This is a genomic window from Asticcacaulis sp. DW145, from assembly GCF_037101385.1.
Lineage (GTDB): Bacteria > Pseudomonadota > Alphaproteobacteria > Caulobacterales > Caulobacteraceae > Asticcacaulis > Asticcacaulis currens.
The window spans coordinates 1-42,500 of sequence record NZ_AP029025.1; the positions used below are offsets into that span (position 1 = coordinate 1).

At 62.1% G+C, this 42,500-nt stretch carries 40 protein-coding genes (1 of these 40 running past the window's edge); 17 read left to right on the top strand and 23 right to left on the bottom strand.

From position 1 onward, the window contains the following. The 5 genes from AACH73_RS11290 (at position 1) to AACH73_RS11310 (ending at position 4,610) form a co-directional block, all read left to right on the top strand. A complete protein-coding gene (locus AACH73_RS11290) occupies positions 1–690 on the top strand; it encodes a ParA family protein (RefSeq protein WP_126423191.1) in 690 nt (229 codons plus the stop codon). A gap of 3 nt (positions 691–693) precedes the next feature. Then, entirely contained in the window at positions 694–1,029 is a 336-nt protein-coding gene (locus tag AACH73_RS11295) for a stability/partitioning determinant (RefSeq protein WP_338735974.1), read from the top strand. A 2-nt stretch (positions 1,030–1,031) separates the two neighbouring features. Beyond that, complete coding sequence (locus tag AACH73_RS11300; protein WP_126423195.1) at positions 1,032–1,961, top strand: replication initiator protein A; 930 nt, start codon at positions 1,032–1,034, stop codon at positions 1,959–1,961. Between the two features lie 892 nt (positions 1,962–2,853). Beyond that, positions 2,854–3,990 (top strand): M14-type cytosolic carboxypeptidase, encoded by a 1,137-nt coding sequence (locus AACH73_RS11305; RefSeq protein WP_338735975.1) that lies wholly within the window; start codon positions 2,854–2,856, stop codon positions 3,988–3,990. Between the two features lie 221 nt (positions 3,991–4,211). Continuing rightward, a complete protein-coding gene (locus AACH73_RS11310; protein ID WP_338735976.1) occupies positions 4,212–4,610 on the top strand; it encodes a YidB family protein in 399 nt (132 codons plus the stop codon). A gap of 128 nt (positions 4,611–4,738) precedes the next feature. Here AACH73_RS11310 and AACH73_RS11315 read toward each other — a convergent pair whose 3' ends face one another. The 3 genes from AACH73_RS11315 to AACH73_RS11325 all read right to left on the bottom strand — a co-directional run bounded on the left by AACH73_RS11315 (position 4,739) and on the right by AACH73_RS11325 (position 5,592). Beyond that, positions 4,739–4,927, bottom strand: a complete 189-nt coding sequence (locus tag AACH73_RS11315; protein ID WP_272742419.1) for a hypothetical protein — start codon at positions 4,925–4,927, stop codon at positions 4,739–4,741. A gap of 55 nt (positions 4,928–4,982) precedes the next feature. Further along, positions 4,983–5,192 (bottom strand): hypothetical protein, encoded by a 210-nt coding sequence (locus AACH73_RS11320; protein ID WP_338735977.1) that lies wholly within the window; start codon positions 5,190–5,192, stop codon positions 4,983–4,985. Between the two features lie 91 nt (positions 5,193–5,283). Further along, positions 5,284–5,592: a hypothetical protein gene (locus tag AACH73_RS11325; protein WP_338735978.1), complete on the bottom strand. Its 309-nt coding sequence runs from the start codon at positions 5,590–5,592 to the stop codon at positions 5,284–5,286. 168 nt (positions 5,593–5,760) lie between these two features. On the opposite strand from AACH73_RS11325, the gene AACH73_RS11330 reads away from it, so the two are divergent. The 5 genes from AACH73_RS11330 (at position 5,761) to AACH73_RS11350 (ending at position 11,966) form a co-directional block, all read left to right on the top strand. Then, positions 5,761–8,352, top strand: a complete 2,592-nt coding sequence (locus AACH73_RS11330) for a family 20 glycosylhydrolase (protein ID WP_338735979.1) — start codon at positions 5,761–5,763, stop codon at positions 8,350–8,352. A gap of 68 nt (positions 8,353–8,420) precedes the next feature. Beyond that, on the top strand, positions 8,421–8,579 hold the full coding sequence (locus AACH73_RS11335; protein WP_338735980.1) for a type II toxin-antitoxin system ParD family antitoxin: 159 nt from the start codon (positions 8,421–8,423) through the stop codon (positions 8,577–8,579). Between the two features lie 64 nt (positions 8,580–8,643). After that, a complete protein-coding gene (locus AACH73_RS11340) occupies positions 8,644–9,471 on the top strand; it encodes a glycoside hydrolase family 16 protein (RefSeq protein WP_338735981.1) in 828 nt (275 codons plus the stop codon). Between the two features lie 44 nt (positions 9,472–9,515). After that, positions 9,516–9,839 carry a hypothetical protein gene (locus tag AACH73_RS11345; protein ID WP_338735982.1) on the top strand — a complete coding sequence of 108 codons (324 nt, stop codon included), beginning with the start codon at positions 9,516–9,518 and terminating at the stop codon, positions 9,837–9,839. A gap of 222 nt (positions 9,840–10,061) precedes the next feature. Next, positions 10,062–11,966: a TonB-dependent receptor gene (locus tag AACH73_RS11350; protein ID WP_338735983.1), complete on the top strand. Its 1,905-nt coding sequence runs from the start codon at positions 10,062–10,064 to the stop codon at positions 11,964–11,966. Positions 11,967–11,984: 18 nt separating this feature from the next. On the opposite strand, the gene AACH73_RS11355 is transcribed toward AACH73_RS11350, so the two are convergent. The 4 genes from AACH73_RS11355 to AACH73_RS11370 form a co-directional block, all read right to left on the bottom strand. Then, positions 11,985–12,755, bottom strand: a complete 771-nt coding sequence (locus AACH73_RS11355; protein WP_338735984.1) for a ThuA domain-containing protein — start codon at positions 12,753–12,755, stop codon at positions 11,985–11,987. A 98-nt stretch (positions 12,756–12,853) separates the two neighbouring features. Continuing rightward, positions 12,854–14,545 carry a hypothetical protein gene (locus AACH73_RS11360; protein ID WP_338735985.1) on the bottom strand — a complete coding sequence of 564 codons (1,692 nt, stop codon included), beginning with the start codon at positions 14,543–14,545 and terminating at the stop codon, positions 12,854–12,856. Positions 14,546–14,719: 174 nt separating this feature from the next. Beyond that, positions 14,720–15,463, bottom strand: a complete 744-nt coding sequence (locus AACH73_RS11365; protein ID WP_338735986.1) for a hypothetical protein — start codon at positions 15,461–15,463, stop codon at positions 14,720–14,722. Between the two features lie 59 nt (positions 15,464–15,522). After that, a complete protein-coding gene (locus tag AACH73_RS11370; protein WP_338735987.1) occupies positions 15,523–16,542 on the bottom strand; it encodes a LacI family DNA-binding transcriptional regulator in 1,020 nt (339 codons plus the stop codon). A gap of 187 nt (positions 16,543–16,729) precedes the next feature. Between AACH73_RS11370 and AACH73_RS11375 the strand changes: the two genes are divergently transcribed. Continuing rightward, positions 16,730–18,085 (top strand): MFS transporter, encoded by a 1,356-nt coding sequence (locus AACH73_RS11375; protein ID WP_338735988.1) that lies wholly within the window; start codon positions 16,730–16,732, stop codon positions 18,083–18,085. On the opposite strand, the gene AACH73_RS11380 is transcribed toward AACH73_RS11375, so the two are convergent. The 4 genes from AACH73_RS11380 to AACH73_RS11395 all read right to left on the bottom strand — a co-directional run bounded on the left by AACH73_RS11380 (position 18,086) and on the right by AACH73_RS11395 (position 20,887). Continuing rightward, positions 18,086–18,706 carry a hypothetical protein gene (locus AACH73_RS11380; protein WP_338735989.1) on the bottom strand — a complete coding sequence of 207 codons (621 nt, stop codon included), beginning with the start codon at positions 18,704–18,706 and terminating at the stop codon, positions 18,086–18,088. A 40-nt stretch (positions 18,707–18,746) separates the two neighbouring features. Then, positions 18,747–18,956, bottom strand: a complete 210-nt coding sequence (locus AACH73_RS11385) for a hypothetical protein (protein ID WP_338735990.1) — start codon at positions 18,954–18,956, stop codon at positions 18,747–18,749. 227 nt (positions 18,957–19,183) lie between these two features. Next, on the bottom strand, positions 19,184–19,387 hold the full coding sequence (locus AACH73_RS11390; RefSeq protein WP_013480794.1) for a cold-shock protein: 204 nt from the start codon (positions 19,385–19,387) through the stop codon (positions 19,184–19,186). Positions 19,388–19,963: 576 nt separating this feature from the next. Continuing rightward, positions 19,964–20,887: a LysR family transcriptional regulator gene (locus AACH73_RS11395; protein ID WP_338735991.1), complete on the bottom strand. Its 924-nt coding sequence runs from the start codon at positions 20,885–20,887 to the stop codon at positions 19,964–19,966. A 74-nt stretch (positions 20,888–20,961) separates the two neighbouring features. On the opposite strand from AACH73_RS11395, the gene AACH73_RS11400 reads away from it, so the two are divergent. Continuing rightward, positions 20,962–21,915 carry an NAD-dependent epimerase/dehydratase family protein gene (locus AACH73_RS11400; protein WP_338735992.1) on the top strand — a complete coding sequence of 318 codons (954 nt, stop codon included), beginning with the start codon at positions 20,962–20,964 and terminating at the stop codon, positions 21,913–21,915. An 88-nt stretch (positions 21,916–22,003) separates the two neighbouring features. On the opposite strand, the gene AACH73_RS11405 is transcribed toward AACH73_RS11400, so the two are convergent. The 3 genes from AACH73_RS11405 to manD all read right to left on the bottom strand — a co-directional run bounded on the left by AACH73_RS11405 (position 22,004) and on the right by manD (position 27,147). After that, positions 22,004–23,446 carry a methyl-accepting chemotaxis protein gene (locus AACH73_RS11405; RefSeq protein WP_338735993.1) on the bottom strand — a complete coding sequence of 481 codons (1,443 nt, stop codon included), beginning with the start codon at positions 23,444–23,446 and terminating at the stop codon, positions 22,004–22,006. A gap of 169 nt (positions 23,447–23,615) precedes the next feature. Next, positions 23,616–25,709 carry an alpha-glucuronidase family glycosyl hydrolase gene (locus AACH73_RS11410; protein WP_338735994.1) on the bottom strand — a complete coding sequence of 698 codons (2,094 nt, stop codon included), beginning with the start codon at positions 25,707–25,709 and terminating at the stop codon, positions 23,616–23,618. 229 nt (positions 25,710–25,938) lie between these two features. Beyond that, positions 25,939–27,147, bottom strand: coding sequence for a D-mannonate dehydratase ManD (gene manD, locus AACH73_RS11415; protein WP_272742436.1), 1,209 nt, complete (start codon positions 27,145–27,147; stop codon positions 25,939–25,941). A 291-nt stretch (positions 27,148–27,438) separates the two neighbouring features. Between manD and AACH73_RS11420 the strand changes: the two genes are divergently transcribed. After that, entirely contained in the window at positions 27,439–28,185 is a 747-nt protein-coding gene (locus AACH73_RS11420) for a FadR/GntR family transcriptional regulator (RefSeq protein WP_272742437.1), read from the top strand. A 70-nt stretch (positions 28,186–28,255) separates the two neighbouring features. On the opposite strand, the gene AACH73_RS11425 is transcribed toward AACH73_RS11420, so the two are convergent. Both AACH73_RS11425 and AACH73_RS11430 read right to left on the bottom strand, forming a co-directional pair. Continuing rightward, on the bottom strand, positions 28,256–28,516 hold the full coding sequence (locus tag AACH73_RS11425) for a GlsB/YeaQ/YmgE family stress response membrane protein (protein WP_013480787.1): 261 nt from the start codon (positions 28,514–28,516) through the stop codon (positions 28,256–28,258). A gap of 177 nt (positions 28,517–28,693) precedes the next feature. Beyond that, a complete protein-coding gene (locus tag AACH73_RS11430) occupies positions 28,694–31,834 on the bottom strand; it encodes a TonB-dependent receptor (RefSeq protein WP_338735995.1) in 3,141 nt (1,046 codons plus the stop codon). Between the two features lie 746 nt (positions 31,835–32,580). Here AACH73_RS11430 and AACH73_RS11435 point away from each other — a divergent pair. From AACH73_RS11435 to AACH73_RS11445, 3 genes are read left to right on the top strand one after another with little or no spacing between them, the layout of a single operon-like run. Further along, entirely contained in the window at positions 32,581–33,600 is a 1,020-nt protein-coding gene (locus tag AACH73_RS11435) for an ATP-binding cassette domain-containing protein (protein WP_338735997.1), read from the top strand. Next, the gene (locus AACH73_RS11440; protein ID WP_338735998.1) at positions 33,597–34,268 is read left to right on the top strand and encodes a methionine ABC transporter permease; all 672 of its coding nucleotides are present in this window, start codon (positions 33,597–33,599) and stop codon (positions 34,266–34,268) included. The genes AACH73_RS11435 and AACH73_RS11440 overlap by 4 nt, the downstream gene beginning before the upstream one ends. Positions 34,269–34,279: 11 nt before the next feature. Continuing rightward, the gene (locus AACH73_RS11445) at positions 34,280–35,077 is read left to right on the top strand and encodes a MetQ/NlpA family ABC transporter substrate-binding protein (protein WP_338735999.1); all 798 of its coding nucleotides are present in this window, start codon (positions 34,280–34,282) and stop codon (positions 35,075–35,077) included. A gap of 98 nt (positions 35,078–35,175) precedes the next feature. Here AACH73_RS11445 and AACH73_RS11450 read toward each other — a convergent pair whose 3' ends face one another. Together AACH73_RS11450 and AACH73_RS11455 are read right to left on the bottom strand one after the other, a co-directional pair. After that, positions 35,176–35,673 carry a PIN domain-containing protein gene (locus AACH73_RS11450; RefSeq protein WP_290798246.1) on the bottom strand — a complete coding sequence of 166 codons (498 nt, stop codon included), beginning with the start codon at positions 35,671–35,673 and terminating at the stop codon, positions 35,176–35,178. Next, positions 35,673–35,921: a type II toxin-antitoxin system Phd/YefM family antitoxin gene (locus AACH73_RS11455; protein WP_338736001.1), complete on the bottom strand. Its 249-nt coding sequence runs from the start codon at positions 35,919–35,921 to the stop codon at positions 35,673–35,675. The genes AACH73_RS11450 and AACH73_RS11455 overlap by 1 nt, the downstream gene beginning before the upstream one ends. Before the next feature lie 212 nt (positions 35,922–36,133). On the opposite strand from AACH73_RS11455, the gene AACH73_RS11460 reads away from it, so the two are divergent. Further along, positions 36,134–37,495 (top strand): cation:proton antiporter, encoded by a 1,362-nt coding sequence (locus AACH73_RS11460; RefSeq protein WP_338736002.1) that lies wholly within the window; start codon positions 36,134–36,136, stop codon positions 37,493–37,495. A gap of 191 nt (positions 37,496–37,686) precedes the next feature. Here the strand turns inward: AACH73_RS11460 and AACH73_RS11465 are convergent, their stop codons facing one another. The 5 genes from AACH73_RS11465 to AACH73_RS11485 all read right to left on the bottom strand — a co-directional run. Beyond that, entirely contained in the window at positions 37,687–39,231 is a 1,545-nt protein-coding gene (locus AACH73_RS11465) for a tryptophan halogenase family protein (protein WP_338736003.1), read from the bottom strand. A gap of 273 nt (positions 39,232–39,504) precedes the next feature. Then, the gene (locus tag AACH73_RS11470; RefSeq protein ID WP_338736004.1) at positions 39,505–41,049 is read right to left on the bottom strand and encodes a methyl-accepting chemotaxis protein; all 1,545 of its coding nucleotides are present in this window, start codon (positions 41,047–41,049) and stop codon (positions 39,505–39,507) included. A gap of 180 nt (positions 41,050–41,229) precedes the next feature. After that, positions 41,230–41,691 (bottom strand): hypothetical protein, encoded by a 462-nt coding sequence (locus AACH73_RS11475; RefSeq protein WP_338736005.1) that lies wholly within the window; start codon positions 41,689–41,691, stop codon positions 41,230–41,232. Between the two features lie 253 nt (positions 41,692–41,944). After that, positions 41,945–42,367: a response regulator gene (locus AACH73_RS11480; protein ID WP_338736006.1), complete on the bottom strand. Its 423-nt coding sequence runs from the start codon at positions 42,365–42,367 to the stop codon at positions 41,945–41,947. A 104-nt stretch (positions 42,368–42,471) separates the two neighbouring features. Then, positions 42,472–42,500: the end of a hypothetical protein gene (locus AACH73_RS11485; protein WP_272742448.1), read on the bottom strand. The gene runs 178 nt beyond the window's last position; the window shows 29 of its 207 coding nt (coding positions 179–207); the start codon falls outside the window, past its right edge; its stop codon occupies positions 42,472–42,474.

The window sequence follows — 42,500 nt, forward strand, 5'->3', positions numbered from 1 at the left end:
ATGCCGGTCATCTCCTTCATTTCGCCCAAGGGCGGCGTGGGCAAGACCACGGCGGCAACGCTGATGGCCACGCAACTGGCGCGCAAGACGCAGGTCATTATTATAGACGCCGACCCCAACCGCCCGATCCTCGCCTGGTCGCAGTTAAACGGCTGCCCGGCCAATATCCGCATCGTGTCGGACGCCAATCAGGAAAACATCCTCGACAAGATCGAGGAGGCGGCCGCCGAAGCGCCGTTTGTGGTGGTGGATTGCGAAGGTACGGCGTCGCTGACGGTGGCCTATGCCATCGGGGCGTCCGATCTGGTGGTGGTGCCGACGCAGGGCTCGCAGCTTGATGCCAAGCAGGCGGCCAAGGCGCTCAGCCTGATCAAAAATACGGAGCGTCAGTCGCGCCGTCCGATCCCGCACGCCGTGCTGCTGACGCGCACCAATCCGATCATCAAGCCGCGCACCCTGTCGGCCATTCACGAGCAGTTACGCGCCCACGGCATCCGTTTGTTCGACACGCAGTTGCACGAGCGCGAAGCCTTCAAGGCCATGTTCTCGTTCGGCGGGGCGCTGGAAACACTGGACCCGTCGCAGGTCGCTAATATCGACAAGGCCGTGGCCAATGCCCGTGCTTTTGTTGCCGAAGCCATTGAATTGCTGAAAAATCCGGACGCGGTTCCGGCTCAGGAGGTCGCTTAATCCATGTCCGAACGCGCTTCGATCTTTGACGACGATCTTGACCTGTCGGCGTTTGACGCCCGGCCAAAACCCAAGCCGGACAAGGACTCTCTGCGCGCCGTGGCCGAGGCGAGGGGCTTCCCCAGCCGTGAAGCCGTGGCCGTGCCGGCGGCGCCTGAGCCGGTTCTGCAACGCCGTTACCGCACCGGGCGTAACCGTCAGCTCAATCTGAAGGTCACGGACGAGGCGCTGCGCCGCTTCTATGCCGTGGCCGACGCGCAGGGTCTGGTGCTGGGGCAGGTGTTCGAGCAGGCCGTCGAGGCGCTGGAGGCAAAACTGAAAGCCGAGGGCAGGATCTGATCATGGCCCGCCGCGCCGCCGAATCGCAGTTCGACCTGTTTATCCCGCTCGTCAGCGACATGTCGCTGAAGGACCAGCGCGAGCTGATGGAACGGCCGTTTTTCAGCCTCGCCAAGCGCAAGCGCCTGAAACCGATCGAATATACCAGCCCCGATGGCGACACCTGGGTGAAGGTCTCCGGCAATGCCGAATTCGGCATCGCCACCATCTGGGACGCCGATATCATGATCTGGGCGGCCTCGGTGCTCAATCGCCTGAAAGAGCAGGGAGTCAATGACTTGCCGCGGACTCTTAAGACGACGTCTTATGATCTGCTGCGTGCCATAAAACGCGATACGGGCGGCAAATCCTATCAGGAACTGAACGCCGCGCTGCAAAGGCTGGAATCGACGACCATCCAGACCTCACTGCGTGCGCCCAAACGCAAGGACAAGGCGCAATTCGGCTGGATCGACGCCTTTCAGTTGGAGGTGGACCCGGAAACCGAGGCGCCGCGCGGCATTTCGATCACCTTGTCCGACTGGGTTTATCAGGGGATCGTCACCGAACGCTCGCTGCTGACCATGCATCAGGACTACTTTCTGCTGACCGGCGGCATGGAGCGCGCCCTTTACCGCGTGGCGCGCAAGCACGCCGGCGATCAGGAGGGCGGCTGGACCTGCCGTATAGCGATTTTGCACGAGAAAACGGGCTCAGACAGCCCGCTGAAGCAGTTTACCTACCTCCTGAAGCGCATCGTGGCCAAGAACGCCCTGCCGGAATACGAGATGACGCTGACCAAGACCAATGACGGATCACCCGCCGTGCATTTCATCAAGCGCGACATGGAGGAGCGGGTGAGGGTGCGCGACGCGCTGAAAACCCTGGAACGGCAAACCGCCGAAGACCAGCGCGCGCTGGAAATCGACGGCCTTATGCACAAACGGTTCTAGAAAACGGTGTCGGGGGATCGGTGACTTTTTGAGGCCGATTCGTCGGGGGAACAGTGACCACCCTATCGGGGGATGGGTGACCGGATTGACGGGGGAAGAGTGACCAATTCGCTTGAGGTGAGTCGGGGGAACGGTGACCGGTGGGGGTTTTTCCGCGGTTTTGCCCTCAAAAGCTGCTTTTCGGGGGAATGGTGACCGGATTTGCCGCGAAAACACGGTTAAAAAGCTGCGGGCAAGCTGTGGAAAATACTCTGTTTTTCCCGGACCGCTTATCGGGGGAAGAGTGACCGCCTGCACGGGGGAACGAAGACCCATCGCGCGGGGGATCAGTGACAAAGTGACGGGGTATCAAAGATTAACAAAAGGTACCCTTATTGATTTTAAAAGGGAATTCCGGCTGTTTTTTCCCTTAACCTATTTAACTAGATTCACTAACAGACTCTCTTAACAGCGAGAGGGGCGCGCTATTAAGGTCCGTGCGCGGTCCGCCTTGTGCGACCTTTGAGGGGTCGCCCAGGCGGACATCTACGGGGAAAGACAGTTAACGCCCGATCGACAGAGTCACGGAACAGCACAATCACCGGGATTTGCGGTTCACCGCGTCCTGTTCGTTGACCTGAGCGCGTGGCTTTGCAGTGACCGTCTGCAATACCGCCGAGATATACACGACGGGCTCTGATTTCAGCCGTAAAGCCACGGTTTTGATGCTGAAAAACGACCTTAAAGGACTCGGAGTCGCTTGGAGTCCAAGGGATTGCGGCGAAAAGCGGCCGTCACTGATCCCCCGATAGCCTGCCGTCCCCTGAAAGAGGGTCCCCGAAATGACGTGACGGCCTGCGATTCGGTCGCTATGGAAACGATCAGTACATTCAACCCCTTGCGGAGACGCGACATGGCGGTCAGCATCCATTCCGGTTTCGATGGTGGCAATATCGAGGTGGTGCAGGCGCACGGGGGCGGACGTTTCGATCTGGCTATCCGCCCGGATCATCAGTCGCACTATTACCAATGGTTCTATTTCCGCGTGGACGGGGCCTCAGGCGTCGATCTGGAACTGCGCCTGACCAATGCCGGGGGATCGGCCTATACGGGCGGCTGGGAGGGCTACAAAGCCCGTATCAGCAGCGATGGGGCCCACTGGACGCAGGCCGACACCGCCTATGCCGACGGCGTGCTGACCATCCGTCACCGGCCGGCCTCTGAAACCCTGTGGGTGGCCTATTTCGCGCCCTATGACAGTGACCGTCACCGGGCGCTGGTCGAGCGGGTGAAGACCTTGCCGGGCATGAGTCACCGGGTTCTGGGCCAAACGCTCGATGGCCGCAATCTCGACCTGTTCAGCGTAGGGGAGGGGCCGCGCCTCGTGTGGCTCTATGCGCGTCAGCATCCGGGCGAGACCATGGCCGAATGGTGGATGGAGGGGGCCATTCCCTGGCTGTGCAGCGACGCGCCGGAGGCCGTGGCCCTGCGCGCGGCGGCGACCTTTTACATCGTGCTCAACTGTAACCCGGACGGCAGCGCGCGCGGGCACCTGCGCACCAATGCCGCCGGCACCGATCTGAACCGTCAGTGGGCCGCGCCCTCGGCCGAAAAGAGCCCGGAAGTGCTGGCCATCCGCAACGCCATGGACGATACCGGCGTCGATTTTGCCATCGACGTGCACGGCGACGAAGCCATCCCGCACGTCTTTATGGCCGGATTTGAGGGCATACCGTCGTGGACACCGCAGCGCGACGCCCTCTATCGCCGCTATCTGAGCGCCCTTTCGGCGCGCACGCCCGACTTCCAGACCACCTATGGCTATGCGGTCGATGCACCGGGGCAGGCCAATCTGACCGTTTCAACCAATGCCGTGGCCGAACGCTTCGGGGCCATCGCCATGACGCTGGAAATGCCGTTCAAGGACCATGACGACGCACCGGACGCCGTTGAGGGCTGGTCACCGGCCCGCTCTCAGGCGCTGGGGGTGGCGTGCCTGAAGGCGCTGTCGGACGTGGTCACGGAGATCCCGCTGCGCGCCCGCGGCTGAAAACATCTGCGTGAGGCAAAGGTTTGCGCGATTAGAGCGCATTTCGTTCAAATTGAATCGAAATCGCGCTCTAAATTTTTGGTTTAACGCGCTTTTTTTATCCGAAAAGTGTGCTGCACTTTTCGGAAAGCGCTTATCGGGGGATCGGTGACCGCCTCTCCTGACTCGACTCCGCCCGATTCGCCGCGCAAGGTAGAATGGGAACACACACGGAGCGGATCATGTTGAACGATATTCTCGGCGCCCTGGGCAGCAAGCTCGATCTGGGGAATCTCGACCTCGCCGGTCTGGCGGAGCAACTGGGTGGGCAGGGCCTGATCGGCGACGTGCTGGGTCAGTTGCAGCAGGGGGGTCTGTCTGAGGTGGTGCAGTCGTGGGTGTCGAATGGCGCCAACCTGCCGGTATCGCTGGAGCAGTTGCAATCGGCGCTGGGGCCGGACACCGTCAATCAACTGGCCGGGTCACTGGGCATTGATCCGGCGCAACTGGGCGACGTCCTGCCCGGTGTGGTCGATCAGTTGTCGCAAGGCGGACAATTGCCGCAGGCCATAGCCGAGGCGGCGCCGAACCTGCTGGGACAGGACGGACTTGGTAAGTTGCTGGGCGGTCTGTTCCGCTAGATCATTATGATAAACATAATGATCCAGCTTTTGTTTAGTCCCTCGCCGGGTGCGGTCTCCGCCACCTTGGCCGCCGCCTCAATGGCGGCTTGAGCGGACTGATTATAGAAATCATTCCGCTATAATTCTTACTCCATACCCTTAAGGGCGCGGGCCGAGCGCAGACCGTTGCGGCGCAAGGCCTGCACGGCGCGGCGCAGATCGGCCAGGGCTTGGGCCCGCGTGCGGCCGGACGCTTCATAGGCGGCAACGGTTTCGGCGATCAGTTCGGCTTCGGGCGGCCAGTTGTCGTTGGCAGCGGTCAGGGCAGGGGTCATGGCGCACAGAGTACAGCAGGGGAGGGGACTGTCTATAGCGGAAGGGGGTTAAAAATTACCCCGGCAGAAGGCCATTTTCACGCGCCGTTTCACGGTCGAGGATCATCTGAATGGCCGGACGACCCAAAAACCGGTCCACCGCGCGCCCATCTTCACCATAAAGACTGTCCGCCACGCGAAATATGCCCTTAAGACACTCAATAGCCGGCTGCGCCACCGCCTGACCGGCCACCAGCACCCACGCTCCATCATACAGTCGGCTCATCGCACCCTCCGTCAGTTCCTTTTTTGTTCTCATATCTGGGCGCGAATGTCAAGCGTCCGGCACGGGCGCTCGATATCTGGTAGCTACCGGATTAAAAGCCTGAAGATATCCATAATAGGATGGGTTCCAATCCGTCCATCGCCATAAACAGCAGACCGATAAGGAAGACCAGCACATGCAATCCTAGTAAAAGGGCAGCGTCTGCAAGGCGATGTCTCCGTCGGGCCCAGCTTGACAGACATACGTAATATACAGGGGCAATAATGAGTAAAATGATGACAGCAAGGGGCTGAACAATCGCCAGCATTACCAATGCGAAACAGAGAATTGACAGGGCGGCTGTGACACCTAACCACAGGCTTTCCAGAAATAAGATGAATACCCTGCGAATGACTGACATCCCCTGCCCCAACCATAGGTCCCCAACCCTATGATAGAGACTTGGAGGCAAAGGACAAAGTTAAATATGGGAAAATGGTTATAACCAATGCCGCTCCACCCTATAACTTTTGGGCTTGATTTCGCGGAAAATCCACCGTCACATAGGTGTCAAACAGGGGAGCCTCGCATGACCTTCGCCCATTCCGTCAGCCTGAGCACACTGGCCCTTGCGCTGTCCCTGACCGCCGGTTGCGCCAGCTTACCGCCGACCCCTGCGGCCCCGCCCGTCCTGCCGACGGTCGCCCCGCCCCTGCCATCGCTGGATCAGGCCACACTGGACCGTCTGGGGGATCAGCTCGGGTATCGCTGGGAGATCGTCGATAACCGTCAGACCTGTGAGAAGGCGGCTTGTTTCCTGTCGGCCCTGACCCTCACCCTGCCCGAAGGCAGCGACCTGCCCGGCGGCTGGACCCTCTATGTCTCCTATGTGGCGGGGCTTGTGCGCTCTGAAAGCGACGCCTTCAACCTGAAACAGGTCAATGGCGACCTCTACGCCCTGACGCCCAAGGCTGGCGTGACGCTGAAAGGTGGTGCCTCGCATACGGTTCGCCTCTGGGGGCAGGGGCATTTTTACGCGCGCGGTCTGGTCATGCCCAATGCCTATGTGGCGGCATCGGGCCTGACGGCGCGCACCGTGGCGGCGACGAAGGCGGTGATCGACCCCGAAAGCGGGCTGGAAACCCTGCCCTTTGTCGCCCCCATGACCGATGAGGCGAAGCTGGGCACCCAGAGCCCCACTGACAGCACGCAGTGGCTGACGCCGCAACGCGCCTATGAACGCAATGCGGTGCGCAACGTGGCCCTGACCCGTCCGGCCGTGGTGATCCTGCCCACCCCGGCCAGGGTGACCCTGCAAAAGGGCGCGCCGCTCGATCTCAGCAAGGGGTTTGACCTGCGCCTGAAGGGCCTGAGCCGCGACGCCATCGCCCCCGCTTTACAGGCGCTCATACAAGCCGGGGCTGGGGAGGGGCGGGGGCCGGTGCTCAGCGTCACCATCGACCCGAAACTGCGCCCCGAAGCCTATCGCCTGACGGTGGGCAAAAGCGTTACCATCCGCGCCGGATCGACGACGGGGGCCAACCACGCCCTGCGCTCTCTGGCCCAGCAAACGGCCTTTGATGGTGCTCAGGTGCGGCGTATGACCATCGAAGACGCGCCTCGCCTGCCCTTCCGCGGCCTGCATATCGACGTGGCGCGCAACTTCCACTCCAAAGCCTTTGTGCTCGAGACGCTGGAGCAGATGGCGGCCTATAAGCTCAACCGCCTGCACCTGCATCTGGGCGACGACGAAGCGTGGCGGCTGGAAATCGACGGCCTGCCCGAACTGACGCAGGTGGGGGCCTATCGCTGCCACGACCCGGCCGAAGAGACCTGCCTGCTGCCGCAACTGGGGGCCGGGCCGGAGCGTGACACGCCGGTCAATGGCTATTTCACGAAGGCCGACTATATCGACATTCTCAAGGCAGCGCAGGCGCGCGGCATCGAGGTCATCCCCTCCTTCGACATGCCGGGCCACAGTCGGGCAGCGATCAAATCCATGGAGGTCCGCTATCGCCGCCTGAGAGCCGCCGGCGACGTGAACGGAGCGGCGCAGTTTCGGCTGGTCGAACCGGAAGACACCACGGCCTACCGCTCGGTTCAGCATTACAACGACAATACGCTGAATGTCTGCCTGCCAGCCACCTATGCCTTTATCGACAAGGTGATCGACGAGACGATGAAGCTGCATCAGGCCGCCGGTGTGCCGCTGAAGCGCTACCATATCGGGGCGGATGAGACGGCGGGGGCGTGGACACAGTCACCCGCCTGTCAGGCCTTTATGGCGCAGAAAGGCCTGAAAGCGTCTCAGCTCACCCCCTATTTCATCGAGCGCGTCTCGGCCTATCTGGCCGAAAAGGGCATCGAGACGGCGGGCTGGAGCGACGGCATGGGCCACACGGACGCCGCGCGGATGCCAAAGATCGTGCAGTCGAACATCTGGAGTTCCACCCTCGGCACCGCAGCTACCGAGGCGCACGATCAGGCCAATCGCGGCTGGGAAGTCGTGCTGTCGGTGCCCGACATCACCTATTTTGACATGCCGCCCGCACCGGACCCGGACGAAATCGCCTATGACTGGGCGTCACGCGATACGGACATCTACAAGATTTTCAGCTTCCAGCCGGAAAACCTGCCGGCCAATGCCTCTTTGATGACCGATATCCGCGGACAGGGGACGACGGTAGCCGATAAAACGCCCTATGCGCCCGAGCGCGGCCTGACCGGTCTTCAGGGACAGTTGTGGTCCGAGGTGGTGCGCACGGACGACGCGGCCGAATACCGTCTCTTCCCGCGCCTTTTGCCGCTGGCGGAACGGGCCTGGCACCGGGCGGGCTGGGAAGCGCCGTACAAGGCGGGGGAAAGCTACACCTATGGCGACGGCAAGGTCGATCCCAAGGCGGTGCTGGGTGAGTGGCAGGGCTTCCGCGACCGGTTGGGCGTGCATCTGCGGCTTCTGGATCAGGCGGGTATCGCCTATCGCCTCGCGCCACCGGGGGCAAAGATCGAAGGCGGGCAGCTATTCGCCAATGCCGAAATCGCCGCTACGCCCATCGAATACCGCCTCGCAGGCGGCGAGTGGACACCCTATACCGGGCCGGTGGCGGTGAGCGGACCCGTCGAGATGCGCGTTACCTCTCCCGATGGTCGCCGCAAGAGCCGCATAGTGACGGTGAAGTAGGTAGACTGTTCTGAGCTATCACTTGGGTGTATAAACGCACCAATAGTGTGACTCTTATGAAGGCCGACATGGGAACGGTACGCAAGACGATTACCTCGATCCGGCGACAGCAGGCGAGCATGGCCGATATTGAGGCGGTGCGTGCGGCCCTTATCGAGGCCGAAGACAGCGGAGAGCCGAAGCCTTTCGACTCAGAGGCCTTCAAGCAGCGGATGCGTCAGGGCTGAATACCGTGACCACATGGACGCCACGAAGCATATCTAAAAATATATATAAAACAAAGGAAACGCCATGCTGAAATCCCTGATCCTGTCGGCGGTTGCGCTGACCGCCCTCTCGGTGGCCGCTGAGACGCGGGCGGCCGATGCGACCTCACCCGTTCCGGCGGGCTACACGCTCGACTGGGCCGAGGAGTTCAACACGCCCGGCCTGCCCGATGCGAAGACGTGGGTCTATGACACGCAGGCCAACCGCACCGGCTGGTACAATAACGAAAAGCAGTATTACGCCGCCGGGCGGCTGGAAAATTCCGAGGTGAAGGGCGGCACTCTGCGCATCACCGCGCGCAAGGAGAGGCTGAGCGACCGCGCCGATTATGGCGGGCAGGACTACAGCTCGGCACGCCTGATCACGCGCGGCAAGGTCAGCTTCCTCTATGGCTTCTATGAAATCCGCGCCAAGGTGCCCTGCGGTCAGGGCTCATGGCCGGCCATCTGGATGCTCGGCACCGACGGGCCGTGGCCGGACGGGGGCGAAATCGACATTATGGAGCACGTGGGCAAGACGCCCACCAAGATATTCGGCACGGTCCATAACCGCCACACCATCGACACGGTGGGCGGGTCCGGCAACGGCAATACGCTGAACGTTCCGGATGCCTGCACGGCCTTTCATAAGTATCAGCTTCTGTGGACGCCGGAAAAGCTCGACTTCTTCGTCGATGGGCAGCCCTACCACAGCTACGCCAAAACCGATCAGCCGGGTGCCTGGCCTTTCGACAAGCCACAGTTCCTGCTGCTCAATCTGGCCATTGGCGGCAATATGGCCGGTGAGGTGGATGACGGCATCTTCCCGCGCACCTTTGAGGTCGATTACGTAAGGGTGTGGAAAAAGCGCTAAAACCTCTGCTTGCGGTGGCGAGGTGCGGTGCCTATAAACACCCCATGCGCTCTGGCCTCTTCAAAGTGATGGTGATTGTGGCGGGACTGCTGGCCATGCTGTCGGGCCTGCACGCGCCCGAACGCGCGGGGTCTTGGGCGCATCACGAAGACACCCATGTGCACCTGCATGTCCGGTCGCCGGAAGGGCCGTGCTGTGCCGACAAAGGGGCCGCATCTCTGAAGGTTTGCGGTCAGCACTGCGCCGCCATCGCCACCGCCAGCTTCCTGTTTATGCATTTGCCGAGTGTGAAGGCGCTGGATTTCCAGTCGCGTCACCGCCACAGCGTCGGCCTGAGCTACCGCCCGCTGGCCCCGCCGCCGCGCTGAAACCCTGAAAAATGAACCGACGCGCCGCGCTTCGACGCGCCACGCCCTTGCTTGCTCATTTTTACGGGTTTTCCCATGTTTTACCCATACGGGGCCTTGCCCCTTCTGGAGCGGGATGATTTTAGATCGAAACGTCATCCCGCTCTAAATTTTTGTTTGGTCGCGCAATTTTTCCGAAAAGTGGTGCCCACTTTATCGGATTGCGCTCTGGCGGCGGCCGCCTTGCCTCTGCTTGCCTGCGTAACGTCCGCACAGGCCCAAACCCTCCCCCCTCAGCCGGAAGATGCCATTGAAGAGGTGGTGATTCAGGCCACCCGCGCCGGTCGCCGGCTTCAGGACGAGCCGATCCGCGTTGACGTCATCGGCCGCGAAGAGATCGACGAAAAGAGCCTGATGACCCCCGGCAATATCTCAACCCTCGTCAATGAGACGCCGGGCATCCGCGTTCAGATGACCGCGCCGTCGCTGGGGGCGGCCAATATCCGCATTCAGGGCATGGCCGGGCGCTACACCCTGCTGCTCACCGACGGCTTGCCGCTCTATGGCGGGCAGTCGCTCGGTCTGTTGCAGATTCCGCCGACCGATCTGGGGCAGGTGGAAGTGATCAAGGGCTCGGTCTCGGCGCTTTATGGGGCCTCGGCGCTGGGCGGGGTGATTAATCTCGTCTCGCGCCGCCCCAGCCCTGAGCCGGAAAGCGAAGTCCTGCTCAACCTGACCCACCGTGGCGGGCAGGACGTCACGGCCTATAGCTCTGCCCCGGCGACGCAGAGCCTCAGCTATTCGCTTACCGGCGGCTATCACCGTCAGGCGCGCAAGGATCTTGATGGCGATGGCTGGATCGACATGGCGGGTTTTGAGCGCTGGACGCTGCGCCCGCGCCTGTTCTGGTACGGCGACAACGGGGCGAAGGCACTGCTCACTCTGGGCACCATGCGCGAACAGCGAAAGGGCGGCACGCTCAGCGGTCGCACGGTCCCGGACGGCACGGCCTTTCCCGAAACGCAGGCCTCGCGCCGCGTCGATGCCGGGGTTACGGCGCAGTTTCCGCTTCAGGGGCTGGGTACGCTCAGCCTGCGCGCCTCGTCCATGACCCAGCGGCACGAACACCGCTTCGGCGAGGTCATCGACCGCGACTCGCACCTGACCGGCTTTGCCGAGGCGGCGCTGAAGGGCCAGACGGGGCCGACCGCCTGGGTGGGCGGGGTGGCCTTTCAGTCCGACCACTACCATTCCAAGGGGTTCAGCGGCTTCAACTATCACTTCAGCGTCCCCGGCCTGTTCGGGCAGGTGGAGCAGACGATGGGGGAGCGCCTGACGCTGGCGGCCAGTGCCCGCCTGGACGACCACAGCCGCTACGGCAGGCAGTTCAGTCCGCGCCTGTCTCTGCTCTATCGTCCGGGTCCCTGGACGGTGCGGGCCTCAGTGGGGCGCGGGTTTCATGCGCCCACGCCCTTTGTCGAGGCCATCGAGGCCACGGGCTTTGGCCGGCTGGAGCCGCTGGACGACCTGCGGCCCGAGGTGGCGCGCACGGCCTCGCTCGACCTGACCTATGCCAGAGGACCGATCGAGGCCAATATGACCCTGTTCGGCGCGGACATAGACGATGCGGTGCAGCTCCGCCCAACCGGTCCGGCATCGGTCAGGCTGGTCAATGCGGCGGGCGTGACGCGCACGCGCGGTTCGGAATGGCGTTTGCGCTACCGTCATGAGGCGCTGACCCTGACCGGTTCCTACGTCTATGTTGATGCCGCCGAGCCCGATCCGTCGGGCAGCGGCCGCCGCGCTCAGCCGACGACGCCGAAACACACCGGTGGCTTCGTCGCCATGTGGGAAGCACACGACATCGGGCGCATCGGCTTTGAGGCCTACTATACGGGGCGTCAGACGCTGGACGACAACCCGTACCGGAGCGAGAGCAAACCCTACTGGGAGCTGGGCCTGCTGGGCGAACGCGTGGTGGGTAAGGTGCGCCTGTTCCTCAATGCCGAGAACCTGCTCAATGTGCGCCAGACGCGGCACGATCCGCTGGTGCGGCGGCAAAGAGCCGCCGACGGACGCTGGACGGTCGAGGCCTGGGCCCCGACCGACGGGTTTGTGCTCAATGGCGGGGTGCGGATGCGCTTCTGATGCGGTTGCCGGGCGTGGTCAGCGCGTCTGACCACGCCCGGTCGCTGTCCAGTAGAGACCTCCCATAAGGTGCGTCAGATAGGTCGCGTCGCGGTACATTTCGACCGTATGGCCCAGCGTCGTGACAAAGACCCGGCCCTTTTGCGGGCGGTGGTACCAGGCGATCGGATGATCCCTGCCCATCGGCTCGGAGACCTGACCGGGCCAGATCTTGCGCGGGTCATAGCTGGTTTCATCGACGTTCAGCACGGGGTGGATCGGCACCTGATACGGGTTGGTCGTGGTGTAGAATTCGTCGCTCCAGATCCAGCGCTCCGGCAGGCCGAAGGTGGCGGGAAAGCCCTTGTCCACGACCGTCACAACGCCGGTTTGCAGCATGGGGTGCACCCCGACCGTGCGCCCGACCAGCCTTTCGTACCACGCCCAGCTTCCCACCGGCAGGGCGATGGCGGCGCGGTGCACGATCACCGCATTGCCCCCGCCGGCCATATAGGCCTCAAAGCCTGCGCGCGGGGCGGGGTTGAGGTCTTCGACCGGCGTATTGAGCAGCACAATGGCGGCGTAGGCGCTGAGGTCCTGCTCCAGCACCGAGGCCGCGTGCGTCCAGTTCAGGTCGAAGGCATGGAGCTTCGACAGGCGCTCAAAACTGTCGCGCGCCACGGGGATATATTCGTAATGGTACTTGCTGGGCATGGCCAGAACCAGCACGCGGTACTGACTGTCGGCGCGGCTGAGGGCGGGCGTCAGCAGGGACGCGGTGGCGGAGAGCAGAATTGTCCGGCGTTGCATGAGGCCTCCCGTGGCGACAACGTTGTCGGATCAATCTAAAACAGGTCGCTTCAAAGAGGAAACCCGTTTTCGCGGCCACACTGCGCAACGCAGACCGCTCAGTTGTGCGGGACCGCCACCGGTATCGCTCGGCTTTGAGGCAGGGCCAGCACCTCGGCGCAGGGAAGGAAGGCGCCCGGCTGGAAGATGCCGCTCAGATAGGCTTTCAGCGCCGGGTCCATGCGCGGACTGGCCTTGAGCGGGCCGCCGAACAGGGGCTGATCGGTGGGTATGGTAACGTTGAGATAGAGATCGAAACTTTCGCGGTCGGGGAAGGCGGCGAAATCGACAAAGCAGCGTCCGCTGGCCGCCTGTCGCACGCGGTTGACAAACGCGCCTGCGGTTTCCGGCACCGCATCGGGGGCCAGATCGGGCGAGATCAGTCGCGTCGTTCCGCCGTAATAGAACTGTCGGATATGATCGACGTTCCACAGGTCGGCGGGGGTAGCGGGCAGGGCGAAGCTGACCACCGTATCGGCGGGGGGGCCCTGGCGCTGAAAAGCCGACAGGGTGGCGGGGGCAAACCGGTAATGGCCGTCACGGAGCTGCGCCAGCCCCTGCGGGATCGAGTCTTCGTCGGCATAAAGGGGGCTGAACAGGGCCAGCCCCAGCACGGCCAGCACCGGCCACGCCTGGGGGCGACGCAGGTGAACGAAACGCGCGATCAGGCCGGCGACGACAAACACCACGCCGAAGCCCAGCGTGCGCTTGTCATAGGAGTCGTAATAGGTCGAGGCGCGCAAAACGAAACCCAGCAGCAGGAAGCCTGCCCCGGCCAGCAGCAGAAACAGGGCGGCTCTTGCGGGCGCATCGGGCGGGGCGGTCCGCTCAAAGCGGATCTGCCGCCACGACAGGCCGATGGCCAGCAGCAGCGGTATGACCAGCGTCCAGCCCAGTTCCGCCACCGCCCCCAGAAACATGCGCACCAGGAGCGTCGGGCTTTCCGGCGCGGGCAGGCGCGGCATCCCGGTCGGGTAGCCGGTCAGGTCGGTATTGACGTGCTGATAGGTCAGATAGACGAGGCCTGCCACCGCAAAGGCGGGCAGGACCCGTATCGCCAGACGGCGGCCATAGACCGCCCCGGCCACCAGAAACAGGATAAAGGCGAACGGACCGAAGAAATAGCGCGCGAAGCAGCCGACGATCAGGCTGCCCACCAGCAGCGCCATCCATTTGCGCGAGTTAGAGCGCAATCCGATAAAGGGCCATGAAATGGTCTTGGCACTTTTCGGAAAAATTGCGCGACCAAACAAAAACTTAGAGCTATTCGTCGGCTCAGCTGAGCCGACGAATGCTCTAGGGTCTTCGGCCAGCCGCGTCAGCGCCAGAAACGTTGCGCAGACGCACAACAGCAGCAGGTTCTCCGACCAGGTGTACATGAAGAGGTGCAGGGTAATCGGGTTCAGCACCACAAAGGCCGCCGCCAGACGGTGGCGCAGGGCGGCGGCCACGCAGGTCAGGCTCAGCCCCATCAGCAGCAGATTGGTGATCTTGGACGACACCATCATCACCGGCAGATCAGAGGTCGGGGCCGTCAGGGCCAGCAGGGCCGGATAACCGCACGGATAGGCCGACAGATAGTGCCCATAGAGGGCACAGCCGTGCCCTTCACGCAGGCCCTGCGCGATCAGAATATAGTACCACGAATCGGGCGACAGATAGCCAAAGACGATGGCAAAGCCCGTCGCCAGCCCCAGCCCCAGCGCCAGAGCGATGCAATAGCCGGTGCGTTCGGTCAGGGCGTTCATCATGCACGGCACACGGACAGCGGATTACCCGGTTCGCAATCGCGCGAACAGGCGTTAGAGCGATGTGCGGAAACGAAGTTCGGCGAAGCCAAAAGTGTGAGCGGTTTTCCGCAAAAAACATCGCGACAAAACAAAAATTTAGAGCGAAATGGCGATTCCTCTTAAAGTCATTTTGCTCTAGTCGGAATAGTTGGTGGTCTTGGTACAGACGCGGCGGGAGGGACGATAGCCGCCCCAGATGGGGTCGCCCATTGCGCTGTCATAACGGGCGCCTTCATAACGCACGCTGTCGCAGTCTTCGTCGCGGTCGCGGTCCTTGCTGCGGTCACTGAAGTCAAGCGAGATGGACAGGGATTTCGACGTACCGCCGCGCGCATAGCCATAGCCATAGCCACGACCATAGCCATAAGGGGCGTATCCGTAGGCGTCGTCGTAAGCTGACGCCCCATAGCGACCATAGCCCGGCCCGTAGCCATAGCCGTAAGGATCGGCATAGAGATAGCTGTTCTTTCCGTGATCGGTCTGGCTGTAGGCTAGGCCCAGCGTGCCGGTTTCACCCACCGGGATCAGGGTCGCCACATAGGCGCTCTTATAGCCGCCGGTGCCGATGGAGACGCCCGCTTCGCCGTGAATCTGACGCTTTTGCGGGCCTGAATCCGCATCGTCGCGGCCCCACGAGGTCGGCTGACGGCGCTCAGGGGGGCGCGTCCCGTCCAGAGTCGACAGCACCTGCGCCTGCGTGGCCTTGGCCGTGTCTTCGGCGGTCACCGGCGTGACGCTGCCCGCAGGGGCCGGGGTGCCAAGGGCCACCTTGGGGCGGTTGGTGGCCACGATCTCATCATCCGCCGCGCACACCGACACAGGCGTGACGACCAGCGTAGCAAGGATCAGACCGGAAAGGGCGAGGCGTTTCAGGGGCATGAGGGGACTGTGAGACGGCTATGCAGCCAAATTAAGGCCGGTCTGTTTCGGGTTGATATTTACGCTTTACGGGGCGCGGCGGCGGACCCGCGACGGACGATGAAATAGTCGAGTTGTTGCGCCGCCGGGACGTCGCGCCCGTTGATGCGCTCCAGAAGCAGGCGCGTCGCCTCTTCGGCCAGCCCCTTCATCGGCTGATGCACAGTCGAAAGCGGCGGCCACACGCTGCTGGTGCCCGGCGCATCGTCGAAGCCGACGATGGAGACGTCTTCAGGCACCGACAGTTTCAGCTTGGCCGCCGCGGCCATGGCCCCGAAGGCGATATAGTCGGCGGCGGCGAACAGGGCGGTCGGGCGGTCGGCCTGCGACAGCAGGGCTTCGGCCTCGTCAAAGCCGTTATTGACGCGCACATCGCCGCGCACCACCCAGTCGGGCCGCGCCGCCAGCCCGGCCTCGGACAAGGCGCGCAGATAGCCAGCCTTGCGGTCGGCATTGGAGCCGCGCCCGCGCAGGTTTTCGATAAAGGCGATGCGTGTGTGGCCCAGTTCGATCAGCCAGCGCGTCAGCTCATAGCCCGCCGCTACATCGTCCATAAACACATAGGGGCTGCGCTCGAACTGCTGGACCGGGGAGATGCGCACCACGGGCACGCCCAGCTCGTCAAACAGGTCGATCATGGCCGCATCATCGCACACCGGCGGGGCCAGCAGCACACCGTCAAAGCGCGAGGTGGCCAGTTGCGCCTTCATCTGGGCGCGCGGCAGGTGGCGCAGTTCCGCCACCCCTTCGATAATCAGATGGTAGCCGGCCCGGTGACAGGCATCGAGCGCCCCGATCTGAAGCTCGTGCTGGTAATAGTGGGTGACCGGGCGCTCAAAAATCAGCCCGATCATATAGCTGCGCGACCCCGACAGGGCGCGGGCGGCGGGATTGGGCTTGAACCCCGTCTCGGTGATCAGCTTTTCGATCTCGGCGCGCTTGTCCGGCCGCACGCCCGACTGCTTGTTCAGCACCCGCGACACGGTTTTGATGGAGACGCCCGACAGGCGGGCCAGATCGACGATGGTGATACGGGACACGGGCACGCGCGCAAAAAATATGATAAAACAGGCTTAACCGCGATGCGTGTCCCTGTCCATAGCGGTGCGCGGGTGTGACCTTTATGTCGCGCCACATGACAACGTTGACGTATCGGCGCTTGCAGAGCGGTCAACAGTGCCCTAGTCTGACGAAAACCGCAAAAAAGCGGCACCACAGGGGAACGAAATGGCCGCAACAGACCGTCTATCCTTGCGCGAAAAGATCGCTTATGGCGCAGGCGACCTGGGTTTTAACTTCTACTGGACGACCATTTCGGCCTTTGGGTTGATCTTCTTCACCGACGTCTTCGGCCTCGATCCGCTGGCGGCGGGGACCATGCTGCTGATCAGCCGCGTCCTCGATGCCTTTGCCGATCCCATCATGGGGGCCGTGGCCGACCGCACGCGCAGCCGCTGGGGCCGCTTTCGTCCATGGATTTTCGGGGCCGCCGCGCCCATGGCGGTGCTGGGGGTCCTGTGCTTCTTCACCCCGCCCTTCGATCATGACGGCAAGCTGGTCTATGCCTATCTGACCTATAATCTGCTGATGATCGTCTATTCGATCGCCAACATCCCCTACAGCGCCCTGTCCGGCGTGATGAGCGCCGACGGGCAGGACCGCACCACGCTCAATTCCTTCCGCTTTGTCGGCGGCTTTCTGGGCGGCACCATCGTCACCTACGCCACGCCGCTGCTGGTCAAAAGTTTTGGCGGGGCCAATCCGGCGCAAGGCTGGCCGATCGTTATGGCCATCTACGGCGTAGCGGTCGTGGCCATCATGGCGCTGGTCGTCCTCAATACGCGCGAGCGCATCAGCCCGCCGCCGCAGCAGGCCTCCAGCCCCTGGCGCGATATCCGCGACCTGTTCGGCAACAAGCCGTGGCTGGTGCTGTTTGCGCTGGCTCTTGTCATCATGGTGACCATCACCCTGCGCATGGCCACCTCGGCCTACTATATGCGCTATGTGGTGGGGCGTGAGGACCTGATCGGGCCGTTCCTGACCTCTTACGGCGTGGCGCTGGCCGCTGGTGCGCTCCTGACGCCCATGATGACGAAAGGGATCGACAAGCCGCGCCTGATGATGATCCTGATGGGCGTCGTCGCCGTCTTGTCGGCCAGCTTTTTCGTCATCCCGCCGGATCAGATCGGGCTGATGTTCGGGGTGCAAATACTGATCGGCCTGTGTCTGGGGCCGAAATCGCCGCTGGCCTACGCCATGTATGCCGACGCGGCGGACTATACCGAATATCGCTTCGGACGGCGCGCCACGGCCATGACCTATGCGGCGGCGACCTTTTCGCAGAAGCTGGGCGGGGCGCTGGCCTCCTACCTGATCGGCGCGGGTCTGAAGGCCGTCGATTACGTCGCTAATGGCCCGCAGACCGTCGAAACCAAGGGCATTATCACCGTTCTGATGTCGCTGGCCCCGGCAGTGGCGGCCCTGATCTCGGTCGGGGTGTTGCTGATGTATAAGCTCGACAAGGCCAGCATGAGCGCCGTCTCCGCTGAACTGGCGCGGCGACGGGCGGCCTTGGAAGAGTGATTAACGAATCTGGTGGCGAAGATCGTACACACCGCGCCGCGCGGCGAGTACGGCCCCCATCAGGTCGAGGCTGATGCCCGAAAGGTCGGGCTGAAAGCCGTCAATATCGGCCAGTCGGGCGGCGACGAAGTCCACCACCTGCCTCAGGTCGCTGGCGCGCGCCAGTTCCTCGACCGGATCAAAGATCAGGTTGATGACCTGACGCCGCAACTCCGGGCGGAAGTCCGTCGAGCCCGCGTACAGGCGGACCATGTAGTCGATAATGCGGCTGAGGCCCGCCATCTCGTTCAGCAAGGGCGGACTGAACAGAAAGCGCCTGAACTCCACCGGCTCCGAGCGCGACAGGGCGGCGGCCACGACGAACAGCGCCGCTGTCCACACGCGGTCGCGGCTGTGACGCAGCAGGGGCATGTGGCCGTTCATCAGGCGGTCAAAGGCGGGCGTGTCGAATTTCGACAGCGTAATGCCGTTGAGGATCAGGGGTGCCAGTTGCGCCCAAGCTTCGCGACGGCGACCGGTCACCTTCTGCGGCTCCCACGGCTCCACCAGCAGCGCATCGACCAGATCGGCGATGTCGGACAGGGCGTCGGTGGTGGTAGCCACAGCGGGCGAATAGGTCATGAGGAGAGCTTTCAAAAAACCATTTCAGACAACAGGTGGATCAGTCGTTGGCGGCGATCAGTCGCCACTGCGCCGACTTGCCGGCGGCAAACAGACGCTGCATGGCCTGACGCACGCCGCGAATAGCCTCGCTGCGCTCGCTATGATGCGCCACGGGCTCACGGTCCTTGAGCACCTGCCAGAGCTGACCGTCAAAGCGCACTTCGAAGCGGGCCGGCACATGGGCATTGACCAGCCCGGCCTCACCCACGGTCGGCCACAGGGAATCCCAGGTGTCGGCGGGGAACAGGAGGGGGTCATGTGCAGGCTCCTTAGAGCGATGTGCGGAAACGGAGTTCGGCGAAGCTAAAAGTGTGAGCGGTTTCTGCAAAACATCGCGACAAAACAAAAATTTAGAGCGGAATGACGATCCCACTCAAAGTCATTTCGCTCTAGATCAAATAAAAAAGCCCGGCGGGGTCGCCGGGCTTCGCAGAGTCAGGCGGCCTGAAGATTGACCGCTGCCGCCTTGCCGCGGTCGCTCTGGACCTCGTAGGCGATCTTCTGGCCTTCGACCAGCATCCGCCAGCCAGCGCGTTCGATGGCCGAAATGTGAACGAACACATCATTGCCGCCGTCATCCGGCTGAATAAAACCAAAACCCTTGTTCGGGTTGAACCACTTTACAATACCGACAGCCATGTTGGCCTCCGTTCGCATATAGACGTGCGCCGTCTGCCCCGAAAACCGGGGCGTTCGAAAAAAGAAATGCTTGGGAGAGGCCAATACAGGCAATCAGACAAAGCGGTCTGTGTTTCGAGATTTTACTATAGCACAGCTTGAAATAAGTTTCGCCCCAAAAGCGACAGGGGCCTATTTTATTTTCGTTTAGTCTATCATTTCAGCGACAAGGCGGCGCAATTCTTCCGGCGTAAACAGGGGCGGCGTGGGAATAGGGCGCTCAGAGCGCATTGCGGTACGTGTGCAACGGTTTTCGGGATCAAAGGCGCGGTGAAGAGGGGCCGCAATGCGACCGTGACGGCCGTTCGGAGCCGTGGGGGTAAGAGATGTGTACATGATGTTCCTGTCCGCTGAGGGGCGGACTTAAAGAGGGTTGGAGCGCACTCGGCGTGGAAGCGGGCGCAGCCAGAACGAGAAGGGGGGATAAGGGTCAGGGACGGCGCTTCGCCAGTCCGGACACAAATCACCGTAAGCGCTCATTGCGGTTTTTCGGTGTCTTCAACGGCCGGATGCGATCAGCATCTTCGGACGTTTGTATCAGGTGACCGAATAGACCTCCGCCGCCACGTCTCGCAGCCGTTCGCGGAACCAGATCAGGGCCGGGTCGCGGCCGCGCAGGCGGTCCCACACCAGCACCAGCCGCATGGGCTCCGGTGCCAGGGGTGTGGGGCGGCAGACGAGGCCGAAACTGTCGGCCATGCGCTGCGCCAGCGCTGCGGACAGGGTGGTGAGAAGGTTGCTGTGGCCGACTGTGGCCAGCGCCGCCATGAAATAGGGAGTGGTCAGGGCGATCTGGCGCGACAGGCCCCGCGCCGCCAGCGCCGCGTCCAGCTCGGACTGGCCATCGCCGAAAATGCTGATGGCGGCGTGCGGGAAGCGTTCATAATCCTCCGGGGTGAGGGGCCTGTCGGCCAGCGGATGCCCCCGTCGCATCACCAGCGCCAGCCGGTCTTCCCCCAGCGGCAGGCTTTCGGTCCCGACGGGCAGGGGCGTCGTCTCCAGCGCAAAGGCGAGATCGAGCCGTCCCTGCTGCATCCGGGTGACCGTATCCGGGCCATAGGCCGAGACCTGCACGTCGATGCCGGGGGCCTCGTGCGCCAGCCGCGCCATCAGCGGCGGCAACAGCAGCACCGCGTGCACGTCCGAGGCCACCAGCCGCACCGTGCGACTTTCCTGCGCCGGGTCGAAGCCCGCCTCACGAAACAGACCGCGCAAGCCCTCAAGCGCTGCCGCCACCTGCGGGGCCAGCCGCTCGGCCTTCGGCGTCAGGGTCAGGCCGCCGCCAGCGCGGATCAGCAGAGGATCGTCGAACAGGTCGCGCAACCGCGAAAGGGCGCGGCTGACGGCGGGCTGGCTGAGGCCCACCTCCTGCGCGGCGTGGGTGACGTTGCGCCGCCTTAGCAGGGCTTCTAGCACCGGCAGCAGGTCGAGATCGACGGCGGCTAAATTCTTATTCTGCATAATGCTTATATAAATAATGCATTTTTGATATAGTTCAACCGGCCTTATCTTGGGGACAGTCACAGGAGTGTGTCATGTCCGAGAAAATCGTCATCTTTGGTTACGGCCCCGGTGGCCACAGCCTCACCGAACGTCTGGTCGCCGAAGGCCGCCGCCCCCTCATCACCCAGCGCAAGCGCCCCAAAGACCTGCCGCCGGGTGTGGATTTCATGGCGTCGGACGTGCTCGATGCCGCTGCCGTGCAGGCGGTGACGCGCAGCGCGACCCACATCGTCATCACCATCGGCTTTGAATATTCGACCGCCGTGTGGCGGCAAAGCTGGCCCGTGGCCATGACGAACCTGCTCAAGGCGGCCCGCGAGACCGGCGCGAAAACGCTCTTCTTCGATAATCTCTATATGTACGGACCGCAAAACGCGCCGATTTCGGAAACGACGCCCTATGCCCGCTGGGGCGGCAAGCCGGCGGTGCGCCGCGCTATCTCCGAGCAGTGGCAGACGGCGGCGGCGAAGGGCGAGGTGGTAATGAGCGCCCTGCGCGTGCCGGATTTCTACGGTCCCGGCGTCAGCAACAGCCATCTGGGCGATCTGGTCTTCGGGCGGCTGGCGCAGGGTAAGCCCGCGCAACTGATCGCCCCGCCGGATACGCCGCACGATTTCGCCTACATACCGGATGTGGCGCGCGCCATGGCCCTCTTGCTCGACCTGCCGGCGGCCGAATATGGTCAGGTCTGGCATATGCCGAGCGCGCCGACGCGCACGCCGCGTCAGTTGATCGCGCTGGGGGCTGAGGCGCTGGGGAAGCCCGCGCGGATCCAAGCCATCCCGCAAAGCCTGCTGCCCGTGCTGGGGCTGGTCACGCCTTTTATGCGCGAATTGCACGACATGCGCTTCCTGTTTGACCGCCCCTACCATATCGACGGGCGCAAGCTGACGCAGCGCTTCGGCTTTGAGGTGACGCCGTTTGAGGTGGGTATCGCGCAAACGGCGCTCAGCTATGGCCGGGTGGCCGCGCCTGGAGCGGCATGATTTTCAATGCCAGCCTCATGCCGCTTTAAATTTTTGTTTTGTCGCGATATTTTTGTCGAAAACCGCTCACACTTTTCGACCTATCGCTCTATTCCTTCTTGACGAACTCCGCCAGACGGCTGCTCAGCTCCTGCGCCGTGGCGCGCACCGTGTCGGAAATGCCGGCCACCCGTTCGGCGGACTTGCCGGTGTTTTCGGCATATTCGGCGACGCGGCCCATGGTTTCGGAGACCGACTGCGCCACGGCCCGCTGCTCCTGCGTGGCCGAGGCCACCGAATTGACCAGCTGGGTGATCTGTCCGATGCCGTTGATGACGCCGGACACCGTATCGACCGTCTTGCGCGTTTCGGCCTGAATGGCCTCGATGCGCTTGCCGATCTCCGAAGTGGCCTTAGCTGTCTGTTCGGAGAGGGCCTTGACCTCAGAAGCCACGACCGCAAAGCCGGCACCGGCGGCCCCGGCGCGCGCCGCCTCGATCGTCGCGTTGAGCGCCAGCAGCTTGGTCTGTTCGGCGATGGAGGACACGGTGGACACCACGTCCGAAATGCTGCCGACCGCACCGGTCAGTCCTTCGAGCTGATGCTTGGTGCCGATACTGGCGGTTTCGACCGCCTCGGCCTCTCTGGCCACGTCGGTGGTGCGCATGGCGACTTCGTGGATGGCGGTGGCCTGTTCCGACACCGCATTGGCGACGGTGCCGGTCAGGGTCATGGTTTCGCGGACATAGCCCGACAGCTCACCGGCCTGCGAGGTGACGGCATCGCCGACGCGCGTCATTTCAGCGACGGTATCTTCCATCCCCTTGGCCATGGCCACCCGGTGCGTTACCACGTACCAGACGAGCAGGGGTCTTCCGGCGATGCGGTTGATCTTCAGCTCCAGATATTCCGGCCCGACCTTGATCGTCGTCTGATGGCCGTCACTGCCCATGGCCTTCAGCATCCGGTGCTGATGCTCCGGCACCTTGTGGAAGACGTCGATCTTGGAGCCGATGATCTCATCGGCCTTGACGTTGATATATTGCTGGATCTTGCCCAACATGCGGATCGAAGCCTCATTGGCGTAGTCGATGACGAAGGTCTGCGGATCGCAGGTCATGATCGGTACGGGCAGCTTGTCCAGCGTCTCCAGCAGGCGAGCGATGCGTTCCTGCTGCGCCTTGCGGCTTTCGACGACGGTGGCGATCTTGATGACGCCGGTGACGCGGCCGTTGGTTTCGATGGGCGAATAGGTGGCCTGAAGCGTGACGCGCTTGCCGCCCTTACCCAGCCGTTCAAATTCATCCGAGCGGAAGCGTCCGGCCTTCAGATCGGCCCAGAAGGCGCGATAGTCGTCGCTGGCCGCATAGGCCTGATCGACGAACAGGCTGTGGTGCCGCCCGATGATTTCGCTGCGATTATAGCCCATGGCCTCGCAAAAGCGGTCATTGGCGTCTTCGATGGTCCCATCGGGCGTGAAGCAGATGATGGCCTGGGTCCGCGACAGAGCCTCATAGCGCGGGCGGTGGTCGGTCTTCGATTTAACGAGCATGGCAAAACCTTACGCAACTTCTGACGTAGCATTGTTACGCCGTTGGTAAAGCGCGCGTTAAAATCGAACGCTGCTTTTATAAAAAACTTATAAAGTTCAATTATTTATTTTACAACAAAGGAATTATACGTGCCGGGATTTGAGCTGGATCACCTTTCGCCCATTTTTTTTAGTGATGCCCCGGCGCATAGGGGAAGGTCAGGGATTTATAATAGTCGAGTGACTTTTCCGGCGCCGCCACCCCGGCGGGCAGTGGACGGCCCGACTTCGACTGGAAATAGGCGATAGAGGCGTCGCGCCACCATTTGGCTTCGCGCGCCTGTATGCGCAGGGTGCTGGCGATGGCCTCGAAGCGCTCGGCATCGACATAGGGCTTCATCGCCGCCCATGTCTGTTGCATCGCGGCGGCGTCCTTCGCTCCCTTGTCATAGGTGAGGACCAGTTCCTCCCACAGCGGGCGTCCGGAGCGCGTCCGGTAGTCCCACGACAGGTGGTGGAACCACAGGAGATAGCGCTCATCCATCGTCTTCGGATCGGTCCACGCCTTCTGCGCCTGCGGGTCGTACTGGCTCAGGGCATCAGAGCCGGTTTTGGTGCGGTCAAAGCCGATGCCGTTGGCGTCCGCCTTATGGTAATAGACCGGGTTCCAGTCGGGCCGGCCCAGATTATCGACCCACGGGCCGGGGCCGTAGTGGTGGCCCGTGTCCATCAGGTGATGCAGCCCCAGCGGCGTCATATAGTCCGCCACCGTCTCGCGCGAGCGCATCATCAGGGCGACGACGGGCGTCACAAAGCGCGGGTCGGGGGTGAAGGTCATCTTCGCCCATTCGGTCGCGATGTCGCGCGCCGAGCCTTGCGGGTTCCACGCCAGCCGCCCGAAGGCGTACCAGTTGGCCTGATCGAAGTGCGAACCGGACCAGTTGCGATCCGTGCCAATATTGGCCACGCCCGCCATACCGCTGAGGGCGTGATGTTCGCCTTCCACGACGCGGGCGACGCTCCAGCCCTTCTGGCCGTTCTGAAAAGTGTCGGCGCGCAGCGTTTCCTCGTAATACTGACCCAGATAGGCGAGATGGGTGGCAAAGCCCAGATACTCCTTGGTGATCTGGAACTCGACCATCAGCGGCGTTTTGGGCATGGCCCCGAACAGCGGATGGAAGGGCTCCCGCGGCTGAAAGTCGATGGCACCGTTCTTCACCTGCACCAGCACAGTGGGGGCGAATTTTCCATCATGCGGTTTGAACTCGCTATAGGCCTGCTTGTGGCGGTCGTCGGCGACCTCGGCCTTATAGACAAAGGCCCGCCACATCACGACACCGCGGTCCCCCAGCGCTTCGGCCAGCATATTGGCCCCGTCCTCGTGCGTGCGGCCGTAGTCCTGCGGGCCGGGCTGGCCTTCGGAATTGGCCTTGACGAGGAAGCCACCGAAGTCGGGGATTTTGGCGTAGATTTCATCCGCCTTGGCCTTCCACCAGGCGCGCACGGCGGGGTCGAGCGGATCGGCGGTCTTTAGACCCCCCAGTTCGATGGGGGCCGAAAAGCGCGCCGACAGATAGACGCGGATGCCGTAGGGGCGGAAGGTGTCGGCCAGCACCGCCGCCTTGTCGAGATAGGGCGCGGTCAGCGACGCCGCTTTGGCATTGACGTTATTCAGCACCGTGCCGTTGATGCCGATGGAGGCATTGGCGCGGGCATAGTCGGTGTAGCGCGGGTCCTTCAGGTCCGGCAGCCGCCACCAGTCCCATAGAGACGCGCCGGCATAGCCGCGCTCGACCGTACCGTCGAGATTGTCCCAGTGGTTGAGCAGGCGGAGTTTGACCTTGGGCACGTCGGTGGTGTCGGCGGTGGCCCCGGTCTGGACGTGCCGCAGATAAGCGAAAGCCCCGTACAGCAGGCCAATATCGCTGTTGGCGCGGATGCGCACGATCGGCTGGCCGTTCTGACGGCCGTTACGGATCGCATAGCCTTCGCGGCCCAGCGCCGCATCGGGCGTCGCATTCCGCGTCAGAACGACCGAGGGAGCGCTAACATTTCGGGCCACGGAAACCGTGTGCCCGGACAGGCCGGACAGGCCCCGTTGCAGCTCGGCCACCGCCGCGCTGACCGTGGGCGAGGGGGTGCCTTGAGCAACAATAGCACGAGGGAGGGTGTGGGCGCTGGCCACCGGCTTGTAGCGCAGCCACAGATCGTAACCGTCCTCGGCAAAGGCCGGGGCCGCCAGCAGACAGACAAGCGCGCACAGCGCGTGGATAAGCCTACGCATCTTCCCTCCTGTGGTGCCCCGCTTTGCGGGTGCGGTTTTTAAGTTCCTCCCCTGAAACGCCAGTTCGGCGAAGCCAAATCAGGGGGGGATGCCGCCGGAATCGACGGAGGTGGGGTAAAGCCTTGTCAGATTATCTGCATGATATCTGAAATGCCCCCACCACCACATCTCGCTCGCTTTGCGATCTCGTGCGGTCCCCCTCCCCAGCAAGCTGGGGAGGTATGATCTTTTACCAGTTAAACAGCGTGCCGTCCTGCAGACGATTCACCGGCAGGTAGGCGCGCTTATAGGGATACTTCGCCGCCAGGTCTTCGTCGATATCGACGCCGAGGCCCGGCGTTTCGGAGACCATCAGGTCGCCCTTGTCGAAATAATAGCCGTGCGGGAAGACCTCATCGGTTTCCGGCGTGTGGCGCATATATTCCTGAATGCCGAAGTTCGGGATCGAGACGTCGAAGTGCAGGGCCGCCGCCATGCACACCGGCGACAGGTCGGTCGCGCCGTGGCAGCCGGTGCGGACGTTGTACAGCTCGGCAAACGAAGCGATCTTTTTCAGGTGCGAAATGCCGCCCGCGTGGACGACGGTGGCGCGGATATAGTCGATCAGCTGGTTCTGGATCAGGTCCTTGGCGTCCCAGATCGAGGAGAAGATTTCCCCGACGGCCAGAGGCGTCGTGGTGTGCTGACGGATCAGTTTGAAATTGTCCTGATTTTCCGCCACGACCGAATCCTCCATCCAGAAGGGACGATAGGGTTCAAGGTCGCGCCCCAGACGCCCGGCTTCGATCGGCGTTAGGCGGTGGTGGACGTCGTGCAGCAGGTGGACCTCTTCGCCCAGGGCTTCACGCGCGGCGGCAAACAGCTTGGGCACCACGCGCATATAGGCCTCGGTGGACCAGACGTTTTCGGTCGGCAGGTCGGCATCGGCGGGCTCATAGAACATCTTGTCCTTCGACACGCCGTAGGTGGAGGCCAGCCCCGGCACGCCGCATTGCAGGCGGATGGCCTTATAGCCCATGGCCTTGTATTCCTGCGCCACCTCGATGGTGTTCTCGATAGTGGTGCCGTTGGCGTGACCATAGACCATGACGCCGGTGCGCGACCGGCCGCCCAGAAGCTGATAGACGGGCAGGCCGGCGATCTTGCCCTTGATGTCCCACAGGGCCATATCGACGGCGGAAATGGCCGACATGGTCACCGGACCGCGACGCCAGTAGGCCCCGCGATAGAGATATTGCCAGATGTCCTCGATCTGCTGCGGGTCGCGCCCGATCAGGCAGGGAATCACATGGTCTTCGAGATAGGAGACGACCGACAGCTCACGCCCGTTCAGCGTGGCGTCACCAATGCCATAGACGCCTTCGTCCGTCAGGATCTTGAGGGTGACGAAATTCCGGCCGGGGCAGGTGACAATGACTTTTGCCGATACGATCTTCATGAGACGGACGCCTTAAATTGGTATGACCTATTCAGTCCTTATTGCCGCTTTGCACGCCCGATGGCAAGCACAAACTGCGTGGGATCAAGCAGGTTTTCGATCTGAAGACAGGCTTAAACACCCGAAACTTCGTTACAAAAGCCATTAAAATTGTGATGTGCAGAGCTTTGCCCCACTTGGTTAAACTCGACTGTCTTATTGGTCAGGCCAAAAAGCGGCGCGACCTCCTGTCTTTTCCGTTTCAAAACGGCGGCTGATGGGGCATAGTCGGGCGAATCTGATAACGGTCCCATGTCTGATACTCGCAAACGCTATAAACGCATCGCCGACTCCATCGCCGAAGAAATCCGCTCCGGCGTCTATACGGCGGGCGACCGCCTGCCGACCGAGCGCGAGTTGGCGGTGCAGTTCAAGGTGAGCCGCCCGACCCTGCGTGAGGCCATGATCGCGCTGGAAATCCTGGGCTATATTGAAGCGCGCCAAGGCCATGGCATCGTGGTCAAGGCCGTGTCGCCCGATCCCCTGCCCATGTCCGATTCCGAGATCGGCGCTTTTGAGCTGATCGAGGCGCGCCGCCTGTTCGAAAGCGAGGTGGCGGCGCTGGCGGCCACCCTGATCAGCGATGAACAACTGGATGAGCTGAAAAAGCTGGCCCGGCGCATGGAAGACCCGTCTCCGGCCATTTCCGAACGCGCCGACCGCGAATTTCATATGCTGATCGCTCAGGTTACGGGCAACGGCGCCATTGTGTCCTCGGTCGAAAACCTGTGGGACTGGCGCTACCGTTCGCCACTGGCGCGCAATATTCTGGCGCGGACGGCCAATCTGGGCATGAAGGCGCGCGTCGCCGAACACAGCCAGATTATCGAGGCGCTGGAACAACGCTCCCCCGAGGCCGCACGTCAGGCCATGCGTGAGCATATGGACCGCGTGATCGAACACCTGCTGGCGACCACCGAACTGGTCGAGGTGGAAAAGGCCCGTGCCGCCGGTGAGGCGCGGCGCAAGGCGCTGGCCAAGCGGTTTCTCAAAGCCTGAAAACCGTAAGATCTGAAAAAAGCCTGCCCCTCGCGGAGCAGGCTTTTTTCAGGTCAACGCGTTGAGCGCCTTACGCCCGGCGACCGCGCAACATGCGGCTGAGCCCAATCAGCAGACAGGCCCCGATGACACCGGCGATCAGATAACCGATCACCCCGCCGAACGAGATGCCGAGGATGGCCAGAAGCCCGTTCGCCACGGCGGCCCCGATAACACCCAGCAGGATGTTCATGAACAGACCCTGTTCGGACTTCATCAGTTGCTCGGCGATCCAGCCGGCAAAGGCACCGACGATCAGGGCTGTCAGCCAGCCAATGGAATTTTCGTTCATAATCAGGCTCCTCGGTCTTTGGGGACAGGACGCCCCCTGTACTGAGCCCTACCCTCTCATTCGTCCGATAAGGCGGAAATGCCGCCGTGACGCCGGGGCATAAAAACCGTGCAAACACAAAAAACCGCCGCCTGCGGGGGGCAGGCGGCGGGTGACAGGTCAGGGAGGAAACGGACTTTAATTCTTGTATGTGAAGCCAAAGAAGACGCGACGGCCGGAATAGCCGGTACTGATCAGTCGGATATCACCTGCCCAGGTGGACTCGTCCTCTTCGGTCAGGTTTTTCCCTTCGATAAAGAGGCTGAGACCCTTGGGGCCCGGCTTCCAGGTGACCTTGCCATCCAGATAACCTGTCGGGTCTTTGAACACCGGATTGAGCGAGGTGTCGGCCGCCGTCACCAGATATTTTGAGCGGTAATTATAGGCCAGACGCGCATTGATCTGGCCCTTATCGTACCACAGGGTGACGTTGTAGCTGTCTGAAGACAGGCCGGGATATGGCAGTTCGGAGCCGTCGAGCTGGCTGTAAACGCCTACATCCTTGGCCTCCTGATAGGTATAGTTGGCGTCGGCACCAAAGCCCGACAGCCAGCCCGGCAGGAAGGTGAAGGCGGTCTTGGCGGTCAGTTCAAGACCCGAAATCTTGGCACCCTGACCGTTGATATAGCTGTTGTAGTAATAAAGCGTGCCGTCGCCGAACACATCCTGTTGCCCCAGATTGGTGCGCGAGGCGATGTAGAAGGATTTGATGTTCTTGTAGAAGAAGCCTGCCGAAAGCTGCGTGTCGCGGTTCGGATACCATTCCACCGAAATATCGGACTGATCGGCGCGATAAGGCTTCAGACCCGGATTACCGGCATTGCAGCTATCGGGGCCGTCTTCCGACGTCCCATCATTGGTGTAGTTGATGGTGCAGTCGATGCTGGGCTGAAGATAATTGACAAGCGGACGCGCCATCAGCTTGGCAAAGCCGGCGCGGATGTTCAGTTGCGACGGGATAATCCAAGTGTTGATGTTATAGCTCGGCAACCACACCGTATAGTCCTTGGTCATCGTCGTCTGGGTGTTGGACACGATGGCCGTGGTCGCGACGCCATTGACCAGACGCGTTTCACGACGCGTGTTCTGACCGCTGGCCGTCGTTTCGGTATGAACGCGACGCACCCCGAAATTACCTTCGAACTCCAGACCGAAGGCTGGGAAGCCGTAGTCGAAGCGGGCATACTGCGCGTCCGTGACTTCCTTCACATTGTAGGGAATCTGGCTGTAGGTTTTTCCGTCGCTGCCGACGGTGGTGTAGAGATTGTCCAGATTGAAGTGTGATGTATCGAGATACTGCGCGACCTGATTAAAGGTCGGGTAGAGCCAGCTAGACGGCAGGTTGCTGGTACCGCCGTAATAGAAGTTTGACGGCAGGGGCGTCATCGCATTGGCAAAGACCTGATTGGAGAAGGCCCGTGACCAGGTCTCCGTCGTATTCCAGTAGCTGGTCTGGTACGGGTTGCCATAGGCCGGCGCGGTCTGATCCACAGTGGCGCTATTGCTGACCGTCGCCGTCGAATTGACCGAGTTGGCATAGATGACCGTATTGTCCAGCTCGCTGGCCAGATCGGACCCGGCATTGACGATGAAGCCGCCATAGCCATAGCCGGACGTCACGGTATCGGTGTAACGGCCACCGAACTTCACCCCCTTGAGGAAGGGCAGGTCGGTATCATGGGTAAAGTCGAGCTTGTACTGATCTTCGGAATTGGCCGATTGCGACGGACGATACTGGATCTGGTACTGGCTCACCGCTGACGCATCGGCGGGGCTATAGCCCTGAGCGAAGGTAAAGATCGGGGCGGAGGTGTTGGGGTCGATCGTGACCTTCAGACCGGGCGTATTGTAGCTGACGCTGACATTGTTGGTCTGGCTCAGCGTTTCCGTCTCGGCGTTCGATCCGGCAAATTCGACGCGCCAGCGCTCACCGCGATAGTTCAGCCCATATTGCAGGTATTTTGAGGTCGAGGTGTAGCTGAAGTCGCGTGACGAGACGCTGAACGCGTTGTTGCCGCCACGGTTGGCGGTGGTGACGCAGTCCCCGATGACGAATTCCGTGACATTGTGGTTGGCATCGACCTTGATGCCCGGCGTTTTGGCGGCGGTGGCCGCCGTCACGCGGGCACAGTTGGCCCCGTTGGCCGAATAGTTCAGCGCGTCGAGCGAAGTAAAGCCCGTGCCGTAATTGATGTCGTTCAGGGTTTGCGAGCGGCGATTATGCTGATAGCCCGCCCACACATCCATGCGGTCGCTGATCTTGTACTGAACCTGAAACTCTGCCGAGACGCGCTCATCGTCGCGGGTCCATACGCGGTAGCGGGGCACGCGCGGGCTATAGTCGTACCATTGGGTTTCGCAGGCCGTGCGCGCCTGAGCCGTCGTCAGCTTGCTGGCGTCCGGCGTGGTCAGGGTGGCACAGGCGGCCTTGGTCGTGACGGCGGCTATGGCATCGCTGACGGACTGACCGTAGCCCTGATTATAATAGCTGGCGGTCTTTTCGGCGGAATTGTCAAAGTCCGCCAGTCGGGCCCACGAATTGCCGTCGTAATAGTCGCCGCGGGTATTGACGCGGTCATAGGTGACATTGGCCATCACCCCCAGACGGTCATCGAGGAACTTCGTCGCTCCGAACAGGTTGGCACGCGGCGTCCAGCCATCAACCGTATCCAGATTCTGATAGGAGGCGGTCACGGAGAAGGTCGGTTTGCGGAAATCGAGCGGACGGTTGGTGGTTACGGCGACGGTGCCGCCGATGCCGCCTTCGGTCATGTCAGCGGTAAAGCCCTTGAACACATCAATCGACTTGACGATTTCGGACGGCAGTTCGCGGAAGTCGTTAGAACGGCCACCCCCACCATAGACGTTGAGATTGCCGGCGGTGGACATGACGCTCATGCCATTGATTTCCACGCGGTTGAGATCAGGCTCAACCCCGCGGATGGACACCTGATTGCCTTCGCCCATGTCGCGCGACAACTGCACGCCGGTCACGCGGCCCAGCGCTTCGCCGACATTCTTGTCCGGGAACTGACCGATATCTTCGGCGACGATGGAGTCCGATACGGTGGCGGCGCGCTTCTTGCGCGTGATGGCCGAGGCCAGCGAGGCGCGTGTGCCGGTGACCACAACGGTTTCAATCTCTTCCTGTGCCGGGGCAGCGGGGGCGGCCTCCTGCGCAAAGGCGACACCGGACAGGCCCAGCAGGGCGACTGCGGTCAGGGCGGAGGCGCTTTTCAGGCGCGAGGAAAGGAAGCGGGGGGAGGGGCGACGGATCATACCTTTGGGGCTCCTGAGCAATCTGCGGGACGGTGGCCCGGCCTTCACGTCCGGGGAGGGGGACGACCGGGCACGACACCGGCGGACACATCGAAACGGGAGACAGGCCGGAGCGCCGCCGTCCGCAGGCCATCGGTGTGCAGGGACGCAGGACCGGAGCGGGGAAGGCGGTGGAGCCACACAAACGGCTCCTGAAGGGGGCGAGTCTCCCTCATCGTTTGCCCGTGGGGTGTCGCGGGCGTGCCCTTGGGTTGGTACCCTCGTGGCGCGATGATCAATTTATCAGCGCTGCGAACATTTACGATCAAAAACGATCAGTCAAGTCCTGCGCCTTAAATAGCGCGGCTATTTTTATGAAAATGTCAAATATCGACGTTTCACAGGCAAAAATGCCACACAATATGTCAAACGCTGACGAAATGGGGCGACAATGTGTCGTCAATGCGGGGTAAATAAACTGTAATTCACTCCGATAATCGTTTTTTAATACATATAAAAGTGGGACGGTTTTACCGGTAATCTGTATATACTTGGTATGCAGAAGAAAGTGCTTGATTCCCTCAAAGTCACTGCCTCAAAATTGACGCCGTGCGCAATTTTCACATTTGAAATATTCAAATTATGTCAAAAACGATCACTATTTTGAGACGCCGCGCTCTCGCTGTGTCCGCCAGTTTAGTAAGCGTCATTCGTGGGCGCAGAAAAACACGCTTCACAGGCCGGAACAGGCGCTTTAAGACCGCCTGATGGTTTCAGATGTGCACAATCCGGCTTCGGTGATCGCGCTGCGTGGCGTGACCCGGCGCTTCGTGTCCAAGAGCGGCGTGCAGGCGGCGCTGGATGGCGTCGATCTCGATATCGCGCGCGGTGAGGTGTTTGGCATTATCGGCCCGTCGGGGTCCGGCAAATCGACCCTGATCCGCCTGCTCAACCGGTTGGAAACGCCCAGCGAAGGCCGGGTGGAGGTCAATGGCGTCGATCTCAGCGGTCTGGATGCGCGCGCCCTGTCGGCCCTGCGGCACAAGATGGGCATGATCTTTCAGTCCTTTGGCCTGTTGTCGAGCAAGACAGCGCTGCACAACGTCGCCTATGCGCTGGAGCTGGCCGGGACGGGCACGTCCGGCACCCGCCGCCAGCGGGCGCTTGATCTGCTCGACCGCGTCGGTCTCAGCGCCCACGCGCAGAAATACCCGGCGCAGCTTTCGGGTGGCCAGAAGCAGCGCGTGGCCATTGCCCGTGCCCTGGCCAATGCGCCGGACATCCTGCTGTGTGACGAAGCGACCTCGGCGCTCGATCCGGAGGCGACGCAGGGCATACTGACGCTGCTGGCCGAACTGAACCGCGAACTGGGCCTGACCATCGTGCTGGTGACGCATGAGATGGAGGTGGTGCGTCAGGTGTGCGACCGCGTGGCCGTGCTCGATCACGGGCGGCTGGCCGAGGTCGGCACGGTGGAACAGGTGCTGTTCGCCCCGGTGAGCGCCGCCGGTCGCGCCCTGTCGAAGCACATCCTGCCGCCGCCGCCCGACGGCGTGGGCGAAGGCGCGGTCACCCTGACCTATTTCGGCGAGGTGGTCTATTCCGACGCCCTGTCGGCGGCCGTGCAGGGGCTTCAGGCGCGCTTCAGCGTCTTGTCCGGGCAGGTGTCGCACCTCAAATCCGGCCCCTATGGCCATATGATTGTCGATATGTCCGGGCCTGACCGCGCCGAGGCGCTGGCGCGTCTGCGGGCGCGCGGCGTCAGCGTGACGGAGGCGGTCCAATGATGGGGCCTGAGTTTTTTGCCAATATCGACCCGGCGGAAATCGCCCGCGCCAGCGGTGAGACGCTCGGCATGGTGGGTGCCTCCCTGTTGCTCAGCCTCGCGCTGGGCCTGCCTCTGGGGGTGTGGCTGTCGGTCACCAGCCGTCAGGGCTTAAGCCCCCATCCGCTCCTCTATGGCCTGCTGAGTTTTGCGGTCAATGTGCTGCGCTCCATCCCCTTTGTGATCCTGTTCATCCTGCTGATCCCGGTCACTCTGGCGCTGGTCGGCACGTCTTTGGGCGTGAAGGGCGCCATTCCGCCTCTGGTTCTGGGGGCCGCGCCATTTCTCGCGCGGCTGGTCGAAAACGCCCTGCGCGAAGTCGATCGCTCGGTCATCGAGGCCACGCAGGCGCTGGGAGCCTCAAAGCGTCAGATCATCCTGCACACCCTTCTGCCCGAAGCCCTGCCGGGCCTGATTGCGGCGGCGACGGTGACGGCCATCGCGCTCGTCTCCTATACGGCCATGGCCGGTGTGGTGGGGGCGGGCGGCCTCGGCGATCTGGCCGTGCGCTATGGCTATCAACGCTTCCAGACCGATGTCATGGTGGTGACGGTGGTGCTGATTATTGCCCTGGTTCAGGGGCTGCAAATGCTGGGCGATGCGCTGGTGGCGCGCGTCTCGAAGAAATAAGGAAGATACTCATGCTGTCTCGTCGTCATCTGATCCTGACCGGTGTTGCCGCCTCTGCTCTGGCCGCCTGCGACAAGCCGACCGCCAAGGGCAATGTCCTCAGCGTCGCGGCCACCGCCGTGCCGCACGCCGAAATCCTCAAGGTCATCACCCCCGATCTGGCGGCCAAGGGCATCACGCTCGATATCAAGGTCTTTAACGACTATGTGCAGCCGAACCTTCAGGTCGATCAGGGCCTGATCGACGCCAACTATTTCCAGACCCTGCCCTATCTCGACTCGTTCAATAAGGAACGCGGCACGAAGCTGGTCACCGTGGTCGGCGTGCATGTCGAGCCGTTTGGCGGCTATTCGCGCAAACATAAGACGATTGCCGACCTGCCGCAGGGCGCGGTCATCGCCGTGCCCAATGATGCCTCGAACACCGGGCGCGCCCTGATCCTGCTGCACAAGAACGGCCTGATCACGCTGAAAGACCCTAACAATATCAATGCGACTCTGAAAGACATCGCCGGTAACCCCAAGGGCTTTGTGTTTAAGGAACTGGAATCGCCGTCCCTGCCGCGCGTCCTGCCGGAGGTCGATCTGGCCCTGATCAACACCAACTACGCGCTGGATGCCAAGCTGGACCCCAAGACAGACGCCCTGATCATCGAAGGGTCGGACAGCCCGTACATCAACTATCTGGTGGCGCGCGCCGACAAGACAGACGACCCGCGTATCAAGGCGCTGGCCGAGGCCCTGACTTCTCAGAAGGTCAAGGCCTTCATCGCCAAAACCTATAATGGTGCGGTCATTGCGGCGTTTTAGAGCGAATTTCGTTCAGGTTGAATCGAAATCCCGCTCTAACGCTTTGGTTTGTCGCGCATTTGATTCCGAAAACCGTTGCACACTTTTCGGAATGCGCTCTAAAACCTGACAAACAGGTTGCGGAACCATTGCGGGCCGGAGCGTGAGGCTTCGCGCCAGTCGGCGGAGGTGTCGGCCTCTTCGGGCGTATAGCCGAACGGATTGAAGGTCTTGACCTTGCCCGCCTTGAAGGCCGCCGGTGAGGGGGTCACGAGCGTCAGGCCGTGCACGGCGGCGGTCGCGGCCATCAGCGCATCGCGGGAATCGCTCATATGGAGAGCCGCCCGCCGGCGGGCCACCGCTGCGTCGATGGGCAGGATATGGTTTTCAAAGGCGCGCGGCACCTGTTCGTCCAGCCATTGCCGCAGCAGACGCCCGCTTTCCGCGTCACGCTTTTCGGCGGCGGCGACGCTGGTTTCCATCTCCAGCAAGCTCAGCACCGACAGGAACAGGTGCTGACGCCCTATACCCGACGCCCAGCGCGTCAGGCCAGGATCGGTGTCACCGGCCTTGGCCTTGCGCAGTTCCATAACGATGGGTGTATCGAGCAGGTACATTAAACAGTTCCCTGCCGATCCCAGCCATCCCCGGCGCGGGCGGCGTCGAGGTCAATCGCGACCCCTTCGCTGAGCGCCAGCAGATCGACCAGAGTCTCCGTCTGCCCCGACAGGGCGCGATAGGCCTCAAAGCTCAAAAGGACATGAGTCGGCTTGCCCCGATCAGTGATAAACACGGGTTCCGACAGGGCGGCGCGTTTGGCGCTGCCGACATCCTGATTAAACTCCCGGCTGGAAAAGGTCGTCAATTTGCACCTACGTTGCTACAAATGAGCGCGCTAACATGTAGTGACGTTACTACATCGTGACCCTTTAGCAACAATTTTCAAACGCGGTATTTCAAAACGTTTTTTTAAGCCGGCAACCGGTTGCGTCCGGCGTGATTTCTGTGTCTGTCTCAGCCACCGGTCTCGCTCAAAAGAAGGCCGAACACAGATCAATCAGGGGATCACAGACTCGCATGACCGTCGCTACACCCGACATGTGGGCTCACACGTTTGAGACCATCACCACCCTCCTGTCGCCGCATGGGCCCAATGGCACCTATAATGCCAACGACTTCAGCATCCGCTTCTTCCTGCAAATCGGCCTGATCATTCTGGCGTGCCGCGTGGTCGGCTGGTTGGGTCAGAAGTTTCTGGCGCAGCCGCAGGTGGTCGGCGAAATGATCGCCGGGGTCATTCTGGGGCCATCGCTTCTGGGGCTTCTGTTCCCCGATCTTCAGGGGGCCATCTTCCCCAAGGAAAGCCGCAACGTCCTCTATGTCGGGGCGCAACTGGGCGTGGGCCTTTATATGTTCCTCGTCGGCTGCACCTTCCGCGCCGACCATTTTGCGCAAAAGGGCAAAAGCGCCGCGGCGGTCTCGTTTTCGGGCATTACGGTGCCGTTCCTGATGGCCTTGCTGATTACGCCCTGGCTTCTGACGGTGCCGGGCCTGTTTGCCGAAGGCATTTCGCAGTTCAATGCCACCCTGTTCATGGGGGCCTGTATCGCGCTGACCGCCTTCCCCATGCTGGCGCGCATTATCAATGAGCGCGGTCTGGCCCATTCGTCGCTGGGCACCCTGTCCCTGACGGCCGGAGCCTTTGACGACGCCGTGTCGTGGTGCGTGCTGGCCATCGTGCTGGCCACCTTTGGCGGCGGGCCGGGTATCGCCGTGCTGGCCATCGGCGGCGGCCTGTCGTGGACCCTGTTCGTGGTGTTCGCGGGCAAGCCGCTTCTGGCACCGCTGGGCCGCATGGTCGAACAAAAGGGCGAGATGAGCCACACGGTTCTGGCCATTACCCTGATCGCCTTTGCCACCTCGGCCTTTGTGATGGACGCGGTGGGCATCCACGCCATCTTCGGTGGCTTTATTCTGGGCACGGTCATGCCGCGGGGCAAGTTTACCGAGGAACTGAAGAAGAAGGTCGAACCGCTGACCGTCATCCTGCTCTTGCCGATGTTCTTCACCTATTCGGGGCTGAACACGCGCCTCGATATGGTCAACAATCTCGAACTGCTGCTGATCGCGCTGGCCATTCTGGCCGTGTCGATCCTCGCCAAGTTCGGAGCCTGCTACGCGGCGGCGCGCCTGACCGGCGAAGACAACCGCACGGCGCTGGGTATCGGGGCGCTGATGAACTCGCGCGGGCTGATGGAGCTAATCATCATCAATATCGGTCTGCAAAAGGGCATTATCGGCCCGGCCCTGTTCTCGATGCTGGTGCTGATGGCGATTGTCACCACGGTCATGGCCTCGCCGCTGTTCGAAGCCGTCTATGGCCGCAAGGCGCGCGAAAGCGGCGAGCTTGGGGCCTTGCCGGACCGGTCGCCGGACTGATTTTTCTCTGGATCATTATGATTTCTGGCAGAAACATAATGATCCAGATTTTTGCTTAGCCCCTCGCCGGTCGGTGGCTTTGCCACCTTGGCCGCCGCCTCAATGGCGGCTTGAGTGGAATGATTCTATTAAAAATCATTCCACTGTATCACCTCATAGCGCCCCGGTGATCCTCCCGCCGGGGCGCTTTTTTATGCCGACTCCGCAAAGCCCTCGGCATAGATCTGGCGGATCAGGGTGCGGTGCGGCGGCAGGTCCAGCGTCGCGCGCTCGCCGAAATTATGGATTTTGGCGAAGGTCCGGTTGGCGTCTTCCACATGCGGGAAGTGGTCGCGCGCCCCGCTGAGATCGGTCCGGAAGCCCATGCCATAGAGAATGTACTGATAGTTGAAGAAGGCGAAGGTTTCGACGTCGATCAGGAAGTCGAACCGGCTGGGCGGCCGGTAACGCCATTGCTCCAGCAACTCGCGCAACCGCTCAGGCCAGGTTTGCGGATCGGCATTGTCGCGCCAGAAGGCCTCACTGCGGTGGCTCAGCGCGTAGTGTAGCTTGAGGAAGGTGACGATATTCTCGTAACGCGCCGTCATCAGCGAATTGAAGCGACGGGCCGGGGCGTCGATTGGCCCGGCGTGCGGGAACGTTTCGGCGATCATGGCCACGGCGACCTCGATCATCACAATGCCGGTCGATTCCAGCGGCTCCATAAAGCCCCCCGCCAGCCCCACCGCCACGCAATTGCCGATCCACGGGCGCTCGCGGTAGCCAGGCTCGAACGCAATCTCACGCAGGTTCAGCGCGGCCTTGCTGCCCACATAGCGGCGCAGCGTCGCTTCCGCCTCATCGTCACTCGTGTGGTCGGTCGAGTAGGTATAGCCAATCCCGCGCTGCCCATCGAGGCCGATATCCCAGGTCCAGCCAGCCGCATGGGCCGTGGCCACCGTATAGCTTTCGATAGGGGCGTCGGGGCGCTCATAGGGCGCCTTGCACGCCAGCGCCTTGTTGGTGAACAGCGTCCCGCGCACCGAGCGGAACGGCGACTCCAGCGCCTTACCGATCAGCTCGGCCCGGAAGCCCGAACAGTCGATATAGAGGTCCGCCGTCAGCACCTCGCCCTCGGCGACGATGTGGTCGATCTGGCCTGTGTGGTCGAGCACCACCCCATCGAGCCGCGCGGGCTTATGCACCACCCCCAGCGCGACGGCGCGCTCGGCCAGAACCTCGGCCAGTTGATGCGCGTCGAAATGATAGGCGTAGTTCAGCGGCCCGGCAAAATCGCCTTCGTGCGGGCGTTTGGGCGCGCGCCGCGCCTCGGCCACGCGCTTCTGAAACGTTACGGCCTCGGCAAAGGGCTTGCGCGTCGCCTCGTCCTGCAACAGCCAGTAGGGGACCAGCCCTTCGCCCTCGGTATAGTAGGGGGCTTCGAACGGGTGGAAATAGTGTTCGTGCCGCCCGTTGACCGGCGTCTTCACCCAGTCGGCAAAACGGATGCCCTGTTTGAAGGTGGCAGTGGTGCGCCGCATGAAGGGCGCTTCGTCGATGCCGATGAATTTCAGCGTCTGGCGAATGGTGGGGAAGGTGCCTTCGCCGACGCCGACGCTGCTGATCTCCGGTGATTCCACCAGCACGATCTCAAGGCGCGGCTGACGTTTGATGTCGAAATAGCGCGCCAGATAGGCCGCCGCCAGCCATCCGGCCGTACCGCCCCCCAGGATCAGGATTCTGCGCTTGCCTGTCATGGGCCTGAGTATGCGTCGTTTTGGCGGCGCGGGCAATCGGCGTGACGGATCACTGAGTCATTACGCTTACCCTGCGGCTTGCCGGGGGCAGGGCCGTTCGACGGTCCCGCCCCTCGATCATTATGATTTCTGGTGGAAACATAATGATCTGGATTTTTGTTTAGCCCCTCGCCGGGCGGTGGCTTTGCCACCTTGGACGCCGCCTCAATGGCGGCTTGAGCGGAATGATTCCATTTGAAATCATTCGGCTCTAGGCTCAGCCCGTGCAGGGCCTCAGGCGGCGCGCACGGTTTGCAGGAACTTGTCCATCTCCTGATGCAGCCGCTCGGCCTGCTGCGCCAGTTCGGCCGACGCCCCCAGTACCTGCACGGCAGAGGTGCCGGTCTGTTCCGCCGCCATGGCCACGCCGGTGATGTTGGTGGTCACCTCCTGCGTGCCGACCGAGGCCTGATTGACCGCTTGCACGATCTCCTGCGTCGCCGCCGTCTGCTGTTCGACGGCGGAGGCGATGATGGTGTTGGTCTGGTTGAGGTGGGCGATGGTTCCGGAAATATTGGAGATGGCCGCCGCCGCCTTGGCGGTCGCCTCTTGCATGTGGGCGATCTTGTCCGAAATTTCGGTGGTCGCCCGCGCCGTCTGACCGGCCAGCGCCTTGACCTCGGAAGCGACCACGGCAAAGCCCTTGCCTGCTTCGCCGGCGCGTGCCGACTCGATGGTGGCGTTGAGCGCCAAAAGGTTGGTCTGGCTGGCCAGCCCGGCGATCAGATCGACCACGCCGCCGATGCTGACGGCCACCGTATTCAGTTCGTCCACCAGCCGCACCGCGCCGCTGGCCTCTTCCACGGCTTCCGAAGAAATGCTGGCCGAGGTTTCGACCTGACGCCCGATCTCATTGACCGAGGCACCCAGTTCTTCGGCGGACGAGGCCACCGAGGTGACATTGGCCCCGGCCTCTTCGGCGGCGGCAGATACCGCGACCGATTGCGCCGAAGCCTGCTGCGCGGTGGCGGTCAGCTGCTGTGCCGAGGCCTGCATTTCGGTGGCCGCGCTAGACACCAGAGAGACGATGCCGCCCACCGACTTTTCAAACTCATCGGCCAGTTTGAGCATCATCTGACGCCGTGCCTGATCCTGCCTCTGGCGTTCGGCCTCGGCATCGGCGGCCTTTTGCAGGGCCTCTTCCTCGGTGACGATGCGGATGCGGTCAACCGCCCGCGAAATGTCGCCGATCTCGTCCTTGCGCCCCGCCCCGGCGATTTCGCGCAGCTTTTCACCAGAGGCCAGCCGGCCCAGCGCCTCGGTGAGGCGGGCAATGGGGTTGGCGACATTATTGGCCGTAACGGCGATCATCGCGATCCCCAGAACCGCCACGATCAGGGCGCAGACGATCTCCCAGAGGGAGTCGCTGCCGCCGCGCGCCTTGAGCGCATTGGACAGCTTGTCGGCATCGGCCATGACGACGGTGCGCGGCACGGTGATGATCACCGACCAGAACTGTCCGCTGCGGCCCAGTTGAATGGGGGCATAGACGCGCATCTGATCGTTCTTTTTGTCGAAATCGACGGCCGAGCGCCCGCCTTTGACGGTGTCCAGCGCCCGCCAGGTCAACGGATCGACCGACTGCACCGAGCCGCCAACGGCGTCGGGGAAGGCGCTTGAGGCGACCACCAGCCCGTCAGAGGTGACGATGGTCACATTGCCCTTGCCCTCATAGATCGACTTCTTCACCGACTGGGCCAGAACCTGCACGAAGGACAGATCGAAATCGGCCCCGGCCACGCCCTTGAACTGGCCGTCGATGACGATGGGCACCGACATGGTGGCCAGAAAGACGTGTTTGCCCTGTACGATATAGGGCAGGGGGGCGAGGATGCTCTCCTTGCCATTGGCCTGCGGGCTGAGGAACCAGCCGCCCTTGATCAGGCCGTTGGCGTGGCGGTCATGACTGTCGTATTCGACCAGCGGCTGAAGCGCGATCTCGCCCTGCGCATTGCGCGTTCAGTAGGGCAGGGCGCGGCCCGTGGCGTCGGAGCCTGCTTCTTTGCGGTTGACATAGGCCGCGTCGGCTCCGTCCAGCGCATTGGGTGCCCAGGCGCTATAGGTGCCGTTAAAGCGCGAATTGTCTTTCAGCACCCCCAGCAGGATCTGGTTCAGGTGCTGACGCCGTTGCGCGCGCGGCACGCCGCGCGGACCGGCGATGACTTCTAGGCTGCGCGCCATGTTACGGGCAGCGGAAAAGGCCGTATCGACCTCGGTGCGGATCGTCCCGGCCTGCGCATCGGCCAGCCGCGTCAGGGACTCGCTGCTGTTGCGATCCAGCAGGCCCTGCACATTCTGGTTCACAAAGTGCGCGGTCTTGCCCGACGAAAATATGCCGAAACCAACCAGGGCCCCGGTCGCCATCAGAAGACAGAGCGCCGACAGGGCGACGATCTTCGTTTTTACGGAATGTATGTTCATGTGCATCCTCCAGCCGCCATAACGGCGTTAGGGGATGATCGCGCTCGTAATAATAAATGATGTATTAAGCGATTGTCGCGTCTATCTTTTGTGCAAATATAAATAATGTGGCAAAATATCTCAGTGTCGCATATTGCGACAAACGGAGATTTACAGCCTGTATTGGCATAATATTTGAGTTTAATTTATGAGAACGTTTCGCGCAAACGTTTATTTTTGAGCAATCGTCCTAGTTGCCGTCGTGGTTTCTGATTTAACGGCTGGGCATCAGGCGGAACAGCTCAAACATGTCCTGCAGGACCGTAAAGTCGATGGGCTTGATCAGATGCAGGTCAAAGCCGGCCTGCGCCGTTTCCCGGCGTCGGCCCGCATCGCCCCAACCGGTCTGGGCGATAATCTTGCAGCGGCGCGTGCGCGGATCGGCGCGCAGGGCCCGCGCCACACTCAGGCCGTCTATTTCCGGCATCCCCAGATCGAGCAGCACGACGTCGGGGTGGAAGCTGCGCGCCGTCTCCATGGCGCTGAGACCGTCGAAACAGGTCCGCACCTCATCGCCCCACGATTCGATGGCCCAGCTTAAGGTGAGGGCCGAGGCCTGATTGTCGTCAACGACCAGCACTTTCAAAGGCGCGGGTGCCGTGGCCGCCCTGCCCTTGCGTTCTTGACAATCAATCATAACAAACCTTTGAGAACAATGATATTTTACGGAGGCCGCACTTCAATGACGCGGCCCGTCCTTACCCGTAAGGACCGTAAAAAATCAGTATTGACTGTCATCGTTTACAGGTGGGTCTTCGGCTTGCGGATAC

What these genes read in the sequence shown, in the direction of transcription:
- AACH73_RS11290 (WP_126423191.1), top strand. Translation starts at nt 1, where the DNA reads ATGCCGGTCATCTCCTTCATTTCGCCCAAGGGCGGCGTGGGCAAGACC.
- AACH73_RS11295 (WP_338735974.1), top strand. Translation starts at nt 694, where the DNA reads ATGTCCGAACGCGCTTCGATCTTTGACGACGATCTTGACCTGTCGGCG.
- AACH73_RS11300 (WP_126423195.1), top strand. Translation starts at nt 1,032, where the DNA reads ATGGCCCGCCGCGCCGCCGAATCGCAGTTCGACCTGTTTATCCCGCTC.
- AACH73_RS11305 (WP_338735975.1), top strand. Translation starts at nt 2,854, where the DNA reads ATGGCGGTCAGCATCCATTCCGGTTTCGATGGTGGCAATATCGAGGTG.
- AACH73_RS11310 (WP_338735976.1), top strand. Translation starts at nt 4,212, where the DNA reads ATGTTGAACGATATTCTCGGCGCCCTGGGCAGCAAGCTCGATCTGGGG.
- AACH73_RS11315 (WP_272742419.1), bottom strand. Translation starts at nt 4,927, where the DNA reads ATGACCCCTGCCCTGACCGCTGCCAACGACAACTGGCCGCCCGAAGCC.
- AACH73_RS11320 (WP_338735977.1), bottom strand. Translation starts at nt 5,192, where the DNA reads ATGAGCCGACTGTATGATGGAGCGTGGGTGCTGGTGGCCGGTCAGGCG.
- AACH73_RS11325 (WP_338735978.1), bottom strand. Translation starts at nt 5,592, where the DNA reads ATGTCAGTCATTCGCAGGGTATTCATCTTATTTCTGGAAAGCCTGTGG.
- AACH73_RS11330 (WP_338735979.1), top strand. Translation starts at nt 5,761, where the DNA reads ATGACCTTCGCCCATTCCGTCAGCCTGAGCACACTGGCCCTTGCGCTG.
- AACH73_RS11335 (WP_338735980.1), top strand. Translation starts at nt 8,421, where the DNA reads ATGGGAACGGTACGCAAGACGATTACCTCGATCCGGCGACAGCAGGCG.
- AACH73_RS11340 (WP_338735981.1), top strand. Translation starts at nt 8,644, where the DNA reads ATGCTGAAATCCCTGATCCTGTCGGCGGTTGCGCTGACCGCCCTCTCG.
- AACH73_RS11345 (WP_338735982.1), top strand. Translation starts at nt 9,516, where the DNA reads ATGCGCTCTGGCCTCTTCAAAGTGATGGTGATTGTGGCGGGACTGCTG.
- AACH73_RS11355 (WP_338735984.1), bottom strand. Translation starts at nt 12,755, where the DNA reads ATGCAACGCCGGACAATTCTGCTCTCCGCCACCGCGTCCCTGCTGACG.
- AACH73_RS11360 (WP_338735985.1), bottom strand. Translation starts at nt 14,545, where the DNA reads ATGATGAACGCCCTGACCGAACGCACCGGCTATTGCATCGCTCTGGCG.
- AACH73_RS11365 (WP_338735986.1), bottom strand. Translation starts at nt 15,463, where the DNA reads ATGCCCCTGAAACGCCTCGCCCTTTCCGGTCTGATCCTTGCTACGCTG.
- AACH73_RS11375 (WP_338735988.1), top strand. Translation starts at nt 16,730, where the DNA reads ATGGCCGCAACAGACCGTCTATCCTTGCGCGAAAAGATCGCTTATGGC.
- AACH73_RS11380 (WP_338735989.1), bottom strand. Translation starts at nt 18,706, where the DNA reads ATGACCTATTCGCCCGCTGTGGCTACCACCACCGACGCCCTGTCCGAC.
- AACH73_RS11390 (WP_013480794.1), bottom strand. Translation starts at nt 19,387, where the DNA reads ATGGCTGTCGGTATTGTAAAGTGGTTCAACCCGAACAAGGGTTTTGGT.
- AACH73_RS11395 (WP_338735991.1), bottom strand. Translation starts at nt 20,887, where the DNA reads ATGCAGAATAAGAATTTAGCCGCCGTCGATCTCGACCTGCTGCCGGTG.
- AACH73_RS11400 (WP_338735992.1), top strand. Translation starts at nt 20,962, where the DNA reads ATGTCCGAGAAAATCGTCATCTTTGGTTACGGCCCCGGTGGCCACAGC.
- AACH73_RS11405 (WP_338735993.1), bottom strand. Translation starts at nt 23,446, where the DNA reads ATGCTCGTTAAATCGAAGACCGACCACCGCCCGCGCTATGAGGCTCTG.
- AACH73_RS11410 (WP_338735994.1), bottom strand. Translation starts at nt 25,709, where the DNA reads ATGCGTAGGCTTATCCACGCGCTGTGCGCGCTTGTCTGTCTGCTGGCG.
- manD (WP_272742436.1), bottom strand. Translation starts at nt 27,147, where the DNA reads ATGAAGATCGTATCGGCAAAAGTCATTGTCACCTGCCCCGGCCGGAAT.
- AACH73_RS11420 (WP_272742437.1), top strand. Translation starts at nt 27,439, where the DNA reads ATGTCTGATACTCGCAAACGCTATAAACGCATCGCCGACTCCATCGCC.
- AACH73_RS11425 (WP_013480787.1), bottom strand. Translation starts at nt 28,516, where the DNA reads ATGAACGAAAATTCCATTGGCTGGCTGACAGCCCTGATCGTCGGTGCC.
- AACH73_RS11430 (WP_338735995.1), bottom strand. Translation starts at nt 31,834, where the DNA reads ATGATCCGTCGCCCCTCCCCCCGCTTCCTTTCCTCGCGCCTGAAAAGC.
- AACH73_RS11435 (WP_338735997.1), top strand. Translation starts at nt 32,581, where the DNA reads ATGGTTTCAGATGTGCACAATCCGGCTTCGGTGATCGCGCTGCGTGGC.
- AACH73_RS11440 (WP_338735998.1), top strand. Translation starts at nt 33,597, where the DNA reads ATGATGGGGCCTGAGTTTTTTGCCAATATCGACCCGGCGGAAATCGCC.
- AACH73_RS11445 (WP_338735999.1), top strand. Translation starts at nt 34,280, where the DNA reads ATGCTGTCTCGTCGTCATCTGATCCTGACCGGTGTTGCCGCCTCTGCT.
- AACH73_RS11450 (WP_290798246.1), bottom strand. Translation starts at nt 35,673, where the DNA reads ATGTACCTGCTCGATACACCCATCGTTATGGAACTGCGCAAGGCCAAG.
- AACH73_RS11460 (WP_338736002.1), top strand. Translation starts at nt 36,134, where the DNA reads ATGACCGTCGCTACACCCGACATGTGGGCTCACACGTTTGAGACCATC.
- AACH73_RS11465 (WP_338736003.1), bottom strand. Translation starts at nt 39,231, where the DNA reads ATGACAGGCAAGCGCAGAATCCTGATCCTGGGGGGCGGTACGGCCGGA.
- AACH73_RS11470 (WP_338736004.1), bottom strand. Translation starts at nt 41,049, where the DNA reads ATGTCGGTGCCCATCGTCATCGACGGCCAGTTCAAGGGCGTGGCCGGG.
- AACH73_RS11475 (WP_338736005.1), bottom strand. Translation starts at nt 41,691, where the DNA reads ATGAACATACATTCCGTAAAAACGAAGATCGTCGCCCTGTCGGCGCTC.
- AACH73_RS11480 (WP_338736006.1), bottom strand. Translation starts at nt 42,367, where the DNA reads ATGATTGATTGTCAAGAACGCAAGGGCAGGGCGGCCACGGCACCCGCG.